Genomic DNA, 42,779 nt, shown 5'->3' on the forward strand with positions numbered 1-42,779 from the left:
ACCTCGAAAGGACCCTGCGCCAGAGGGCTCCAGTAGGCGTTGGAAATCGCCAGATAGGGAACTCCGGAGAGACGAGCGCTGACCGCGAGCGACAGGCGGAAGTCGCCGACGATGATCTCGGGACGGGCGTGTTCGATCACGCGCAGGTCATCCTCGACGTAGCGCTCGAGTACGTCGTAGGGAAACACCGGGCGGCCAGCGTCCACGGCAGCGAGATAAGCGCGGGTGCCGATGCACCGGAGATCATGAACTTCCAGGCCGGCAGCATCGACATGGCTGCGGAAATCGGCACCGGTGGCAAAGGTCACCTGATACTCGCCCGGATCGAGGCTTCGCGCGAGCACGAGCGGCCGAACGACATGCGCCAGAGTCGCCGGTTCGGCGAAAAAGACGATGCGCTGGCGCCGGTCGGTCATCGACTTGCTCCCGGCAGAGGAAGGTACACTGACCGAACGCCCCGATCGATCGCGCCCGGCGGGGGGCGCCCGACGAGCAATGCCCGCTCGCCGGATGAGCCGGGAAGGCAGCGGTTTCCCGCTTGACGGGGCAGGTTTTCGGCGCAACCGATCACCGCTGAATCGTACAGCAAAAACCGGTTCCGACGCGCGAAAAGCTGTTGCCACCGGCTTGGCCGCATTCCGGCCCGCGAGGGATCCGCCTCGCGGGGAGCATCGGCCGATACCTCCCGGCGCACCGGCGTGGCCGAAGCATGGCCGGGCCGACCACCGACCCGTTCGACCATCCGTTGTCGAAAAATTTTACACAGCACCGTAGAAGGGGCTCTCGCTCATTTCAAGGACTATTAAGATCAGAGACTTAGCGAAGCGTGCATGGTTTTTGCTACGTTTTTCCTCTGGGCAGACTGGAGGTCGCGAAGCCCTACGGCGAGAAGCGGCAGATGGGCCAGGCGACTCCGGTCATCTTGTTGATGGAAGAAACACACTATGGGAGGGGATATACGATGAAGAAACTCTTTGGCGTACTTGCGCTGAGCGCCTCGCTGGCTTCGCCGCTTTCGGCCGAGGCTGCACTGCAGCAGCTGTCGAATCTGTTCGTCTTCGGCGACAGCCTCTCGGATGGCGGCAATAGTGGGTTGATCAGCCAGTCGGTCGTGCCGGGACTGGTCTACCCGCCGCCGCCCTATTGGAACGGGCAGTATTCGAACGGCCCGGTTGCCGTCGAGTACCTCTGGAATCTCTATAATCCGGGCGACAAGAGCTTCAAGCCCTCGCTGGCCGGCGGCACGAACTACGCGGTCGGGGGCGCGACCACCGGCTCGACCAGCTTCAACTCGGTCTCGTCGACGGTTCCGCCATTCCTGCAACCCGCGTACGTCGGGACGAGCAATGCCGGCCAGCTGTTCGGTGCCAGTCCCGGTTTTCCCGGCTTTTTCGCAAATCAACCGGCGTTTGACCCGGCGACTTCACTGTTTACCGTCTGGCTGTTTCCGAACGACGTCTTCAACTGGGCGACAACCGGAACCTTGCCCGGCGCAGCAGTGCCAGGCTGCGGTGCTCCGGTGAACGGAAATGATGCGGCTGCACTGATCACCAACGGCGTGCAGAACATCGTCTGCACCGTCCTCGCGCTCGAGGCAGCCGGGGCGCAGCACTTCCTGGTGCCAAACCTCCCCGACCTCGGAAGCATCCCGGGAGCCGGGCCGGGGGGCGACCCCGCCTATACCGCTCTTTCGGCCGCCTTCAACGCCGCGCTGGCTGGCGCGCTGACGCCTCTGGACAACGCGGACCCGTCGATCGAGATCACCCAGTTCGATACCTTCGGGCTGCTGCACAGTGTCCAGGCGAATCCGGGTGCCTACGGCTTCACCAACGCGACCGACGCGTGCCTGTACGACCCGACCTGCGTCAGCGACCCGACGATGTGGAACCAGTACGTGTTCTGGGATGAAGTTCATCCGACGACCCGGGCGCACCAGATCATCGGCAACGCCTTCTACGCCGCCGTTCCCGAACCGACGAGTCTTTCGCTGCTGGCGCTGAGCCTGTTCGCCGTCTTCGGCGTCCAGCGCCGTCGTTCCTGACGTCCAGCAGGGACTCCTTCTGCCGCTGAAGGTCGTCCGTCGTCGATGACCGGTGCTTCGCGTGCTGGCGGGGGCATCGCGGAGCACAGGGCCTGACCGGTGTGACGAGCCTTCTGCGGCCGAAGTCCCGCAGAAGGCTCAGTGACTTTGCTCTCTCTTGTCTCCGGCCGTCGCTGATCACCCTGGACCATCGGGAAGTCCCTGGCCAGCTCGACGCCGCGATTGTCAAGGTCTGGCCCGTCTCCCCTCACCCCGAACCCTCGCCCCGATCGGGACGCTCGGAGCTTCGGGGATCGCCGGGCGACTGCCGCGCTGAACCGTGAGGACTCCTCGGGAGTCTTTGCTTGTGGTACGCTCTGTGCCCGTCTCGCTCGGCACCGGCCCGTGGTCGTCACGTCGCGGCCGGGGTGCATCCTGGGTCGTCGGCAATCTGCCGGTCGATGATTCCTTGCTCGAAGTTCGCCGTGGACCGGCGCGTTGAGCGTTTGCGGCAACCCGGCTGGCCGGAGCAAGGTGGCCACTGACCGGGAAGATCCGGCGATGGCTCGGGTTTGCCAGCCTGGACGCTGAGCAGCCTGGACGCTGAGTCATTGGCTCGGGGACCTCGCGCTTCGCCCCGATCGGGCAGAGGGCGCGGTGGAGCGAAGCGGGCATGACGTTGATCATTGCGGCGCTCCGGACCATGGCCATGCCCTTCAGTCGATCAGCCGCCGGCCGCCGGGGTCGACGAACAGGCACGAGCGCAATCCGCAGGGAGTCAGGGGACTGGAGAAGACTGCGAATGAAGAGATGCCGAAACTGCCTGCTGCCCGAGCGCGTTCCCGGGGCCGCTCTGTCGGACGACGGCGTGTGTCGGCTGTGCCGCGACAAGGCAGGGCTCGCCCGACAGGCGGCAGCCGACGAGCAAGTGCGCCGTGCCAGTGAGGAGGATCTCGAAAGGACGCTTGCGGAATGGCGCGGCCGTGCCGAATATGACTGCCTCGTGCCGCTCAGCGGGGGAAAGGACAGCATCTATCTGCTCCATCGCCTGGCCGTCGAACGTAAGCTGAAGGTACTCGCCTTCACCGTGGACATCAACATCCCGCCGCTGGCCTGGGACAACATCCGGCGTGCGCTGGGCAAGCTGAACATCGATCACTTCAGCTACGCGCCGGCGAACGACTTCTACCGCAAGACCTTCCGCTATCTGCTGCGCAATCAGGAAGAGCGTGGCGCCGTCTATACGCTCTCCTATGTCTATGCTCCGCTCTTCGAGGGCGATGCGATCCGCCTGGCGATCCAGAAAGGCATCCCGCTGGTGCTGGCCGGCTACTCGCCTGGCCAGCCCGAAGCAGAGCGCATGCTCTACGAGTTCTCGCGACAGCTGATCTGCCACACCGACTGGACGCCGCCGGAACTGGCCGCCTGCGGCGAGTTCACCGCCGACGAACTGACCCGCTTCCACAACCCGAAAAGCTATCCGCCAGGAACCGCTTTCCCGCGCTACCTTGCCCCGTTCCATGCCTGGCCCTACAATCAGGATGAAATCATGCGTACGGTCGTCGAGCAAGGACTGGTCGCCTCGAGCAGGCACGCCAGCCCGATCCACAGCAACTACCCGATCAACTGGCTGCTGATGTATTCAGATCTTCGGACCTTCGGCTACAACCCCTACGCGCCGGAATTCGCCAGCCTGATCCGGCATGGCAAGGCGAACCTCAATTACTGGCGGCTCATGGCGCCGGTCGTCGATTTCCTGATCCGCCGGCGACTCGGGCCGGCCCGGGAGGTCACCCGCAGTCTCGACTGGCTCGGGTTGACGGCCGACGAATTGCGCATCACCCGCCCTCGCGGCGCCTACGACCCGGTGCCCGGTCGATGCTGAGCCGCGCAACCCCGGGAGACTCTTCTCGGCGCAAGACACCGCGGTGAGTCGGTGGACGCTGACCGATCCGGTGCTCTCAGCCAGCGGCTGGACCGTTCCCGGGATACTCGAGGCGCGCAGCGAACTGACGCCCGACGAGCCGGCGCTTTTCTATCTGGCCGCGGACGGGAGCTGGGTCGGAATCCACTGGCGTAGCTACCGGGATAAGGTGGCGGCGATCGCCAACGGGCTACGCGAGCGGGGCCTGTTGCCTGGCGAGCGCGTCGGGATCATGGCGCCGAGTTGTCCGGAGTGGGACTTCGTGCAACTGGGAACGCTGGCCGCCGGTGGCGTGGCCGTCGGCCTCGACCCGTACGCGCGCGACGAGCATCTCCGCGAGATCGGGCGCTGTTGCGGGTTCGCAGCCCTGGTCGTCGCGCACCCGTCGTTGCTCGACAGGATCGGCGACGGGTTGCGCCAGCGTTTGCGCTTCGTCGTCTGTTTCGATCCGGCGGGACGGTCGGACGTCGTCTCGCTGGCCACGCTCCTGGCGGCCAGCCCACGGGCAGGGCAGTGGAACGAGGCGCAGCCCGACGCGCCGGCGACGATCGTGTTCACCTCGGGAACGACCGGCGAGCCCCGCGGCATCGAGTACAGCCATCGCCAGATGTGTCTGGCCTGCTCGTCGATCCTGTCCACCTTCCCACAGGTTGCTGCGGGTAGCCGGCTGGCCTGCTGGCTGCCCTTGTCCAACCTGTTCCAGCGGATGATCAATCTGTGTGCCATCGGTCGCGGCGCGCAGACCTTCTACGTCGGCGACCCCCGCGAGATCATGCGCCACGTCCGGGACATCGCTCCGGACCTGTTCATCGGTGTGCCACGCTTCTACGAGAAGCTTCACGCGGGGATCGAAGAGGCCATCGCTGCACAGCCGTCCTGGCGGCAGCGGCTCGCGCGTTGGGCCTGGCGGGTCGGCGACCGGCACGCGGCGGCCTGCCGTGACCGGCAAGGCCCCGCTGCCATCGATCGGCTGCAGTTTGCGCTTGCCGACCGGCTCGTCCTGCAGCCCATGCGCGCTGCGCTGGGAGGCAAGCTGTCGTTCATGGTCAGCGGCTCGGCACCGATGCCGGTGTGGCTGCTCGAGCGCTTTCACGCCCTCGGGCTGCCGGTGCTCGAAGCCTACGGCGTGAGCGAGAACATCATTCCCGTGGCGATCAACCGGCCGGACTGCTTCCGGCTCGGCACCGTCGGGCAGCCGGCGCCGGGCAGCGAGATCAGGCTGGCCGACGACGGCGAATTGCTGGTGCGTGGGCCGGGCGTCTTCGCCGGCTACCTCGGCGAGGACGCCCGGCCGCCAACGCTCGACTCCGACGGCTATCTGGCGACCGGCGACTTCGCGCGGATCGACGACGACGGGTTCGTCACGCTGATCGGCCGCAAGTCCGAGGTGTTCAAGACCTCGACTGGCCGCCGCATCGCCCCGAGCGCGATCGAGAACCGGCTGCAACAGGTGGCGCAAGTCGAACAGGCGGTCGTCTTCGGGGCCGGCCGGCCGCGGCCGGTGGCACTGCTGGTGCTCACCGAGGCGGCATGGCGGGAGGGTGGCGGGAGCGCCTTCGCCGACGTGAGGCGGGCACTGGCCACGGCGAGCAATTCGCTGCCCGCGCACGAACGCCCCGCCGGGTTCGCGTTCACCGCACAGGCCCTGACCATCGATGGCGGCGAACTCACCGCCAACCTGAAGCTGCGCCGGCACGTCATCGCGAGCCGGCGCAGTGCCGCGGTGCAGGCGCTCTACGACGATCTCGACGCTGCCCGGGACGCGCCTTTCGCGGCCTGGAGCGGTGATCGCCAGACCTTCCACTGCAGCGCATGAGCGAGTATTTCGTAACCGGCGCCACCGGAGCGATCGGCAGTGCGCTCGTGCCGCTGCTGCTGCAGTTGCCGGAGACCCGGCTGACACTGCTGCTGCGCGCGCAATCCGCTGACGACCTGGCGTCGCGGATGGACGAGCTTTGGCGCTTCTGGCGCATTCCGGAGGGGGATGACCCGCTGCGAACGCGGGTGCGCGCGTTGCGCGGCGACGTCACGGAGGCCAACTTCGGCCTCGCCCCCGAGGACTATCGCGAGCTTTGCGCCGCCTGCACGCACATCGTCCATTCTGCCGGCAACGTCCGGATGAACCTGCCGATCGAGCAGGCGCGTCGCTCTTCGGTGGATTCGGCAAGACAGGTCGTCGAGCTGGCCCACGCCTGCCCGAAACTCGAGAAGGTCGAGTTCGTCAGCACGGTCGGTGTCGGCGGGCGCACCCGTGGCACGATACCCGAAGAGTGGTTGCGCGACCCGCGCCAGTTCCACAACAGCTACGAGCAGGCCAAGGCCGAAGCCGAGGAGGTCGTCCGCGCCGAAGTCGAGAGCGGCTTGCCCTTGACGGTGCATCGGCCGAGCATGGTCGTCGGCGACAGCGACAGCGGGCGCATCATTCACTTCCAGGTGTTCTATCACCTGTGCGAGTTCCTCTCGGGAAGGCGCACCTTCGGCCTGTCGCCCGATTTCGGTTCGGCGCGCCTCGACGTCATTCCCGCCGACTACGTCGCCCGTACGATCGTCTGGTCGAGCCGCTCGAAGTCCGCTCGTGGCCGGATCATTCATTCCTGTTCGGGACCGGAACTCGCGTTACCGCTGGATCCCTTGCGCGAGCGGGTCCGCGAGGCTTTTGCGCGTGCCGGTCGTCGTCTACCTCCGGTGATCAGACTGCCCACCCCGGTGTTCTCCGCCATCCTCGGCGTGGTCGGCTTGCTGATGCCGACGGACGCCCGGCGCGCGCTGCGGACGCTGCCGGTTTTTCTCGACTACCTGGCTACCGCCCAGAACTTCGCCAACCAGCCATCCCAGCAATTGCTGTCTGCCGTCGGATTGCCGGTTCCCGCGCCCGAGCAGTATCTCGACAGAGTCCTGGCGTACTACCTCGGAATGACCGGCTCCGGCGCCTTCTAGCAGCCTGTCGGACCTGGGGCGGAACACCCATCGGCCGGATGAAGAGGCCGCGATTTCGCGATTTTCCCGCCTTTTTCCGGGCGCTTTCCCGGGGCTTTTTCCGCCAGTCCGCATGGTGCTCGTCGCGAGCCACCGCGATCTTCGCCTTGGCTGCCGCCATCGCCGCCAGGGTGAACGGCTCCTGTACCTCGGCCTCGAGCCAGGCTTCCAGCTTTTCGATGTCCCCGTGCGACAGCGCACTGTGGCGTGAGGCACTGGCTTCGATCTTCGTGCCGTCCGGACAGACACTCCCCAGGTTGAGCCGCTTCATCGCCTTGGCCATCTCGAGAACCTCAACAAACGTCATCCTTTGCATCTTCTCAACGAAATCTGCCAAGGTGATGATTTGTATGGCATGGTTGCGAAACTTCCGGACGACCTGACCGACGCGGGGCGATTCACCTGAGCAGACCGGAGATCTGCGCCGCTTGTAGGGCAGTGCTTTCGGCGGATGCGCCATCGCAAGGCGACACGGCCCGGGACGAAGTCGACATCGCCCCGGCGGTCGAGGGCCTGATCGGGCTGCCCTTCCGGGTCACCCGTCACGCGCTGCTGGAAGACGCCCTGGTGACCGAGATCGTGCCGGCCGCGCAACGGCCTGTCGATGAAAGCTCGTGGCCGGAGTCCGGCGCGCTGCTGTGGCGGTGGGCGTCGGTGACGACGCACACGGTGCTGTTCCTGATCGGCCCGCGCAGCCGGGAAATGCTGGAGAACGCCCTGCAGGACGGCTTTTTCGGCCTGCTCATCAGCAATGGCTAGGGCGTCGATCGCGCCCGGGAGAAGAACCGCCTGCGCTGCTGGCCGCAGCTGCTGCGCAAACTGCGGAGCTTGGCTGAGTCGAGCGACGCGCGAGTCTCCGGGGTGGACCAAGGAACGGGAACAGATCATCAAGACGCTGACGGCCGCCAGCCATGCGGCGCGGATCGATCCGCCGCCGGCAGGACTCCCGGCCCGCTACGCGAACGAGATCAAGCGACTACGGCCCACGTGCGAAGCGCATCGGACCGAGTCGTGTTGCTAGTCGGCGCCCAACCAAATAAAAAAATCCAACCCTATCATGGGGTTGGATCTTCTTTCTGGCGGAGAGGGCGGGATTCGAACCCGCGGTAGGCTTCCACCTACGCCTGATTTCGAGTCAGGTACATTCGACCACTCTGCCACCTCTCCGTCGGGCGCGAATGGTAGCACAAGATCGTCCGGCGCAGCGCATCTCGCGGCCCACGATCGCGCGAGAGGCCCCAAGCCGACCGGACGGCCGATATCCGTCACGCTGGTCGTCAAGCCATGCGCAGGAAGGCGCGTGCCGGTGTCGGCTCAGCCCGGCTGCAAGCCCTCTCGACGCGCGACGATCCGCTCGAGGCCTCCGAGGTAGGGGCGCAGGACTTCGGGAATGCCGATACTGCCGTCGGCGTTCTGGTAGTTCTCGATCACCGCGACGAGCGTCCGGCCGACGGCCAGGCCCGAGCCGTTGAGCGTGTGCACGAGTTCGATGCGGTTGCGCTCGTTGCGGTAGCGCGTGCGCATGCGTCGCGCCTGGAAGGCCTCGAAGTTGGAGCACGACGAGATCTCGCGATACGCCCGCTGTGCGGGCAGCCAGACCTCGAGGTCGTAGGTCTTCGCCGACGAGAAGCCCATGTCGCCGGTGCACAGCGTCACTTTGCGGTACGGCAGATCGAGCAGTTCGAGAATCTTCTCGGCGTGGCCGGTGAGTTCCTCGTGCGCGGCCACCGAGTCGGCGGCGGCGACGATCTGGACGAGTTCGACCTTGTCGAACTGGTGCTGGCGGATCATTCCGCGCGTGTCTCGCCCGTACGAACCGGCCTCGGAGCGAAAGCACGGCGTGTGGCAGACGAGCTTGAGCGGCAGAGCCTCGAGGGCGAGAATTTCGTCGCGAACGATGTTGGTCACCGGCACTTCGGCGGTCGGGATCAGGTACAACGGTTCGCCGTCCGAACGCGCGATCCTGAACAGGTCTTCCTCGAACTTCGGCAGTTGCCCGGTGCCGAACAGGCTCGCCGGGTTGACCAGGTACGGCGAGTACACCTCGGTGTAACCGTGCTGCCCGGTGTGTGTGTCGAGCATGAACTGGGAGAGTGCGCGATGCAGCCGGGCCAGCGCCCCGGTGATCAGCGTGAACCGCGTGCCGGCGATCTTCGCGGCATTGGCGAAATCGAGCTGACCGAGGCGCTCGCCGAGATCGACGTGATCGAGGACCGGAAAATCGAAGCCGCGCGGCTGTCCCCAGCGCTTTGTTTCGAGGTTGTCGGCTTCGGAGCGTCCGATGGGCACGCTCTCCTGCGGGAGGTTCGGGATCAGTGCGAGGAAGGCGTCGAACTCCCTGAGCAGGTCGCCGAGGCGAGCTTCGTTGGCCTCGAGTTCGTCCTTCAGCGCCGCCACCTGTGCGACGACCGGCTCCGTGTCTTCGCCCCTCCCCTTCAGCACGCCCACCTGTTTCGAAAGGCTGTTGCGATTCGCCTGCAGTTCCTGAGTACGCGTCTGCAGCGCCTTGCGTTCGCCTTCGAGTCTCTGAAAGGTCTGCTGATCGAGAGAGAACCCGCGCGTGGCCAGCCGGCTGGCCACTGCTTCCAGGTTGTTGCGTAGCAGCTGAACGTCGAGCATCCTCAATCCCCAGTCTGGCGACCGTAGGCCGGCCGCGCCGGCCTGTCGCGATCCTCGCCGCGTGCTGACGCGAACTCGATGGCCAGCGAACGCATCGCGCGGGCCACCAGCCGCCCGTCCGGCGCGGCAGGCGACGGCGGTTTGCGGTCAGTCGTCGTCGGCTTGCGCTCGTCGGTCGAGCTCGTGCAGTTGCGCGAGCTTTTCTGCGATTCGCGCTTCGAGACCACGGGCAACCGGTCTGTACCATTCGACGCGCGGCATTCCGTCGGGGAAGTAAGTCTCCCCGGGAGCGTAGGCTTCGGCTTCGTCGTGCGCGTAGCGGTAGCCCTTGCCGTAGCCGAGCTGCTTCATCAGGCGCGTCGGAGCGTTCCTGAAGCGTTCCGGGACCGGCCGCGACAGATCGCCGGCGACGAAGCTGCGCGCGGCATTATACGCGACGTAGCCAGCGTTGGACTTGGCCGCCACGGCGAGATAGATCACCGCTTCGGCAAGGGCCAGTTCTCCCTCCGGAGACCCGAGACGCTCGTAGGTCTCGGCGGCGTCGAGCGCCAGGCGTGCGGCGCGCGGGTCTGCGAGACCGACGTCTTCCCAGGCCATGCGCACGATTCGCCTGGCCAGGTAGCGCGGATCGGCACCGCCGTCGAACATGCGGCACAGCCAGTAGAGCGCCGCATCGGGCGATGACCCGCGAACCGACTTGTGCAACGCAGAAATCTGGTCGTAGAAGACGTCGCCGCCCTTGTCGAAGCGCCGCAGGCTTCGCGCCAGCGTGTGCTCGACGAAGGACTCGTCGACGCCCGACACTCCCGCTGCTTGCGTCGCGGTGGAGATCTGCTCGATGGAATTGAGCAGTCGCCTGGCGTCGCCGTCGGCCAGATCGATGAGCCTCGCGCGAGCCGGTTCGCTGACCTGCACTGCGCCCAGTTCCTGCCGGGCAGCGCGGTCGAAGAGCTCGCCGAGTTCCTCGGCCGATAGCGGACTCAGGACGTAGACGGTCGCCCGTGAGAGCAGCGCGGAGTTCAGCTCGAACGAGGGGTTTTCGGTGGTCGCACCGACGAAGGTCAGCAGCCCGCGCTCGACGTAGGGCAGGAAGGCATCCTGCTGGGCCTTGTTGAAGCGATGGACCTCATCGACGAAGAGGATCGTCTGGCGCCCGCTGGCTGCGCGCGTCGCTTCGGCGCGCGCCACCGCCTCACGGATCTCCCTGACCCCGGCGAAGACCGCCGAAAGGGCGATGAAATCGGCGTCGAAGGCATCAGCCATCAGCCGAGCCAGGGTCGTCTTGCCGACACCCGGGGGGCCCCAGAGGATCATGCTGTGCAGTTGCCCCGACGTGAAGGCGATGTTCAGCGGCTTGCCAGGACCGACCAGATGGGTCTGGCCGATCAGCTCGCCCAGCTCGCGTGGCCGCATCCTTTCGGCGAGCGGCGCGCTGGCCCCGGGTCTCGCCGGGACCGCCCTCATCGGGTCCACCGGATGGGATTGGCTCATTCGAGGCTACTCACCGCTGGCCGTTAATTTGCGCACGGACCGAATCGCGGGCCAGGGGTATCGTGTGGCCATCGGTTCAGGACACTCCAAACAAGCTCTGCCCATGAAACCCTACATCAAACGCAGCGGTCACGACCGGCGAAAGGAAGACCTCGGCCCCCGCGGGAAACTTCCCGAGCGCCGCCGGCAACCCGAGCGGCGGCTGCCAACCCTCAACGAAAGCCATGATATGTCGTTCGAAGCCTTCCAGCGCCTCCTCGAAGACGCCGCACACGCCGCCAAGAAAGCCCGCGAAGCGCCTTCCTCCAATGAATAAGAACGGACCCCTCTTAGGGGCCTCGCGCCCGGACGCCACGGTCGTCACATTTCCGCACGGCCTTTAGAAGAGCCAGTGCCTTCTGGCTGAGTTCCAGTCTCCAGACGACCGCAGTCCGCGCTTTGGACCGGGCACCACGCCCGGTCATTTTTTTCCTCCACCGGCTCGCCCGCTCCTGACCCGTCCCGGCGTCCCCGAGCGTCGGACCTCCCGATCGGCTGCAACATCCGGAATCGTCGACCGCTTCGACGCGCCGCCGTCGAGCTGCGGCGCCGATCACGACGCCCCGGCACGCGAGCGGCCGACGGCCGGACGATGGGCATCGAGAACCGACTGCTCGAGTTCGGTGAACGCGTCGCCGACATAGCCGCTCAGCCGGTCCAGATGCGGAAGTTCGTCGCTTGCGACGAGACCGAAGTAGAGCTGCCCGGCATAGCTGAACAGCGTGATGTTCAGCAGGTTCCCCGCAGGCAGCGTGCTGATCGGGTGCAGTTCGTCGAGGCGTGCACCCTTGATGTACAGATACTCCCGCGGACCCGGCACGTTCGACACGAGCGTGTTGCCGGTCGGCGGGAGGCTGTTGCTCAAACCGAGCATTTCCGCGAGTTGCCCGACGACGCCGGTGATCAGCGTATACGACACGATCGCCTCGGGGGCGACGCTGTCGATCATCGTCCGCACGTTGCGCAGCGAAAAACCGATGTTGCGCAGCCGGACATAGGGATCATCGGTCGGCGTGGACAGCTCGACCTGGATGATCCCGATCTTGTTGCCCGACCCGAGTTCGCCATCCTTGCGCAGATTGACGGGCATCTGGATGGTGATCGGCCGCTGCAGTTCGACCCCCTGGTCGCCGAGATAGCGGTGCAGGGCACCGTCGATGCAGGTCAGCGCGACATGGTTGAGCGTCGATCGCGTGCGCTCGCGGATCAGGTTGACCCGCTGCATGGCCACGCTCGTCGTCGCGAACTGCCGGCCGGCAGTGACCTGACCGGTCAGTGGTGTGTTGCCGTCGGCGACGAAAGGCAGCGATATCGCGTTCTTGGTCAGCTTGACGCTCTCGAGAAAGAGCATCGCGGCCAGCCGCGCCACGCCGGTGATGCTCCGGCCCACGCCGGCGAGCGAATCGAGCAGCGACAGGGCGATCCGCTCGTGCAGTCGCTTCCCGCCCAGAGCACCCGCGAGATGCGGAATCGACCACAGTGGCCTGAGTTGCAGATCGCCGGCATCGCGCGACAGCGACTCGGCGGCCCAGCGCATCATCGTCACGCCGTCGGCGCAGGCGTGGTGCATCTTGAGGTAGAGCGCGAAGCGCCCTTCGCTGAGGCCGTCGATGAGGTGCAGTTCCCAGAGCGGCCTCGACCGGTCGAGCATCGGCTGATGGAGGTCGGACACCAGGCGGTAGAGTTCCGGCCTCCCGTTGTGCCCGCGCCGTAGGCGGTGGTAGTGCACGTGCTCGGCCAGCTCCACCGACTCCGACTCCCGCCAGCTGGGCAGGCTGGTCAGCGAGAACTCGATGATCCGGTTGAACGGCGGCTGGACGTCGGTGAAAGTCAGAAACTCCCGGTAGAGCGCTTCGGCGAAGCCCGCCCTGGACCCGGAGGGGCGCTTGCAGATCATCAGGCCGCCGACATGCTTGGGACTCGCCTGCGACTCGGCGATGAAGAATGCCACATCGAGAAGGGAAAGCTTGCTCACTGACTGCTCCTTCACAGCGCTGCGAAAGCCGCCCGCTGCGACCCGCTCGGCGCACGACGTCGCTGCTGCGGTCACCTCGGGGGCGCGCGTCCCGTGTCGATCGCTTCACCCACGGCACAGCGCGGGCTGCCGCCTAGGATAGCGCATCGGCCACATCAACCTCTAGAGGAAAACACCCAGGCGTTTGGTGTGAGTGCTCTAGAAACTGGGGCTAGAGTGCGCCCAGTGACTGCACCGGCAGTCGCAGACGTGATTCAACGCAGTCAGAACACAGGAGAATGAGATGAGCACGACAGTCACCACCGTCATCGAGCAGGTCAGCAGCGGGCAGATCCTCAACAGAGCACAGGAAGCGGCGCAAAAACTCTGGCTGTTCGGCCTCGGCGCCTATGCTCTGGTCACCCGGAGTGGCGTCCAGGCGTTTGATGCACTGGTCCGCGAAGGACGGGCCTTCAAGCCGAAAGCCCAGCAGCAGATCGAGGAAAAATCGGCTGAGCTGCTCAACAGCGCGACGGCGACGATCGAGAAAGGCGAGCAAATGGTCCGCGAAAGGCTGGTCCGGCCGCTCGATTACATCCTCCTGGCCACCCGCCATGACGTCGAGCAGCTGTCGCTGCGTGTCCTGCAACTGAGCGCCGAGGTCCACAAGCTGGCCAGCGGCAAGTCTTCAGCCACGGCGAGGCCGCCGCTCAAGGCAGTCGCGACGCCGCCCGAAAGCAGCGCGCCAACGGCGACGGAGGCCGGCGCCTAAAACCTGCCAAAAGATCGCTGCCAGGAGGCCAGGACCCCAGGTTCGTGCGCAGCAGCGACCGGCCGGGTCCCGGATCCGTAAGGCGCCGGGACCCGGAACCCGTCCCCGGAATCGCCGAGCGCGGAGCGGCCGGTTTCCAGGCGAGCGCCACGCCGGCCATCGCCGCCTGAACGGCCATGGCGACGCCCGGAAGTCGTGAAGGAATGCACTGCGCGGCCAATCCGCGCTGTTCCCGACTCGCCCCCCCAACGGCCGGGCTTGCACAGCCGGCCGGCTGCGCCTTCGCTCTCGCCCATCGATCCGATAGGCCTCGTTGTTCGCCCCACGAGGGAAAGGAAGGGACCCGCCCCTTCCCTGGAGCCGGACGTCTCGGCCTGCTCGCGATGAGTTGTTGACAACCTCTCAGCCTTCACGCACCTTCTCCGCCTCGCCGATCAGCCACTTGCGGAAGATCGTCACCACCGGTCGATCGGCGACGGCCTCGGGGACGACCAGATAGTACGCCTGCGTCCGGTGGATCACGATGTCGAAGGGGACGGTCAGGCGGCCCGCGGCCACCTCGGCCTCGACCAGCGGCATCGAGGCCAGCGCGACGCCGACACCGTCGATCGCCGCCGAGAGCACGAGCCCCGGATCGCTGAAATGAGTCCCTGCTGCGGGATCGATGCCGCTGACACCGGCGATCTGTAACCACTCGGACCAGGTCGGACGATCGAGCAACTCGGTGATCGACTCGTCGTGCAGCAGGTTGTGTCGCCGCAGGTCGGCGGGGACATCGAGTGGACGCATCCCCAGCAGGAGCCGGGGGCTGCAGACCGCTGCATACCTTGGCGAAAAGAGTCGGTCGACCCGACAGCCCGGATACTGCCCGCGCCCGAAACGGATCGAGACCTCGCTTTCGTCGTCGCGCACGTCGAGCCCTTCGAGCCCCGAAACACCCGACGCATCGCGCGCATCGATCGTCCCGATCGATGCCGCCATGTGCAACTGGATCTCCGGGTGGGCAGCGGTGAACTCGGGAAGATGACGAATCAGCCAGCGGTTGGCAAAAGCCGGTGGCGAGGTGACGAGCAGGCGACCCGCTGCCTGGCGGCTGCGCGTGCTCTCGATCGCCGCCGCGAAGCACTCGAGTCCCTCGCGGACCTTCGGCAGCATCGCCCGGCCCTCGCGGGTCAGCTCCAGGGACCGGGTCATCCGGTGGAAGAGGTGGCAGCCGAGGTAGTCCTCTAGCCCGCGGATCTGGTGACTGATCGCCGTCGGAGTCACCGACAGCTCTTCGCCGGCGTCCTTGAAACTCAGGTGACGCGCAGCGGCCTCGAAGGCGCGCAGCGCGTTCAGCGAAGGTAGCCGGTAGGTCATACGGATGAGATTTTCTCACGCATCGGCTGATTATTGATCGTTTGCCACCTGCGTTACGAGATCATAGAGTGACGGTGCACACTCGGCAAACGAGATCAATACAAGGAACGATCCAATGAAAACCCCAATCCCTACCGACCTCACCCGCGAACAGATCATGGCCATCGTCGATGATGCACGCCAGCAACGGAGCCTCGCCGCCGGCGACGTGACGGTGGCGAGCATCCGCGAAGCCCTGGGATGGCTGGTGCGAACCGGCGACAGACTTCTCCACATCCTGCTGATGTCGCCGACGGCCCGCCCGTGACACCTGCCGGCACGGCGATCCGCAGTCTCGGCGAGCGCTTTGCACCAATCGGTCCACGGCCGGACCAAACGCGGCAGCTGAAGCACAGGACGACAAAAAAGGAGGAAAATTGATCCCATTTCGGCCATGCCCTGGCGCGTGGCCGACCGCGAGCGCGCCTGACCACCTGCCCGATCAGCTCCGACCATGCCCAGAATCCAGATCCAGTTGCCTGAAGAGTTCAGCTTCTCGACCGAGGTTCCGCTCTACCTCTGCCACATGAACTACGCAGGGCATCTCGACAATGCGCTGTTGCTGAGCGTCGTCTCCGAAGCGCGCGCCCGCTTCTTCGAGTGGCTTGGCTACACGGAACTCGACGTCGAGGGTCTGGGCATCGTCGTCGCCGATGCCGCCGTGCAGTACCGGTCAGAGGCCTTTCACGGAGAAGTGATGGTCGTCCGCATGACGGCGAGCGAGTTCACGCGCAAGGGCTGCGACCTGCAATGGCTGATGACCGACCGCTCGTCGGGGCGCGAGGTCGCGCGTGGCAAAACCGGCATCGTCTTCTATGATTACGCTGCGCGCCAGCCCGCGGCCGTACCCGAAAACTTCCGCAGCCGCGCCGCCGGCTGAGCGTCACCGCGGCCTGTTGCTCTTCAGGCAGGAACGAACTCCCGAATGAGTCGGCGCTGCAGATTCTGAACCTGCTTCAGCGACTCCCTGAGAATCAGGCGATCGAGCTCGTGCAGTTCGTCGGGATTCACGCGATTGAACTGCGCCGCGCTGCCGCCTGCAACCTGCAGGCCGAGCCTGAGCCTCTGGATGTGGTGAAAGGCATCGATCAGCGCAGCGCTCTGTTCGGGCGGGACACCGGACTGCTCGCCGCTGACCCGCAGGCGCTCGCAGGTGTTCGTGTCAGGAATCCGGCGAGCCAGCGCGTGGATGCGCGCGGCGTCGACGAACGGCCTCGATCCGTGTTTCTTGAGATCGATGGTGTGCGGGAACTCCTTGTCACCATCGTAGCGGAAACCGTTCCACCAGGTCAGCGGTGACTCCCAGTTCAGCGTGTTCTCGGTCATGCCGCGCAGGAAGATGGGATACGACCAGGCCCGTTCGGTGAGCCAGCCGCGCAGTTCGCTGGCCAGAGACTCCTGCCCGTAGAGCGCACGGAAGTCGAAGAAGATGCTCGAATGCAGCAGGCTCTCGGGTTCGGGCAAGGCCAGCCACATGCCGAATGCCTTCCGCCACTCGTCGGCCGACAGGCACCACTGCGGGTTGCTGGCCATGATGTTCCCCTTGCACAGTGGATAGCCGCAAGTGTCGAGCGCCTGATTGACCGCCCGGGCAAAAGGCAGGAAGGCGTCGCGCAGACCCGCCGCTTCCTCGTCCGACTCGGCGGCGAAGATCAGACCGTTGTCCTGGTCAGTGACCAGCGTCTGCTCGAGCCTGCCTTCCGAGCCGAAGACCAGCCAGCACCACGGAACGTAAGGCAGGTCGAACTGACCGGCGACGAGTTCGATCACCTGTACGGTGAGCAGATCGTTGAGCGACGAGATGTGCTGGCAGAGCGTATCCGCGCCCACCCGCTCGACGACCAGCCGGCCAACGAAATCGCGGATCTGCCCGGCGAGGACGACGAGTTCCCCGATTTCGCGAGCGGCCAGTATCGCCCTGACCAGTTCGTCACTCTGCGCACCGGGCAGGGCATAGAGAGCGCCCTGCGAGACGACATCGTAGCAGGCACCGTCGGCGTCGGTGAGCACGAGGTGGCGAACGCCGCGACGGATCATCACGACGCTCGCCTGGTACGCCGTGGCGTCAGCGGGAATGGTGATCAGGCCACTGGTCATCACTCCGGCGACCGGCGCGTCGAGATCGCAGCCCTCGATCGCGATTCGGCGAACGACGTCGTGCAGAGTGAGGATGCCGAGCGGAACCCGAGTCGCCTGATCGACGACGACGACCGCGTCGCCACGACGCTGATCGAGAAGCAGCAGGGTATCACGAACAGTCGTCGACGGGCCTGCGGTCAGCGGCTGACCGCGAACCAGGTGGCGCAGTGCGACGTAAGGGGAAAAAGGCGCGGCGCGCCGACGCGATTCAGTATCTGAGGCGGGCATGATAGGTACGCTGGCTGGCTTCACGTGCCTGCCGCAGCGTCCGGATACCCATCTCGGCGAGCAGCGGCAGCATCTTGAGGAAAACCTCTCCGGTGACCATCGCGTCGCCGAGCGCCGTATGGCGCCCGAAAACCGAAACCCCGAGGCGCTCGGCGATGGCTTCGAGGCGGTGACTGCTCTGACTCGCGTGAAGGACCGCCGAGAGCAGCAGCGTGTCGAGCACCGGATGGTCGAAGCGTACCCCGGCCAGCTTTTCCTTGAGTTGCAGGAAACGCATGTCGAAGGCCGCGTTGTGGCCGACCAGCACGGTGTCGGCGCAGAAGGAGTGAAACACCGGGAGGACGGTTTCGATCGTCGGCTGGCCGACGAGCAGGTCCGGGGTGATCCCATGCACCTCGATCGATTCCGGCGACAGCGGCCGACGCGGGTCGATCAGCTGGTCGAAACACTCGTGACGCAGCAGGCGACGGTTGACGATTCGCGTGGCCCCGATCTGGATGATTTCGTCGCCCTGCGACGGCTGCAGGCCCGTCGTCTCGGTGTCGAAAACGGTATACGAGAGTTCCGCGAGCGGCCGGTCGTCGAGCTCGTGGCCTGCCGCCGACCAGCCGAACAGGTCGAAGTCGTAGAACTCCGGCCGATCCCCCTCGCCGGGAACGACGATCGCGCGCGGCAGGTCCTTCGGTGCCTCGGCTGCGGGCAGCATGGTCCGGAAAAACGCCCGATGCGAGACGCGCTCGCGCTGGAACCAGATGTCGCCGTTGCAGCGCTCGATGATCTCGGTGACGCTCAGCGGAGAGACGTCTCCGCCGATCGTCATCGGATCCTGCAGCCAGCTCATCGCCGTTTCGTTGTTCATCGACGTACCGAGCCAGGACAGATCGAGTTGGGCGAGCGGCCCACTGCGCGACAGCGAAAGGCGAACCTCGCGCACCGCGTACTCGTCCTGAAGGCGCAGCGCGAGATAGCGGATCGCCTGCAGGAGCCCGAAGCTGTCGACGCGCAGCCAGAGGTCTTCGTCGAGGTTCTCGGTCTTTACCGCGAGAACGCGGCGCTCGCTGGCGCGTCGCTCGCCGATCCGCCGCGCGGCGACGGCGACGAGTTCTGCGCCGAGGATCTCCTCGAGCAACCAGCGCTCGCGCAGGTCATTTGAAAACGCCGCCGCGGCCTGCTCAAACTGGACCGAGAGCACTCTCGCCTCGTCGCGAATCACCCCGACGAAGCGATCGCGCTGGTGGACCGGCATGTCGGTGAAGTCGGCGAGCATGTCGCTCGCCGCGCGAATGCTGCCCAGCGGCCCTCTCCCGCGCTCGAGCAGTGACTGGATCAGCTCATCGCGGCGGGCGTGCCGCTCGTTGATCGTCGTCACGTCGTCGAGGACGAGTACGAATCCGGTAATCGACAGCCCGCCCACTCGCGCGGCGTGCTGGCCCTCGCCACCGATGACCGGCGACATGTGCGCACGCAGCAGGCGCCCGGCCGGGGTCGCGGTGACGAACTGCACCGAGCCGATCAACGGCCGACTGCCGGTTGCCGACTGATCGCGGCTTGCCTGCTGCAGGCGCTCGAGCGCGTGCTCGACGAGCGTGCGGTCGAAGACCGTGTAGATCGACCGACCGAGGCCGAGAAGCTTGGCGCTGCTGCCATCGGCCCCCGCCGACAGTTCCTGCTTCGCCCGCTGGTTGTAGAGGAGTACCCGCCCGTCGAGATTGCAGACCACGACGCTCTGGCTCAGATCGGCCATCAGCGCAGCCAGACGGCTGCGCTCTTCCTCGAGCGAGGCGCGCGCTTCGCGGATCCGCTCGGCCACGTCGTCCTCGCGCGTCTGCCGCAGGCTAAGCAGCTGATTGGTCACCTTCGCGAGTTGCCGAAGTTCGGCGGCCCGGTACGCGCCGATGCGCAAGCCACTGTGCGCGAGTGTTGCGGCGAGTTCCTCGGCCAGGCGCAAGGGCGCCTCGACATACTGGCGATGCAGCCAGACGATCGCCCAGCAGCACACGGCGCTACCGGCCAGCGCGAGCACCGCCAGCGCGACGACGCGTTCTTCGGTCGTCCTGCCGCTGCCGGCTGCATCCGCTTCGCTGGCCAGCATCAGCCCGGCCGCAGCGGCGACCACGGCAGAGACGAACAGTGCGGCAGCGACTGTCGCCAGAACCAGCTTGCGGCGAGACTGCATCGGCTATATCCCGAGAAGCTTGCGCACCTCGGCGAGCAACTCCTTGGTCGAGAACGGCTTGGTCATGTAGCCGTCGGCGCCGAGGCCGAGTCCCTTGCTGATCTCGGTGTCGCGCCCCTTGGCAGTGAGCATCAGGATCCGCGTGCCGCCGAGGTCCGGATCGGCCCGCAGAGCCTGACAGACGTCGAAACCGTTCATTTTCGGCATCATCACGTCGAGCAGGACGACATCGGGTCGTTCCGTGCGCACCTTGGCCAAGGCTTCCTCCCCGTCGCCAGCGACCAGCACCTCGAAACCCTCGCGGCGCAATAGAAACTCGATCGAGATCACGATGTTCTGCTCGTCATCGGCAATCAGAATCTTCTTGCTCATCAGTACTCCGATCTATCAGTGAACTACGCGTAGGCTGGTCAGCCACCCCAGGCGGGAATCGGCTCCGGCAGCGGATTCTCCTCTTCGACCACGGCCAGCGGCAGAGTGAACCGAAAAGTCGCCCCCTCGCCGGGCACACTCTCGACCCACAAGCGCCCGCCGAGGTGCTCGATGATCCGCCGGCTGATCGGCAGGCCCAGCCCGGTGCCCGAGGGCTTGGCGGTCATCGTGTCACCGACCTGACGAAACTTCTCGAAGATCACTTCCTGATGTTCTGGACGAATCCCCGGGCCGTTGTCGGCGACGCTGACCTCGAGGGCTCCCGGCACCCGGCGCAGCGAGACGCGCACCCTGCCCTCGTTGGGAGTCAGGAACTTCGCGGCGTTGGACAACAGGTTCAGCAGCACCTGGATCAGCCTGTCGCGGTCGGCGAGAATCGGCGGCATGCCCTCGGGCAGGTCGAGTTCGACGAAGGTCCCCTTCTCCCGGAACAGCTCGCTCGTCGCAGCGACCGACTGTTCGATCACTTCGCTCAGGTCGAGTTCGCCGCTGTTCCAGTCGGCCCGGCCCGATTCGATCTTGGCCAGGTCGAGAGTCTGGTTGATCAGCCGCGAGAGACGTTCGGCTTCACTGACGATCAGCCCGAGAAAGCGCTCCCGGTCGGCGAGGTGCATCTTCGGATCGTCGCGCAGCAGCTCGGAAAAAGCGCGGATCGAGGTCAGCGGCGTGCGCAACTCGTGGGTCACCGACGACATGATGTCGTCCTTGACGCGGTCGAGCTCCTGGAGCCGCTCGTTGGCCTCCTGCAGTTCGAGGGTCGCCGCCGTCAGTTCGCGCGACTTGCGTTCGAGTTCGCGGCTGTAGGTGCGCAGCTGCGAAGCCTCATCGAGGATGTGCATCACTTCGTCGATGCTCAGCGGCTCCTCCTTGGCCACCGAAGCGACCATCACGCGCGCCGAGGCACTGCCGATCGCACCGGCGAGCAGCGACTCGGCGAACTGCACGAGCTGCGCGTCGGCCTCGCTGATCACGCCGTCCGCGTGGCCTCGCCGCTTGGCGTAAGCCGAGAACAGCGTCTTGGCCCTGGCCGGCCCGAGAAAGCGACCGACGAGCCCCTGCAGGTCGCTGACCTGGGCACGACCCCGCCAGAAGGCCGCACCAACCGGCCCGATTCCCTTGAGCGCGTCGACGAACACGGACGCCTGGGCCGCCTCGGCGGCCATCGGCGGACGGAGCAGCGAGAAACCCGTGTACGCGCCGATGTTGGCCAGGAGGCTCCAGAACAGACAGTGCGAGATCTCGTCGAAGCCGGTCAGGCCGAACAGCTGCTGCGGACGCAGCAGTTCGACCCCGAACAGTCCGTGCGTCAGGAAGTCGTCCGGCAGCCAGCCGGACTTGGCAAAGGACGGCAGCAGCAAAGTATAGGTCCAGACGATGAAGCCGGCGCCGAGACCGGCGAGAGCACCGCCGCGAGTGCCCCCTCGCCAGTACATGCCGCCGATCATCGCCGGGGCAAACTGGGCCACCGCCGAGAAGCTGATCAGGCCGATGGCCACCAGCGCATAGGCTTCGCCGGCAAGGCGGAAGTAGAGGTAGCCGAGCAGCAGGATGACCACGATCGCTCCGCGACGGATGCCGAGCAGGACGAACGAAAGGTCCCTGCCATCCTCGAAGCCGAGCGCCTTGTAACGCAACAGGATCGGCATGATCAGGTCGTTGCAGACCATCGTCGACAGGGCGATCGTCTCGACAATGACCATGCCGGTCCCCGCGGACAGGCCACCGATGAAGACCAGCAGCGTCAGCCCCTCGTGGCGCTGTGACATCGGCAGCGTCAGGACGAAGGTGTCGGCATCGACGCCCTGGTCGGCGAAGTGCAGCAGCCCACCGAACGCGATCGGCAGAACGAAGACGTTGATCAGCAGCAGATAAAGCGGGAAGAGCCAGGCCGCGCGCTTGACGTGCGTCTCGTTGACGTTCTCGACGACGGCGACCTGAAACTGCCGCGGCAGGAAGAGAACCGCCAGCGCCGAAAGGATCATCAGCGACAGCCAGTTCGTGTAACCGCCGCCGGAGGGAATCGCGGTCATCAGACGCTGCAGCCCCGCATCGGACTCGGCGTGCTCGAAGATGTCGCCGAAACCGTTGAACACGAAGTAGGTGACAAAGATGCCGACGCTCAGGAAGGCGACCAGTTTGACCGCCGATTCCAGAGCGATCGCTGCGACCATCCCTTCGTGCCGCTCGGTCGCGTCGAGGTGGCGGGTACCGAAGACGATCGTGAACGCCGCGAGGATCAGCGCGACGTAGAGGCTCACGTCCTCGGCCAGCGACATCGTCGTGCTGTGGTCCGGCATGACGATGTCCGGGTAGCTGAGCAGCAGACTGACCGAACTGGTCACTGCCTTGAGCTGCAGCGAGATGTACGGGATGATCCCGACGACGGCGATGATCGTCACCAGACCGCCGAGCAGATGGCTCTTGCCGTAACGCGAAGAGATGAAGTCGGCGATCGAGGTGATCCGGTTGGCCTTGACGATGCGGATCATCTTGAGCAGCAGAAAGCCGCCGAGAGCCATCACCAGCGTCGGACCAAGGTATATGGGCAGGAAGCCGATTCCCGAAACCGCTGCCCGCCCGACGCTGCCGTAGAAGGTCCACGTCGTGCAATAGACGGCCATCGACAGGGCGTAGATCGTCGGACTGGCGATGATCGATCGGCCCGCGTCGGCGCGCTTGTCTCCCCACCAGGCCACGGCGAAGAGCACGCCGAGGTAGGCCAGCGAGAGACAGATGACGACCGGCGCCTCGAGCATTGCCGCCGGCTACCGGTACCGACTCTCGATGGCCCCGGCCATCAGGACGATGACTGCAGCCCAGGCGAAAAAGACGTACAGGTAGACGAGGGGAATGTCGAAGATTTCGACGGGCTGGTCGAACAGCGATAGCACAGGGTAATTGAACAGGACGCAGCCGATCAGGAACGTCGCCACGAGCCGATCACCGGCAAGTATTCTGCGCTGCATGTCTCACCCTCCCGCAAGAAAGTGGTCATCGTCGGCGCACGGGCCTTCTTGTCGCCCTGTGTGCCTTCGTCGGACGGTCATCGTCAGTATATCCGGCGCTAGTCGTGGCTCCTCTTCAAAGCCATCGCTGATCACTCACGCTCCGCCCTGCCCCTGCCCGAAAGCCATCGCGGAGGACTCGGCCCGAACCACCGCCGTCCAGGGGTCAGCGCAGTTCGCCCATTTTGATCAATCGGCCGGACCGACGCAATGCCCACCCCGAACCTGGCCACCGCTGCTCACGGCTTCTGCTCGCTGGCCAGCCCGACTATACTTCGGCTACTGCCGGCGCACACCACGCCCCGAGCCTGCTGCGACGTAACCCGGACAGCGGCGGCGCGGCCTTTCTCGAGGAGCCCCGATGGCTGATACCGCCGGCGTACCGCGGCGCGTCAAGATGCTCTGCAACCTGCCGACGGTTCCGTTGCTGCACCAGTTTCCGCACGACGAACCGCGCTGGGGAGACTGCGAATTCACCTTCGAGCGCGACGCCCGTGACTACGACTGGCTGCTCGTCTACGACGACCTGCCTTCGCGGCCCGGCGAAGCCAAGCGCACGACCAGCGAGCCACTCGCCTGCCCGCGCGCGCACACGCTGCTGGTGACCAGCGAACCGTCGTCGGTCAAGACTTACGGTGAGGACTTCACCCGGCAATTCGGCGCCGTGCTGACCAGCCATCCGGAGTGGGCGCTCGCGCACCCGCAGCGGATCTATTCGCAGCCGGCCCTGCACTGGTTCTACGGGGTGGGCAGCGGTGGAGTGCTACCGTTCGACCGGATGCTCACCGAACCACCGCTGAACAAGAGCCGGCAGGTGTCGATGGTTTACTCTCCGAAGACAATGCGCCACACCCTGCACCACCACCGCGCGCGCTTCATGCGCTGGCTGATCGACAACCTGCCCGAACTCGAAGCCTTCGGTCGCCAGACACCCCGACCACTCGACGACAAGGCGGATTGCCTGCGCGACTACCGCTACCACGTCGCCGTCGAGAACTTCATCGGGCGGCACCACTGGACCGAGAAGCTCGCCGACCCCTTCCTCGGTCTCGCGCTGCCGTTCTACTACGGCTGCCCCAACGCCGAAGACTACTTTCCAGCGGAGAGCTTCATCCGCATCGACATCCGCGATCCGGCAGGCGCCCGCGCAATCATCCGCCGGGCGATCGCCGACAACGAGTTCGAGAAGCGGCTGCCGGCGCTGATCGAAGCGCGGCGCCGGGTGATGTTCGACTACAACCTGTTCGCCGTCGTCGCCCGCGAGACTGCTCGTCTGACGCAGCCCGACGCGCGCGTCGAAGCCGGGGCGGTGATCCTCTCGCGGCGGGCCTTGCGCAAGACCAGCCCGGCGATCGCTCTGCGCGACGCGTGGGGCAAGCTGCGCGGCCGCCTGCTCCACCTGCCCGGCGCGTTCAGTGGGCGCTGAACGGAAGGCTGCCGACGCGAGATGCCCTGCTCTCCCGCGCAGGGGACCGCGAAGAGAACACCAGGCCGGCTATTTCGGGAGGAATTCGGTGAGTTCGGTCTGTTTCTTGTTATAGACCCTTCCAGGACCGAAGTAATCGACGTACGTCCACTTCACTTCCCGACCGACGACCGGCGCGTACCAGATCGTGTCCTCGAAACGACCTGATTTCGACGAGGCGTTGGCGCGAAGGTCAAACACGCGAGTCCATGCGCCGTCGCACTGCACGCGAAAAGCGTCGAACGTCCCCGCCGGAACGCTCACGCTCTCGATGCCCTTGACTTCGCATTCCGCCGAATTCGCTCCGACGCCGCTCGACCACGGCCGCTTCTCGTACGCTTTCCTGTCGCCAACGCGCAGCGGAAAGGCCAGCGAACCGTCGCACATGTTGACGTCACTGTCGCGCATTCTCCGGCACGATGCCAGACTCCTGTCGTAGTAGCGAGTGACGGGCTGCCCTTCTGGCGAGATCCGCGCCCGAAAGACCAGGCGTTCTGCCTCGACGGCAACCAACTCCTCCTGGTAAGCGGACAGTACGGGATTTTTTCACAGGGCGATCTGCCGGTACTTCCAGACCGATCCAACGACGAGCTTCGGCAGCTCGGCCGAAGCGGGCGCCTGAGCGAACGCGGCGACGGGCCAGAGGACAGCCACGACGAGGACAGATGCCGAACACCACGATCCTCGATTCATCTCGATCCCTTCGCTTCCCGGTCAGTTGTTGGGAACCTGGGCGACCCTGCTGCGATCCCCGGACGTGACTCGCCCCGACGATGGACACCCACGTCGCCCGCAAGCGCAGGGGCGAGAGTCGTCTCGGAGTCGGTCCAGAATGGCACACGCGTCGGAGGGCAACGACGGCCGTGCCGCGGGCTCGCTGCTCGTGGTCGCGCTGCGCCGGTGCAATCCCCCGGCGCATTCGGCTCGCCCTGGGGGCTCACGCGCCGTCGCAGATCAGCACGACGGCTTCTGCCGCGATTCCTTCGCCACGCCCGGCAAAGCCGAGCCGCTCGGCAGTCTTCGCCTTGACGTTGACGCAATCGACCGCGACCTGCAGATCGGCGGCGATGTTCGCGACCATCCGCGGCAGATGCACAGCCAGCCGCGGTCGCTGCGCGACGATCGTCGCGTCGACGTTGGCGACCCGCCACCCCTTCTGCCGCAACAGGTCGGCGGTCGCGCGCAGCAGTTCGCGGCTGTCGGCGCCCCGGTAACGCGGATCGCTGTCCGGGAAGTGCCGGCCGATGTCGCCGAGAGCCGCGGCGCCGAGCAGCGCGTCGGTGATCGCGTGGAGCAGCGCGTCGGCGTCGGAATGGCCGAGCAGCCCCGAATGGTGGGGAACCTCCACTCCCCCGAGAATCAGCTTCCGGCCCGGCACCAGCGCGTGAACGTCGCAACCCTGACCGACGCGGATCACGGCTGCAGTCTCGACCTGGCCAACAGGATCATCTCGGCGAGCAGCAGGTCGGCCGGATAGGTGACCTTGAGGTTCGACGAGTCGGCACGCACGAGCCTCGGCGCGTGACCCGCGGCCTCGATCGCCGAAGCCTCGTCGGTACCGCCCGGGTATTCAGCCAGCACGCGGACGAGCAGGCCGTAGCGGAACATCTGCGGCGTCTGCGCCTGCCAGAGCCCATCCCGCGACTCGGTGCGGAGTACCCGCTGCCCGTCGTTCGCGCGCTTGAGCGTGTCGGCCACCGGAACCGCGAGCAGCCCACCGACCGGGTCGCCATCGAGTTGCTCGCGCAGGTCGGAGAGCATCGTCTGGGTCAGGCAGGGACGGGCGGCGTCATGGACGAGCACCCAGTCGTCGTCGTGGGCGGCAGTGGCCGCCGCACGCAGCCCGTTCGCCACGCTCGCCGAGCGCGTCGATCCGCCACAGAAGAGTGTCTCGAGCTTGTGCCCCAGGCTGGTCCATTCATACTGTCGCCACCAGCTGTCCTCGGGCGAGAGTACGACCCAGACGCGATCCACGAACGGACAGCGACAGAGCGCAGCCAGAGCGTGATGGAGCAGCGGACGACCGGCGATCGACCGATACTGCTTGGGCAGCTCGCCAGCGCAGCGCGAGCCGCTTCCGGCCGCAGGAACGATTGCGAAGTAGCGTGTCATGGACTAATTTTAAGCGAGGAAGTCACCGTTCAAGGAGCACCGCCGTGAACCACACTGCCGCACACATCCGACCGGCCGCCGTCGCCGGGATGTTCTATCCGGGAGCAGCGTCAGCGCTGCAGCGCGAATTGCGCGAAATGCTCGGCGCGATCGACAGCGAAGCGATCGCACCGGCAGCGAAGGCACTGATCGTTCCGCATGCCGGCTACGTCTATTCGGGGCCGATCGCGGCGAGTGCCTACGCGGCACTCACCGCGCGCCGCGCGACGATCACCAGGGTCGTGCTGCTCGGCCCGACTCATCGGGTCGCGGTCAATGGTCTCGCGCTGCCGTCGACGACGGCCTTTTCCACACCACTGGGCGTCGTTGCGATCGACCAGGAAGCCGCCGCGGCGATCGCGCACCTGCCACAGGTCGTGGTCAGCGATTCGGCGCACGCGCTCGAGCACTCGCTCGAAGTGCAGCTGCCCTTCCTGCAGACGGTGCTCGGCAAGTTCAGTCTGCTGCCGCTGGCCGTCGGGCGTGCGTCCGCCACCCAGGTCGCCGAAGTGCTCGACTGCCTCTGGGGTGGCGACGAGACGCTGATCGTCGTCAGCTCCGATCTGTCGCACTACCTGCCCTACGCGATGGCCAGGGAGACCGACCGCAACACGGCGACGCACATCCTCGCGCTCGACCCGCATCTCGACCACCAGCAGGCTTGCGGAGCAACGCCAGTCAACGGGCTGCTGCTCGCCGCGCGCAGGCACGGCCTGCACGCCGAGCTCGTCGACCTGCGCAACTCCGGCGACACCGCCGGCGACCGCTCGCGAGTCGTCGGTTACGGTGCCTTCCGCTTCACTGCGGAGACTGCCAATGTCCAGTGAAGCCCTCGGCGCCGCCCTGCTGCGCATTGCCCGCAAGGCCATCGCCGAGCGCCTCGGCCTGCCGGCGCAGCCGGTCGGCGAAGCCCTCCCCGAGTTCGCCGCTCCCGGGGCCACTTTCGTCACGCTGAAACGGAACGGGCAGCTGCGTGGGTGTATCGGCAGCCTCGAGGCGCATCGACCGCTGGGTATCGACGTCGCCGAGAATGCACTCGCCGCCGCGTTTCGCGACTACCGCTTCCCGCCGCTCGGCCGCGACGAGTTTGCTGGAATCGATATCGAAGTCTCGTTGCTGACGCCGGCCGAGCCCTTCCCGGTCACCGACGAGGCCGATGCACTCTCTCGACTGCACCCCGGGATCGATGGGCTGATCCTCACCTACGGACGGCATCGCGCGACCTTCCTGCCGCAAGTCTGGGAGTCGCTTCCCGATCCACGCCAGTTCATGGCCCAGCTCAAGCTCAAGGCCGGTCTTCCTGCCGATTTCTGGCACGAGCAGATTGTCCTGGCGCGTTACGGAGTACGGAAATGGAAGGAAACCTAGATCATCAGCCGAAGGTGCCTGAATCGGCACACCCGGCGCGCTGGTGGCATCCGATCGACGACGGGCGCATCCAGTGCGACCTCTGTCCGCGTGACTGCAAGCTGCACGACGGGCAGCGCGGGGCGTGTTTCGTGCGCCAGAACCTCGACGGGCGAATGGTCCTGACGACCTACGGTCGCTCGTCGGGCTTCTGCATCGATCCGATCGAGAAGAAGCCGCTGAATCATTTTCATCCCGGTTCGGCGATCCTCTCGTTCGGCACGGCTGGCTGCAACCTGGCCTGCAAGTTCTGCCAGAACTGGGACATCTCGAAATCGCGCGACATGGACCGCCTGCTCGACGCAGCGAGTCCCGAAGGGATCGCCGCAGCTGCCATCGCCTACGGCGCGCAGTCGGTCGCCTTCACCTACAACGACCCGGTGATCTTCGCCGAGTACGCGATCGACACGGCATTGGCCTGCCATCGGCGCGGCGTGCGGACGGTGGCGGTCACCGCCGGCTATATCTACCCCGAACCGGCCCGCGAGTTTTTCGCGGTGATGGACGCAGCCAACGTCGACCTCAAGGCATTCACCGACGAGTTCTATTTCAGGCTCTGCGCCGGCCACCTGCAGCCCGTGCTCGATACGCTCGTGTACATTCACCACGAGACGAACTGCTGGCTCGAACTGACCACACTGCTGATCCCCGGCAAGAACGACTCGCCGACCGAGATCCGGGCGTTGGCCGAGTGGGTCGCGCGCGAGCTCGGGCCCGACGTGCCGCTGCACTTCAGCGCGTTCCATCCTGACTGGAAGATGAACGACATCCCGCCGACGCCGCGCTCGACCTTGACGATGGCCCGTCGGATCGGTCTCGAGGCGGGCCTGCACCATGTTTACACGGGGAACATCCACGACCGCGACGGCGACACGACCTTCTGCCCGGGCTGCCAGGCGCCGCTGATCGAGCGCGACTGGTACGCCATCCGTCACTACGACCTGTCCCCCGAGGGGCGCTGCCCGCACTGCGGCAGGTCGATCGCCGGACGCTTCGGACACTTCGGCAAGGCATTCGGACCGCGGCGCGTGCCGATCAGGCTGGACGGCCGTTGAGCGACGCTCTCCGGGATCGCGGCGAAACTGTCCTGGCGATCGACGTCGCGCAGGGTCTGGAGCGTGCTGAACTCGGCCTGCCGGAAAGAGCCGGGGCTTTGGTCATCCTCGCCCACGCCGGCGGATCGCCCGAGACGCGCAACGATGCGCTCGCGGTCATCCTGCGCCATGCCGGCATCGGCACGCTGACCATCGACCTGCTCAGCGTGGCCGAGAACCGCTTCGCGAACGTCCGCAGCAACGTCCCGCTGCTCACCCGCCGTCTTCTCGACGGTCTGTCGCAAGTCCGGCTCAGGATGCTCCTTGGCGAAGTACCGCCGTTGCCGATCGGACTCTGCGCGAGCGGCGAGTGCTCACCCGTCGCACTACGCGTCGCTGCCCAGCGCGATCAGGACATCTACGCGATCGTCTGCCGCGGCGGGCTGATCGACCTGGCCGGCACCGTCTACCTGCGCGCGCTGGCCTCGCCGCTGCTCGTCCTGGGCGATGCCAACGACGAACCAGGCACGGCGAGCAACCGACGCGCCCTCGCCGAGGTCGGCTGCACCCGGCGGCTGACGATCGTGCCAGGCAGCGCCGCGGCTCCCGCATCGGCAGCCGTGTTCGAGTCCGTGGCCCGCGAGACGGCGTGCTGGTTCGTCGAACATCTGCGCGAGGGCGCTCGCGCGGCCGACTGAGCGGCCGCGGGTAGCGCTGACCCGGCACTACACCAAATTCGCGAAATCGTTTATATTGCGCCGCAACAGCTGCGCCCAGGACGGGCAGAGCGTGCCCGTCACCGCGCGGTCCGGCCTCTGCGCCCGGGCGACACGGCCCCGCGCCGGCCAGACCCTTCCCGTCTCGGGAACCATGACGCTCCGCGATCCTTGGCCGCGCACCAGCGCGCCGTGCAGCGAGGTCCCGATGCCCCTTCATCCGGCCGCACTGGCGGCCAACCCGAGGAGTGCAAACTTCCATGAAACCCAATCCACCCTCCCTGCCGAGCCGCATCGCGCTGGCCTTCGGCACGTTCTTCCGGATCCTCTCCGACGGCACTTTCGCGGCCCGTGTCCAGGCACTTGGCGCTGGCGAACCGGCCGCCGGAGTCGTCGCGCCACCGCCGAAGCCAGCCGCCCAACCGCTGCTCGAAGCGGCCCCGGACGGCGCGCTCCAGTTGCTGGGCCTGCTGCAGCGTGAAGCCCGGTTCATCGACTTCATCGAGGAGGACGTCGGCGCCTACGCGGATGCCGAGATCGGCGCCGCCGCTCGGGTCGTCCATCAAGGCTGCCGCAAGGTGCTGCGCGACAACTTCACGATCGCCCCGGTACGCAGCGAGGCCGAAGGGAGCCGTGTCACGCTGCCCGCCGGTTTCGACGCCGCAGCGATCCGGGTGACCGGCAACGTCGTCGGCCAACCGCCATTCACGGGGAGCGTCGCGCACCGCGGCTGGCGAATCGCCGAAACCAGGCTGCCAAAGATCGCCAGAGGCCACGACCTGCACATCGTCGCCCCTGCGGAGGTCGAGCTATGAGTGCCACGAAATTCTCGATCGGCATCGACCTCGGAACGACACACTGCGCGCTGTCATACGTGGACCTCGACGCGTGTGACGGCGAGACGGTCACCCAGCACGTCCTGCCGATTCCGCAGTTGAGCGCTCCGGGGACCGTCGAGTCCTTCGGCCTGCTGCCATCGTTCATTTATCTGCCGCACGCCAGCGAACTCGCCCCCGGCGACCTGAGCCTGCCGTGGACGACCGGACAGGACTTCGCAGTCGGCGAGATGGCGCGCGCCCGCGGAGCGGCCACGCCGATCCGCCTGGTCGCCAGCGCCAAGAGCTGGCTGTGCCATGCCGGCGTCGACCGCCGTGCGGCGATCCTGCCGAGCGACGCCCCACCCGAAGTCGCCCGACTCTCGCCGCTCGAAGCGTCACTGCGCTACCTGGCACACCTGCGTGCGGCGTGGGATCAGGCACAGCCCGAGGCACCTTTCGGGGAGCAGGAGATCGTCGTCACGATACCCGCATCCTTCGACCCTGCCGCCCGCGAACTCACCGCCGAAGCCGCGCGCTTGGCCGGCTGCGAGCGGATGATCCTGCTCGAGGAACCGCAAGCCGCGCTGTACAGCTGGATCCAGAAGAGCGGCGGTTCGTGGCGCAAGCAGGTGCGCCCCGGGGACATCATTCTCGTCGTCGACGTCGGCGGTGGGACCAGCGACTTCTCGCTGATCGCCGTGCTCGAGCGCGACGGCAACCTCGAACTGCATCGGGTCGCAGTCGGCGAGCACATCCTGCTCGGCGGTGACAACATGGACTTGGCGCTGGCCTACGCGGTCGCCGGCAAGCTCTCGGCGCAGGGCAGCAGGCTCGACGCCTGGCAATTGCGCGCGCTGACCCACGCGTGTCGAGCGGCCAAGGAAAAACTGCTCGGCGATCCCGACGCGACGGCCGTGCCACTGGTCATCGCCAGCCGCGGCGCGAAGCTGATCGGTGGCTCGATCCGCAGCGAGCTGACCCGCGACGAACTCGCCACGACCCTGCTCGACGGCTTCTTCCCGCCGGCAGCGATCGGCGATCGGCCGCAGGGGCGCGGACGCGGCGGCCTGACACAGTTCGGGCTACCCTACGCGCAGGACGCGGCGATCACCCGCCATTTGGCGGCCTTCCTTGCGCGACAGGTCGGCGCGACAGCCGACCTCGAGGGATTCGACAGCCGCCTGCCCGCCGAGGCGAGCTTCCTGCACCCGACCGCGGTCCTGTTCAACGGTGGCGTCTTCAAGTCCGGGTTGCTCGCCGAGCGCACGCTGGCGGCAATCAATTCTTGGCTCGCCGCCGAAGGGGCTCCGGCGGCGCGCTTGCTCGCGGGTGCCGACCTCGACCTCGCCGTCGCCCGCGGTGCCGCCTATTACGGCTACGTCCGCCGCGGCCAGGGCGTGCGCATCCGCGGAGGCACGGCTCGCGCCTATTACGTCGCCGTCGAGTCGTCGATGCCGGCGGTGCCCGGCTTCGAACCCCCGGTGCAGGCGCTCTGTCTTGCTCCTTTCGGCATGGAGGAAGGCAGCGAAGCCGCGATCGCCGCGCAGGAATTCGGCCTCGTCGTCGGCGAGCAGGTCCGCTTCCGCTTCTTCGGCTCGTCGGTCCGCCGCCAGGACCAGGTCGGCACGCTGCTCGACGAATGGGAACCCGAAGCGCTCCAGGAACTCGACGAGATCCAGACGACCTTGCCGAGCGACGGGCGGGCGCCGGGCGAGATCGTGCGCGTTCGCCTGCACGCGCGGGTCACCGAGGCGGGAACGCTCGAGCTCGAAGCCTTGCCGCACGACGGCCCGCAGCGCTGGAAAGTCGAGTTCGACGTGCGCGCCGGGGCGAGTGGCTAGCTGGCTCGTACTGGAGCGCCGGGCGCGTGAGTGCAGGAGCCGAACCTGCCGTTCGGCTCCTTTTCCGTCGACCGCCAGCCCGCGACGCCTAGGGATCGCGCGGCGCGCACCGCCAGCGAGAGTCCTCGCGCGGGTCCGTGCACACCGCGACCCCGGTCAGATGGCTGCGCAGATGCAACGGCTGCACAGCGCCGATCGACGGCCGGCCCGATGAATCGGCCGTTCTCGCCGGATCCTGGCCATCCCAGACGCTCTGACGAACTTCTGCGCGGCAGGCCGGGAGCTTTCCGCAGTCGGGACTGGTCAACCGGGCAGCAAGCTGGCACACTCATACCCCGTCGACGGCAAAGCGCTGCTGGATCCCGGCGCCAGCGCCGTCCGAAGTCTACGCCCTCGGCTCGGTTCGAACGCGCAAGCCGTTGCATGTTCCGGCGAGCCGGCCGACAGATCGACGTGAGGCCGCCGATGAATGAGTCTTCTGCTGGTCCTGCCCTGCTGCTCGCTCTCCTTCTGCCGCTCATGGCGCCGATCGCCCACAGCGCCGCGCGCCTGCCCGACGATCCCCTCGAGCGGCGCTGCTGGCTGCAATACACGGCCGACCGCACCTCGGTCAGCCTGTTTGCCGACTCGACGCCGGTCACCTTTTCGAACCTCCGGGATGGCTTCCATGTCCGCACGCCGTTCTGGGTCGAGTTCGGCATACGTGGAATGGGCGTGATTCCCGCGGGCAACAAGCGCGAGAAAAGCGGTCACCACCATCTGCTGATCGACACGCCGATGCCGAATTCGGTCACCGAGCCGATTCCCTTCTCGGACAAGTACCGGCATTTCGGCAAGGGTCAGACCGCGACGGCGATCGACCTGCCGCCCGGGCAGCATAGCCTGCGCCTGCTCTTCGCCGACTACGACCATCGCCCCTATTACGTCTTCAGCCGGAAGATCACCGTCACCGTCACCGGTCCTCGCAACGCGACCCCTAAGCCGCGGATCAACCCCGAGCACTTCAGCGAAAGCTGTGCGTTGTGGTACCAGGACGAGGTCTCGACCCCGCCTGCAGAGTCCCGGGCGGTCTATCTCAAGAATCTTCGCGACGGCGAGACCGTAGACAGTCCGTTTCTCGTCAAGCTGGGCGCGGTTGGCTTCGGCGTGGCCCCCGAGCGTACGTCGATTCCCGAGACCGGCCATTTCCTGCTGACCGTGCGCAAGAACCGGACGACGGTGAGCACCGTACATCTTGGCGACGGTCAGACGGAGGCGGTACTCGACCTCGGTCCGGGCGACTACGATCTCGAGTTCAGCCTGCTGTCCGGCGACCACAAGCTCCTCCTCCGCGATCAGCTCAGGCTGAGTGTCGCTTCACAGGCCAGTGCTCAGCGCCGCTGAACAGCGCGACCAAACGGGTTGGTCGACCGGCTGGCCAGTCGATCATGACCGATCTCTGATAGTCTAGACAGTTGTCGGCCCTCCAATGCCGGCTTCCCTCGGCCACACCGTCCAACCCGTCCGGGCTGGTTGTTGGCGCTTCCCTCGTTTGAAACACCGTCCGTCCGCCATCATGTCGAAGCCCCGTATCTTCCTGCTCGCCGTGCTCCTGACCGCCCTCGCGGCGGCGGCATACTGGTCCGCGCCCCGGATCGCCGGAACGGCCCGAGCGCCGGCGAAGGCACCTGCGCCGGTACCAGTGGTCACGGCTCGCGCAACGCTGGCTGACGTGCCGGTCGCCGTCGAGGTCGTCGGCAGGGCCGAAGCTTACGAGAGCGTTGCGCTGAAAGCACGAGTCGATGGCCAGGTGATCAGCGTCCGCTTTTCCGAGGGCCAATCGGTCAGTTCCGGAGAAGTCCTGATTGAGCTCGATCCGGGGGACTTCGAGGCCCGCCTGAGTCAGGCGCGTGCCAGTCTGCTCAAGGATGAGGCCATCCTGGCCAAGGCCAGGGTTGACGTCGATCGCTACGTCGCACTGAAGGCACGAGGTTTCGTTTCCGAGGAGAAGGTCAACGAGATGCGCACGGCTCTCGCGGCGGCCGCCGCGACGGTCGACGCGGACCGTGCGGCGGTCGACCTGGCCAGGCGGCAGTTGTCGTACGCGACGATCCGCGCGCCCTTTGCCGGCATCGTTGGTGCCCGCCTGGTCTTCCCCGGCACCGCGGTCAAGGTGAACGACACGGTGCTCGCCGTCGTCAATCGCGTGCGCCCGCTCTTCGTCGCCTTCTCCGTCCCCGAGAAGCACCTCGCAGCGCTGCGCCGGGCGATGGATCGCGGCGACGCCCGAGCGACGGTCCGGGTTCCCGGCGCAAAGACCCCGCCCGCCGCAGCGCGAGTGCGCTTCATCGACAACACTGTCGACAGCTCGACGGGAACGATCCAGGTCAAGGCCGTGCTCGACAACGAAGATCAGCAGTTGACCCCGGGACAGTTTCTCGACGTCAGCCTCGTCCTCGATACACTGGTCGACGCAGTGGTCGTCCCGACAGAGGCCGTTCAGCAGGGACCGGAAGGCGCGTGGATCTATGTCGTCCGTCCGGACCGTACCGTCGAAGCGCGAAGAATCGAAGTCATCACCACTCAGCGAGGAATCGCAGCAATCGCCAAGGGGCTGGCCAAGGACGAAACGGTGGTTACCGACGGCCAGCTTCGCCTCGCACCCGGCTTGACCGTCGACGTCCCCGACGCGGGCAACGCTGACAGAGACGGCGCGCCAACCGCGCCCGAGCGCTGAGTTTCCCGAGATGACGCTCCCCGAACTGTGCATTCGCCGGCCGGTGATGACGACGCTGTTGATGGCCGCGCTACTCGTCTTCGGCGTGCTCGGCTATCGCAGCCTGCCGGTCGCCGAACTGCCGACGGTCGACTTCCCGACGATCGCGGTGACCGCCAGCCTCCCGGGGGCGTCACCCGAAACGATGGCCGCAGCGGTGGCGACACCTCTCGAAGGACAGTTCTCGACGATCGCCGGCCTCGACTCGATGACCTCGACGAGCGCCCAGGGTTCGACTTCGATCACCCTGCAGTTCGCGCTCGAGCGCAACATCGACGCCGCTGCCCAGGACGTCCAGTCGGCGATCTCGGCAGCCCTGCGCAAGCTGCCGCCGAACATGCCGGCGCCGCCGTCGTTCCGCAAGGTCAACCCGGCCGACTTCCCGATCTTCTACGTCGCGATGATGTCGCGGACTCTGCCGCTCTCGCTGGTCAACGAATACGCCGAGACGCAGCTCGCCCAGCGCCTGTCGACGATCACCGGAGTGGCCCAGGTCCAGGTCTACGGAGCGCAGAAATTTGCCGTGCGCATCCAGGCCAACCCCGACGAGCTCGCCAGCCGCGGGATCGGCATCGACGAGATGCAGCAGGCGCTGGCCCAGAACAACGTCAATCAGCCGATCGGCCAGCTTGATGGCCCGCGTCAGACCTTCGCCATCAAGGATGGCGGCCAGCTGTCGACGGCCCCCGCCTACCGCCCGCTGATCGTCGCCTGGCGCAACGGGGCACCGGTGCGTCTCGACGAGGTGGCCACGGCGATCGACAGCGTCGAAAACAACCGCATCGCAAGCTGGAACGTCGATCGCCGGGCGATCGTCCTGGCCGTGCTGCGCCAGCCCGGCGCGAACACCATCGAGACCGTCGAGGCGATCAGACAGGTGCTCCCGTCGTTCCAGTCGAAGCTGCCGGCAGCGATCGAGATGAAGGTACTCTTCGACCGCAGCGTGTCGATCCGTGAGGCCGTCCAGGACGTCCAGTTCACGCTGATCCTTGCCGGGGCACTGGTGATCATGGTCATCCTGCTCTTTCTCAGAAACCTGTCGGCGACGTTGATTCCGAGCCTCGCTCTGCCGATCTCGGTGGTCGGCACATTCGGCGCGATGTCGCTGCTCGGCTACAGCCTCGACAACCTGTCCCTGCTCGCCCTGACGCTGTCCGTCGGCTTCGTCGTCGACGACGCGATCGTCATGCTCGAGAACATCGTCCGCCACGTCGAGAAAGGCGAGCCGGCGTTTCAGGCGGCGATCACCGGCGCCCGTGAAATCGGTTTCACGATCATTTCGATGACCGTCTCGCTGGTCGCCGTGTTCATTCCCGTTCTGTTCATGCGCGGGATCGTCGGTCGTCTGCTGCACGAGTTCGCGGTGACCATCTGTATCGCGATCCTCGTCTCGGGCTTCGTTTCCCTGACCCTGACGCCGATGCTCTGCAGCCGGTATGTCCGCCCGGCTGATCACGAAGCGCACGGTCGCGTCTTCCAGGCCTTCGAGCGCCTGTTTACGGCGATGCTCTCCGGCTATGAACGGTCGCTCAGGGCGGCGCTCGGACACCCGCGGCTGGTGCTGGCCAGCTTCGTGATCACTCTGGGACTCAGTGGCGCTCTCTTCGCCTGGCTACCCAAGGACTTCCTGCCCAGCGGTGATACCGGGCAGATCATCGCGTTCACCGAGGGCGCCCAGGATATCTCCTTCCCCTCGATGGTTCAGCACCAGCGTGCCCTCGCCGAGATCGTCGCCCAGGAACCCGATGTCCACTCGTTCATGTCTGCCGTCGGTGCCGGCGGCATCCGGCCGACGGCGAATACCGGGACCATCTTCATGATCCTCAAGCCGCGTGACGAGCGCCGCTCGACTCCCGACGAGATCATCCAGAGGCTGCGCCCGAAGCTCGCTGCCGTCCCGGGAATCAAGGCCTACCTGCAGAATCCGCCAGTGATCCGCATCGGCGGGCAGATTACCGCCGCCCAGCACCAGTACACGCTCCAGGATACCGATCTCGATGAACTGTACCGCTGGACCGGCACATTGACCGAGCGCATCCGCCAGTTGCCGGGATTCATCGACGTGACCAACAACCTCAACGACCGCAGCCCGGTCGTCGCCCTGGAGATCGACCGCAACCGGCTCGCCACCCTCGGACTGAGCTACGGTCAGGTCGAGGACGCGCTACAGAGCGCGTTCAGCGCACGACAGGTGTCGACGATCTACGGATCGAGCAATCAGTACCAGGTGATTCTCGAAGTGGCTCCCGAGTACCAGGAGACGCCCGATGCACTCGCTCGCCTGTACGTGCGCAACAATGCAGGGAAACTCGTGCCACTCGACACGGTCGCCCACTTCAGCCGCAGAACACAGGCGCTGACCGTGAGCCACCAGGGCCAGTTGCCCGCAGTGACGATTTCCTTCAATCTGCTTCCCGGCGTATCGCTCGGCGAGGCCGTCAACCGGATCAGGACCCTCGAGCAGGAGATGCGCATCCCGGTTTCGCTGAACACCAGTCTGCAGGGAACGGCGCAGGCCTTCCAGAGTTCGCAACAGGGACTCGGTGTGCTGCTGCTGATGGCTGTCCTCGTCGTCTACATCGTGCTCGGCATCCTCTACGAGAGCTTCGTTCACCCACTGACGATCCTCTCCGGCCTGCCGTCGGCCGGTCTCGGCGCGCTGCTGACGCTGCTCGCCTTTAGCGTCGACCTCAGCCTCTACGCCTTCGTCGGGGTGATCATGCTGATCGGGATCGTCAAGAAGAACGCGATCATGATGATCGACTTCGCCCTTGCACGCCAGCGACAGGACGGCCTGCCAGCCCGAACGGCGATATTCGAAGCCTGTCTGATCCGCTTCCGGCCGATCATGATGACCACGATGGCTGCGCTGGCCGGGACCTTGCCGATCGCCCTGGGTCTCGGGGCCGGTGCCGAAGTCAGGCGACCGCTCGGTCTGGCGGTGGTTGGCGGGCTCGTGCTTTCGCAGTTCCTGACGCTCTACCTGACTCCGGTCATCTACCTCTACCTCGAGCGTTATGCGAGGCGCGCCCAGCCCGCGCTGGCCGCCTCCTGACCGCCCGCGACAAGAACGCCGCCAGCGATGGTAATATTTCCCGAGCCACTCGCCACACGTGACGGTAGCGTCGGCCGGTCGCGACAGGTGACGCAGCCATCGATCGCGACACGACCGAGCGAAACACTGCCGAACCAGCGACCCCGATCGGCAACGGCCGGCTGCAGCGGCCCAGGCCGCCTCTCGGGAAGCCACACTCCGGGGCAGACACGGGCGGCTGCTCCAGTTCCTCGCAGGAGAATAGGAGAATCTCCCAAATGACCAAATTACCCCGCCGCACAACCCTGTTCGCCAGCGCCCTGCTGTCCGCGCTGATCCTTGCGACGTGCAGCAGGGACCCGGAGGGGAACTCATCTGGCAAGACGCCGCAGCCGACTGCGCAGAGTGCCGTGGTTCCGGCGATTGCGTCTCCACTGTCCCGGGCAGCGGCCCGCGGCGACCTGGCGGAGATCAGGACGCTGCTCGAAAACGGAGCAGAGATCGACGCTCGCGACGCCCTCGGCCGGACGCCGCTGCACATGGCCGCCTTTTACGGACGAACAAAAGCTTCGGAACTGCTCCTCGACAGTGGTGCGGCGATCGACGCGCGTGACGGGATCGGCATGACCCCGCTGCATGCGGCCGTGCTCTCCGGTGGCCGGAAGGAAGTGGAATTGCTCGTCGAACGCAAGGCAGACGTCAACGCCAGGACGGAAACCGGCCAGACGCCGCTCCACCTGGCGGCAGCGACTGGTCAGCCGCGAGTCTCGCGAGTCCTCGTCGAGCACGGCGCCGACCCCGGGAGCAAGGACAAGGAAGGCCAGACCCCGCTGTTCTATGCTTCGCGCAACAAGCATCCGGTGACCAGCGAGTACCTTCAACAGCTTGCCGCCAGGCCCTGACGCCGGGCGCTGCCGGGCGCGTGGCGATCAGGACTTCTTCAGCGCCTCGTCACGCAATTCCCGGCGCAGGATCTTGCCGACATTGGTCTTCGGCAACTCATTGCGGAACTCCACCTGCCCGGGGACCTTGTAGCCCGTCAGATGCTCCCGGCAATAGGCGATCAACGCCTCGGCGGTCACTGCCGGATCCTTTCTGACGACGAAAATCTTCACCGCCTCCCCCGACTTCTCATGCGGCACGCCGACGGCGGCGACTTCGAGCACGCCCGGATGCTGAGCGACGACATCCTCGATTTCATTCGGGTAGACATTGAAGCCGGAGACGAGAATCATGTCCTTCTTGCGGTCCACGATGCGCACGAATCCCTCGGCGTCGATTACCGCGATGTCACCGGTGGCCAGAAAGCCATCCGGCAGGATCACCTTGGCGGTCTCTTCGGGGCGATTGTAATAGCCCTTCATCACCTGCGGACCGCGAATGCACAACTCCCCGCGCTCGCCCAGAGGGACATCGACGCCAGCGTCGTTGCGGATGGCAACCTCGGTAGACGAGATCGGCAGACCGATCGCCCCCGTGTAGCTGCGGATGTTCAGCGGATTGATCGTCGCCGCCGGGGACGTCTCGGTCAGCCCATAGGCCTCGATCAGCGGCTTGCCGGTGACCACCTGCCACTTCTCGGCAACCGCCTTCTGCACGGCCATTCCTCCGCCGAGGGTGACCTTCAGCGTACTGAAGTCCAGCGCGCAGAACGCGTCGTTGTTCAGCAGGGCGTTGAACAGCGTGTTCACCCCGGTAATCACCGTAAACGGGTACTTGCCCAGTTCGGCGACGAATGCCGGTATGTCCCGGGGATTGGTGATCAGCAGATTGCTCGCGCCGATCTTGAAGAATGTGAAGCAGTTCGCGGTCAGGGCAAAGATGTGGTAGAGCGGCAAGGCGGTGATGACGAGGTGCTGCGCGCTGCCGAGTTCGGGCTTGATCCACGCATGCGCTTGCGCCAGATTGGCGAGAATGTTGCGGTGAAGGAGCATAGCGCCCTTGGACACGCCGGTCGTCCCGCCAGTGTATTGCAGGAACGCCAGATCCTCGTGAGTGACCGTTACCGCTCTGAGTTCGGCCGAGGCGCCCCTCGCCAGAGCGGTGCGGAAGTTAACCGCACGCGGCAAGGTCCATGCCGGGACCATCTTCTTGACGTACTTGACGACGAAGTTGACCACCGCCCCCTTGGGGAAGCCAAGCATGTCGCCGAGACGAGCCACGACGATGTGCCTGACCGGCGTTCGCGCGAGCACCTCCTCGAGCGTCGTCGCGAAGTTCTCGAGAATGACGATCACTTCGGCCCCCGAATCCTTCAGCTGATGCTCGAGCTCGCGCGGCGTGTACAGCGGATTGACGTTGACCACCACGTAACCCGCACGAAGCGCTCCGAAGATGCAGATCGGGTACTGGAGGACGTTGGGCATCATCACCGCCACCCGGGCCCCCTGTGGCAGCTTGAGCGCCGATTGCAGGTAGGCCGCGAAGTCCCGTGACAGCTTGTCGAGTTCGCCATAGGTGATCTGGACACCCATGTTGATGTAGGCTACACGTTCGCGATACCGGGCGACACTCTTCTCGAACAGTTCACCGAGTGACTCGAACTCGCTCAGGTCGATCTCGGCCGGGACACCCGGCTGGTAGTTCTTCAACCATATCTTTTCCACCTGTTCTCCTCCTCTTTTGCCTTCTTCCGCCTGATTGATGACCGCCAGGGCTCGGCAGCGCCGCTCGTGTCGTGCTCCGGGGCTGGAGACTGGCTCACCCGCTCCCCGTCACGACCTGACCACCGCGGCGATCCGCAGCGGGCGCGAGAAGATCGGCATCCCGCGGGTCGCCGTCGAGAACGCGAAGCGATCAGCCGGTCCCGTCAGTCAGCGCACGAGATGTTTGAGCTTTTCCGGCTTGCCGTTCCAGTCCTCGGCGTCTGCTGGGGGATCCTTGCGCTCGACGATAATCGGCCAGACTCTCGACAGCTCGGCATTCAGCGCTATGAACCGACGCTGATCCTCCGGCACGTCGTCCTCGGCGAAAATCGCCTCCGCCGGGCACTCGGGAACGCAGAGCGTGCAGTCGATGCACTCATCGGGATCGATGACGAGGAAGTTCGGGCCTTCATGAAAGCAGTCCACCGGACATACGTCCACACAATCGGTGAACTTGCACCTGATGCAGTTCTCGGTAACAACGTAAGTCATCGTCGAATTACGGCTAGTTGGAACGGCGCAGACTATAGCGTATTTGGCTTCCCCGAGACAGGCTTTCGGCTTCCCTTGGCGGGAAATTTTCGCTAGCATTGCACGACCCCGTGGCGCACCAGGGCGCAGCTTCCGCGCCGGCTGCCCCCGGTCACCTTGACCCCAGATCCCGCATGAGGCCTCTTGATGAGCGAACACATCCATCACGTTACCGACGCCAGCTTCGCGACCGACGTGCTCCAGGCAGAAGAGCCAGTTCTGGTCGATTACTGGGCCGAATGGTGCAATCCGTGCAAGATGATTGCCCCGCTGCTCGACGACATCGCCAACGATTACGCCGGCCGCCTGAAGGTGGTCAAGCTGAACATCGACGAGAACCAGCAGACCCCTGCGAGCTACGGGATTCGCGGCATTCCGACGCTGATGCTGTTCAAGAACGGGAATGTCGAGGCGACCAAGGTCGGCGCTCTCTCGCGGTCGCAACTGGTCACCTTCATTGACAGCAACCTCTAAAGCCGCTAGGCTTCAGACTTGAAGGTTCACCGGCGCGCAACAACCCAAAAGTCATAACGCCCGGAAGCCGCGCAGAGCCTTCAGCCGCCCCCTTCGCAGCCGCATCCGGCCGCCCCTGCACGGTGCCCGGCGCGAGCCGTGTCTGCCCGAGCCGTGTCTGCCCGAGCGCAGGACATCAGGCTCCACGCCAAGCTCCCCTTCCCTGTCTTCTGCCCATGCAACTATCCGAACTCAAGGCGCTCCACGTCAGCCAACTTCTCGACATGGCCGTCAGCAACAGCATCGATGGCGCGAACCGGCTGCGCAAGCACGAGCTGATCTTCGCGCTGCTCAAGAACCAGGCGAGGAAGGGCGAGAGCATTTTCGGCGACGGGACTCTCGAAACCTTGTCGGATGGCTTCGGTTTCCTGCGCTCACCGGACACCTCTTATCTGGCCAGCACCGACGACATCTATGTCAGCCCCAGCCAGATCCGGCGCTTCAACCTGCACACCGGCGATACGATCGAGGGCGAAATCCGCACGCCGAAGGACGGCGAACGTTACTTCGCCCTGGTCAAGGTGGACCGGATCAACGGCGAGGCTCCCGAGGCTTCCAAGAACAAGATACTCTTCGAGAACCTGACTCCGCTGCACCCGGCCGAACACCTGCATCTCGAGAGAGAGATCCGCGGCGAGGAGAACATCACCAGCCGGATCATCGACATCATCGCGCCGATCGGCAAGGGACAACGCG

The 42,779-nt window shown here is 66.0% G+C and carries 38 protein-coding genes and 1 tRNA gene (1 of these 39 only partly in view); 22 read left to right on the forward strand and 17 right to left on the reverse strand.

The window, feature by feature from the left end; all coding sequences use genetic code 11:
* Window positions 1–416: the start of a nucleotide disphospho-sugar-binding domain-containing protein gene (locus NFW05_RS12440; protein WP_295307207.1), read on the reverse strand. The gene continues 829 nt to the left of window position 1, outside the view; 416 of the gene's 1,245 nt are visible here — the first part of the coding sequence; the start codon lies at window positions 414–416; its stop codon lies off the left edge, out of view.
* A 545-nt stretch (window positions 417–961) separates the two neighbouring features.
* On the opposite strand from NFW05_RS12440, the gene NFW05_RS12445 reads away from it, so the two are divergent.
* The 5 genes from NFW05_RS12445 (at window position 962) to NFW05_RS12465 (ending at window position 7,679) form a co-directional block, all read left to right on the forward strand.
* The gene (locus NFW05_RS12445; RefSeq protein ID WP_295307210.1) at window positions 962–2,041 is read left to right on the forward strand and encodes an SGNH/GDSL hydrolase family protein; all 1,080 of its coding nucleotides are present in this window, start codon (window positions 962–964) and stop codon (window positions 2,039–2,041) included.
* Between the two features lie 781 nt (window positions 2,042–2,822).
* Window positions 2,823–3,905 carry a hypothetical protein gene (locus NFW05_RS12450; protein ID WP_295307213.1) on the forward strand — a complete coding sequence of 361 codons (1,083 nt, stop codon included), beginning with the start codon at window positions 2,823–2,825 and terminating at the stop codon, window positions 3,903–3,905.
* Window positions 3,906–3,948: 43 nt separating this feature from the next.
* The gene (locus tag NFW05_RS12455) at window positions 3,949–5,760 is read left to right on the forward strand and encodes an AMP-binding protein (protein WP_295307217.1); all 1,812 of its coding nucleotides are present in this window, start codon (window positions 3,949–3,951) and stop codon (window positions 5,758–5,760) included.
* Window positions 5,757–6,881, forward strand: coding sequence for an SDR family oxidoreductase (locus NFW05_RS12460; RefSeq protein ID WP_295307220.1), 1,125 nt, complete (start codon window positions 5,757–5,759; stop codon window positions 6,879–6,881). Before NFW05_RS12455 ends, NFW05_RS12460 begins: the two co-directional genes overlap by 4 nt.
* A 477-nt stretch (window positions 6,882–7,358) precedes the next feature.
* Complete coding sequence (locus NFW05_RS12465; RefSeq protein WP_295307222.1) at window positions 7,359–7,679, forward strand: hypothetical protein; 321 nt, start codon at window positions 7,359–7,361, stop codon at window positions 7,677–7,679.
* A gap of 318 nt (window positions 7,680–7,997) precedes the next feature.
* Here NFW05_RS12465 and NFW05_RS12470 read toward each other — a convergent pair.
* From NFW05_RS12470 to NFW05_RS12480, 3 genes are all read right to left on the reverse strand, one after another.
* Window positions 7,998–8,087 (reverse strand) — tRNA-Ser (locus NFW05_RS12470).
* A gap of 147 nt (window positions 8,088–8,234) precedes the next feature.
* Window positions 8,235–9,539 (reverse strand): serine--tRNA ligase, encoded by a 1,305-nt coding sequence (serS, locus tag NFW05_RS12475; protein ID WP_295307225.1) that lies wholly within the window; start codon window positions 9,537–9,539, stop codon window positions 8,235–8,237.
* A 147-nt stretch (window positions 9,540–9,686) separates the two neighbouring features.
* A complete protein-coding gene (locus tag NFW05_RS12480; protein WP_295307228.1) occupies window positions 9,687–11,003 on the reverse strand; it encodes a replication-associated recombination protein A in 1,317 nt (438 codons plus the stop codon).
* Window positions 11,004–11,133: 130 nt separating this feature from the next.
* Here NFW05_RS12480 and NFW05_RS12485 point away from each other — a divergent pair, with 130 nt between their 5' ends.
* Window positions 11,134–11,346, forward strand: coding sequence for a hypothetical protein (locus tag NFW05_RS12485; protein WP_295307231.1), 213 nt, complete (start codon window positions 11,134–11,136; stop codon window positions 11,344–11,346).
* A gap of 276 nt (window positions 11,347–11,622) precedes the next feature.
* Here NFW05_RS12485 and NFW05_RS12490 read toward each other — a convergent pair whose 3' ends face one another.
* Entirely contained in the window at window positions 11,623–13,044 is a 1,422-nt protein-coding gene (locus tag NFW05_RS12490) for a wax ester/triacylglycerol synthase family O-acyltransferase (protein ID WP_295307234.1), read from the reverse strand.
* A gap of 283 nt (window positions 13,045–13,327) precedes the next feature.
* Here NFW05_RS12490 and NFW05_RS12495 point away from each other — a divergent pair, with 283 nt between their 5' ends.
* Entirely contained in the window at window positions 13,328–13,795 is a 468-nt protein-coding gene (locus tag NFW05_RS12495) for a phasin family protein (protein ID WP_295307237.1), read from the forward strand.
* Between the two features lie 402 nt (window positions 13,796–14,197).
* Here the strand turns inward: NFW05_RS12495 and gcvA are convergent, their stop codons facing one another.
* Entirely contained in the window at window positions 14,198–15,154 is a 957-nt protein-coding gene (gene gcvA, locus NFW05_RS12500; protein ID WP_295307240.1) for a transcriptional regulator GcvA, read from the reverse strand.
* 115 nt (window positions 15,155–15,269) lie between these two features.
* Between gcvA and NFW05_RS12505 the strand changes: the two genes are divergently transcribed.
* Together NFW05_RS12505 and NFW05_RS12510 are read left to right on the forward strand one after the other, a co-directional pair.
* Window positions 15,270–15,461, forward strand: a complete 192-nt coding sequence (locus NFW05_RS12505; RefSeq protein ID WP_295307242.1) for a hypothetical protein — start codon at window positions 15,270–15,272, stop codon at window positions 15,459–15,461.
* A 186-nt stretch (window positions 15,462–15,647) separates the two neighbouring features.
* Entirely contained in the window at window positions 15,648–16,073 is a 426-nt protein-coding gene (locus NFW05_RS12510; protein ID WP_295307245.1) for a thioesterase family protein, read from the forward strand.
* 23 nt (window positions 16,074–16,096) lie between these two features.
* On the opposite strand, the gene NFW05_RS12515 is transcribed toward NFW05_RS12510, so the two are convergent.
* The 5 genes from NFW05_RS12515 to NFW05_RS12535 are packed head-to-tail and all read right to left on the reverse strand — an operon-like array spanning window position 16,097 to window position 23,134.
* The gene (locus tag NFW05_RS12515; protein WP_295307247.1) at window positions 16,097–17,560 is read right to left on the reverse strand and encodes a DUF294 nucleotidyltransferase-like domain-containing protein; all 1,464 of its coding nucleotides are present in this window, start codon (window positions 17,558–17,560) and stop codon (window positions 16,097–16,099) included.
* Window positions 17,541–19,736, reverse strand: coding sequence for an exonuclease domain-containing protein (locus tag NFW05_RS12520; protein WP_295307250.1), 2,196 nt, complete (start codon window positions 19,734–19,736; stop codon window positions 17,541–17,543). Before NFW05_RS12520 ends, NFW05_RS12515 begins: the two co-directional genes overlap by 20 nt.
* 3 nt (window positions 19,737–19,739) lie before the next feature.
* Window positions 19,740–20,108 carry a response regulator gene (locus tag NFW05_RS12525; RefSeq protein ID WP_295307252.1) on the reverse strand — a complete coding sequence of 123 codons (369 nt, stop codon included), beginning with the start codon at window positions 20,106–20,108 and terminating at the stop codon, window positions 19,740–19,742.
* Window positions 20,109–20,146: 38 nt separating this feature from the next.
* Entirely contained in the window at window positions 20,147–22,924 is a 2,778-nt protein-coding gene (locus NFW05_RS12530) for a sensor histidine kinase (protein WP_295307255.1), read from the reverse strand.
* 9 nt (window positions 22,925–22,933) lie between these two features.
* Entirely contained in the window at window positions 22,934–23,134 is a 201-nt protein-coding gene (locus tag NFW05_RS12535) for a hypothetical protein (RefSeq protein ID WP_295307258.1), read from the reverse strand.
* Between the two features lie 400 nt (window positions 23,135–23,534).
* Here NFW05_RS12535 and NFW05_RS12540 point away from each other — a divergent pair, with 400 nt between their 5' ends.
* Window positions 23,535–24,599: a glycosyltransferase family 10 gene (locus tag NFW05_RS12540; RefSeq protein ID WP_295307261.1), complete on the forward strand. Its 1,065-nt coding sequence runs from the start codon at window positions 23,535–23,537 to the stop codon at window positions 24,597–24,599.
* Window positions 24,600–24,668: 69 nt separating this feature from the next.
* On the opposite strand, the gene NFW05_RS12545 is transcribed toward NFW05_RS12540, so the two are convergent.
* The 4 genes from NFW05_RS12545 to ispD form a co-directional block, all read right to left on the reverse strand.
* Window positions 24,669–25,046, reverse strand: a complete 378-nt coding sequence (locus tag NFW05_RS12545; RefSeq protein WP_295307265.1) for a hypothetical protein — start codon at window positions 25,044–25,046, stop codon at window positions 24,669–24,671.
* 138 nt (window positions 25,047–25,184) lie between these two features.
* Window positions 25,185–25,331 (reverse strand): hypothetical protein, encoded by a 147-nt coding sequence (locus tag NFW05_RS12550; protein WP_295307268.1) that lies wholly within the window; start codon window positions 25,329–25,331, stop codon window positions 25,185–25,187.
* Between the two features lie 244 nt (window positions 25,332–25,575).
* Complete coding sequence (ispF, locus tag NFW05_RS12555; RefSeq protein WP_295307271.1) at window positions 25,576–26,055, reverse strand: 2-C-methyl-D-erythritol 2,4-cyclodiphosphate synthase; 480 nt, start codon at window positions 26,053–26,055, stop codon at window positions 25,576–25,578.
* On the reverse strand, window positions 26,052–26,750 hold the full coding sequence (ispD, locus tag NFW05_RS12560) for a 2-C-methyl-D-erythritol 4-phosphate cytidylyltransferase (RefSeq protein WP_295307273.1): 699 nt from the start codon (window positions 26,748–26,750) through the stop codon (window positions 26,052–26,054). Before ispD ends, ispF begins: the two co-directional genes overlap by 4 nt.
* Window positions 26,751–26,794: 44 nt before the next feature.
* Here ispD and amrB point away from each other — a divergent pair, with 44 nt between their 5' ends.
* The 10 genes from amrB (at window position 26,795) to NFW05_RS12610 (ending at window position 39,296) form a co-directional block, all read left to right on the forward strand.
* Window positions 26,795–27,616, forward strand: coding sequence for an AmmeMemoRadiSam system protein B (amrB, locus tag NFW05_RS12565; protein ID WP_295307276.1), 822 nt, complete (start codon window positions 26,795–26,797; stop codon window positions 27,614–27,616).
* Window positions 27,606–28,157 carry an AmmeMemoRadiSam system protein A gene (amrA, locus tag NFW05_RS12570; RefSeq protein WP_295307279.1) on the forward strand — a complete coding sequence of 184 codons (552 nt, stop codon included), beginning with the start codon at window positions 27,606–27,608 and terminating at the stop codon, window positions 28,155–28,157. Before amrB ends, amrA begins: the two co-directional genes overlap by 11 nt.
* Entirely contained in the window at window positions 28,142–29,251 is a 1,110-nt protein-coding gene (amrS, locus tag NFW05_RS12575; RefSeq protein ID WP_295307280.1) for an AmmeMemoRadiSam system radical SAM enzyme, read from the forward strand. Before amrA ends, amrS begins: the two co-directional genes overlap by 16 nt.
* On the forward strand, window positions 29,248–29,928 hold the full coding sequence (locus NFW05_RS12580) for a hypothetical protein (RefSeq protein WP_295307283.1): 681 nt from the start codon (window positions 29,248–29,250) through the stop codon (window positions 29,926–29,928). Before amrS ends, NFW05_RS12580 begins: the two co-directional genes overlap by 4 nt.
* Before the next feature lie 278 nt (window positions 29,929–30,206).
* Window positions 30,207–30,761 carry a DUF2760 domain-containing protein gene (locus NFW05_RS12585; protein WP_295307286.1) on the forward strand — a complete coding sequence of 185 codons (555 nt, stop codon included), beginning with the start codon at window positions 30,207–30,209 and terminating at the stop codon, window positions 30,759–30,761.
* A complete protein-coding gene (locus tag NFW05_RS12590) occupies window positions 30,758–32,605 on the forward strand; it encodes an Hsp70 family protein (protein WP_295307289.1) in 1,848 nt (615 codons plus the stop codon). The genes NFW05_RS12585 and NFW05_RS12590 overlap by 4 nt, the downstream gene beginning before the upstream one ends.
* 465 nt (window positions 32,606–33,070) lie before the next feature.
* Window positions 33,071–33,988 carry a DUF4399 domain-containing protein gene (locus NFW05_RS12595; RefSeq protein ID WP_295307292.1) on the forward strand — a complete coding sequence of 306 codons (918 nt, stop codon included), beginning with the start codon at window positions 33,071–33,073 and terminating at the stop codon, window positions 33,986–33,988.
* Window positions 33,989–34,160: 172 nt separating this feature from the next.
* The gene (locus NFW05_RS12600; protein ID WP_295307295.1) at window positions 34,161–35,321 is read left to right on the forward strand and encodes an efflux RND transporter periplasmic adaptor subunit; all 1,161 of its coding nucleotides are present in this window, start codon (window positions 34,161–34,163) and stop codon (window positions 35,319–35,321) included.
* 10 nt (window positions 35,322–35,331) lie between these two features.
* Complete coding sequence (locus tag NFW05_RS12605) at window positions 35,332–38,415, forward strand: efflux RND transporter permease subunit (protein ID WP_295307298.1); 3,084 nt, start codon at window positions 35,332–35,334, stop codon at window positions 38,413–38,415.
* A 257-nt stretch (window positions 38,416–38,672) separates the two neighbouring features.
* A complete protein-coding gene (locus tag NFW05_RS12610) occupies window positions 38,673–39,296 on the forward strand; it encodes an ankyrin repeat domain-containing protein (RefSeq protein WP_295307301.1) in 624 nt (207 codons plus the stop codon).
* A gap of 27 nt (window positions 39,297–39,323) precedes the next feature.
* Here NFW05_RS12610 and fadD read toward each other — a convergent pair whose 3' ends face one another.
* Together fadD and fdxA are read right to left on the reverse strand one after the other, a co-directional pair.
* Window positions 39,324–41,000 carry a long-chain-fatty-acid--CoA ligase FadD gene (gene fadD, locus NFW05_RS12615; RefSeq protein ID WP_295307305.1) on the reverse strand — a complete coding sequence of 559 codons (1,677 nt, stop codon included), beginning with the start codon at window positions 40,998–41,000 and terminating at the stop codon, window positions 39,324–39,326.
* A gap of 207 nt (window positions 41,001–41,207) precedes the next feature.
* Window positions 41,208–41,531 carry a ferredoxin FdxA gene (fdxA, locus tag NFW05_RS12620; protein WP_295307321.1) on the reverse strand — a complete coding sequence of 108 codons (324 nt, stop codon included), beginning with the start codon at window positions 41,529–41,531 and terminating at the stop codon, window positions 41,208–41,210.
* Between the two features lie 186 nt (window positions 41,532–41,717).
* On the opposite strand from fdxA, the gene trxA reads away from it, so the two are divergent.
* Window positions 41,718–42,044, forward strand: coding sequence for a thioredoxin TrxA (gene trxA / locus NFW05_RS12625; RefSeq protein ID WP_295307308.1), 327 nt, complete (start codon window positions 41,718–41,720; stop codon window positions 42,042–42,044).
* 215 nt (window positions 42,045–42,259) lie between these two features.
* Window positions 42,260–42,779 (forward strand): Rho termination factor N-terminal domain-containing protein (locus NFW05_RS12630; protein WP_295307312.1); only part of this gene is annotated, 520 nt, incomplete at its 3' end.

The organism is Accumulibacter sp. (genome assembly GCF_023806625.1).
Taxonomy (GTDB): Bacteria; Pseudomonadota; Gammaproteobacteria; order Burkholderiales; family Rhodocyclaceae; genus Accumulibacter.

What these genes read in the sequence shown, in the direction of transcription:
- NFW05_RS12595 (WP_295307292.1), top strand. Translation starts at nt 33,071, where the DNA reads ATGAATGAGTCTTCTGCTGGTCCTGCCCTGCTGCTCGCTCTCCTTCTG.
- NFW05_RS12485 (WP_295307231.1), top strand. Translation starts at nt 11,134, where the DNA reads ATGAAACCCTACATCAAACGCAGCGGTCACGACCGGCGAAAGGAAGAC.
- NFW05_RS12515 (WP_295307247.1), bottom strand. Translation starts at nt 17,560, where the DNA reads ATGCCCGCCTCAGATACTGAATCGCGTCGGCGCGCCGCGCCTTTTTCC.
- NFW05_RS12545 (WP_295307265.1), bottom strand. Translation starts at nt 25,046, where the DNA reads ATGCGCGACAGTGACGTCAACATGTGCGACGGTTCGCTGGCCTTTCCG.
- NFW05_RS12495 (WP_295307237.1), top strand. Translation starts at nt 13,328, where the DNA reads ATGAGCACGACAGTCACCACCGTCATCGAGCAGGTCAGCAGCGGGCAG.
- NFW05_RS12530 (WP_295307255.1), bottom strand. Translation starts at nt 22,924, where the DNA reads ATGCTCGAGGCGCCGGTCGTCATCTGTCTCTCGCTGGCCTACCTCGGC.
- NFW05_RS12610 (WP_295307301.1), top strand. Translation starts at nt 38,673, where the DNA reads ATGACCAAATTACCCCGCCGCACAACCCTGTTCGCCAGCGCCCTGCTG.
- trxA (WP_295307308.1), top strand. Translation starts at nt 41,718, where the DNA reads ATGAGCGAACACATCCATCACGTTACCGACGCCAGCTTCGCGACCGAC.
- NFW05_RS12520 (WP_295307250.1), bottom strand. Translation starts at nt 19,736, where the DNA reads ATGCAGTCTCGCCGCAAGCTGGTTCTGGCGACAGTCGCTGCCGCACTG.
- NFW05_RS12550 (WP_295307268.1), bottom strand. Translation starts at nt 25,331, where the DNA reads ATGAATCGAGGATCGTGGTGTTCGGCATCTGTCCTCGTCGTGGCTGTC.
- amrA (WP_295307279.1), top strand. Translation starts at nt 27,606, where the DNA reads ATGTCCAGTGAAGCCCTCGGCGCCGCCCTGCTGCGCATTGCCCGCAAG.
- ispD (WP_295307273.1), bottom strand. Translation starts at nt 26,750, where the DNA reads ATGACACGCTACTTCGCAATCGTTCCTGCGGCCGGAAGCGGCTCGCGC.
- NFW05_RS12445 (WP_295307210.1), top strand. Translation starts at nt 962, where the DNA reads ATGAAGAAACTCTTTGGCGTACTTGCGCTGAGCGCCTCGCTGGCTTCG.
- NFW05_RS12480 (WP_295307228.1), bottom strand. Translation starts at nt 11,003, where the DNA reads ATGAGGGCGGTCCCGGCGAGACCCGGGGCCAGCGCGCCGCTCGCCGAA.
- NFW05_RS12505 (WP_295307242.1), top strand. Translation starts at nt 15,270, where the DNA reads ATGAAAACCCCAATCCCTACCGACCTCACCCGCGAACAGATCATGGCC.
- NFW05_RS12460 (WP_295307220.1), top strand. Translation starts at nt 5,757, where the DNA reads ATGAGCGAGTATTTCGTAACCGGCGCCACCGGAGCGATCGGCAGTGCG.
- NFW05_RS12450 (WP_295307213.1), top strand. Translation starts at nt 2,823, where the DNA reads ATGAAGAGATGCCGAAACTGCCTGCTGCCCGAGCGCGTTCCCGGGGCC.
- gcvA (WP_295307240.1), bottom strand. Translation starts at nt 15,154, where the DNA reads ATGACCTACCGGCTACCTTCGCTGAACGCGCTGCGCGCCTTCGAGGCC.
- NFW05_RS12590 (WP_295307289.1), top strand. Translation starts at nt 30,758, where the DNA reads ATGAGTGCCACGAAATTCTCGATCGGCATCGACCTCGGAACGACACAC.
- NFW05_RS12525 (WP_295307252.1), bottom strand. Translation starts at nt 20,108, where the DNA reads ATGAGCAAGAAGATTCTGATTGCCGATGACGAGCAGAACATCGTGATC.
- NFW05_RS12600 (WP_295307295.1), top strand. Translation starts at nt 34,161, where the DNA reads ATGTCGAAGCCCCGTATCTTCCTGCTCGCCGTGCTCCTGACCGCCCTC.
- NFW05_RS12585 (WP_295307286.1), top strand. Translation starts at nt 30,207, where the DNA reads ATGAAACCCAATCCACCCTCCCTGCCGAGCCGCATCGCGCTGGCCTTC.
- amrS (WP_295307280.1), top strand. Translation starts at nt 28,142, where the DNA reads ATGGAAGGAAACCTAGATCATCAGCCGAAGGTGCCTGAATCGGCACAC.
- fdxA (WP_295307321.1), bottom strand. Translation starts at nt 41,531, where the DNA reads ATGACTTACGTTGTTACCGAGAACTGCATCAGGTGCAAGTTCACCGAT.
- NFW05_RS12535 (WP_295307258.1), bottom strand. Translation starts at nt 23,134, where the DNA reads ATGCAGCGCAGAATACTTGCCGGTGATCGGCTCGTGGCGACGTTCCTG.
- NFW05_RS12510 (WP_295307245.1), top strand. Translation starts at nt 15,648, where the DNA reads ATGCCCAGAATCCAGATCCAGTTGCCTGAAGAGTTCAGCTTCTCGACC.
- NFW05_RS12605 (WP_295307298.1), top strand. Translation starts at nt 35,332, where the DNA reads ATGACGCTCCCCGAACTGTGCATTCGCCGGCCGGTGATGACGACGCTG.
- NFW05_RS12540 (WP_295307261.1), top strand. Translation starts at nt 23,535, where the DNA reads ATGGCTGATACCGCCGGCGTACCGCGGCGCGTCAAGATGCTCTGCAAC.
- serS (WP_295307225.1), bottom strand. Translation starts at nt 9,539, where the DNA reads ATGCTCGACGTTCAGCTGCTACGCAACAACCTGGAAGCAGTGGCCAGC.